The sequence below is a fragment of the Rhizobium sp. K33 genome (assembly GCF_056501445.1).
Map to the genome: position 1 here is coordinate 3,440,343 of NZ_CP096478.1, position 57,671 is coordinate 3,498,013.

Below are 57,671 nucleotides of genomic sequence, written 5' to 3' on the forward strand. Positions count from 1 at the left end.
AAGGCCGAACCACGGGATCGGGTTGCCGGTCAGCTGCAGCGAGATGAAGATCGCCGGGATGGTATAGGCGATGATCAGAACGATGTACTGCGCGACCTGCGTGTAGGTGATGCCCTTCATGCCGCCGAGAACGGCGTAGACGAAGACAACGGCAGACGCGATCCAGAGACCCGTCGAGACGTCAACTTCGAGGAAGCGCGAGAAGGCGACGCCGGCGCCGGTCATCTGCCCGATAACGTAGGTGACCGAGATGATGATCAGGCAGACGACAGCAGTCAGGCGTGCGCCCTGGCTGTAGAAGCGGTCCCCGATGAACTGCGGAACCGTGTACTTGCCGAACTTGCGCAGATAGGGCGCGAGCAGGAGCGCGAGCAGCACGTAGCCGCCGGTCCAGCCCATGAGGTAGGTGGAGTTACCATAGCCGACGGTGGCGATCAGGCCGGCCATCGAGATGAAGGAGGCTGCAGACATCCAGTCGGCAGCGGTTGCCATGCCGTTCATGACCGGATTGACGCCGCGGTTCGCAGCGTAGAACTCGGCCGTCGAGCCGGCGCGAGCCCAGATGGCGATACCGATGTAGAGCGCGAAGGACGCCCCCACGATAATCAGATTGAGTGTATACTGATCCATTGTTGGTCCGCCTTACTGCTCATCGACGCCGAATTCGCGGTCGATCTTGTTCATATACATCGAGTAGCCGAAGATCAGCACGATGAAGACGACGATCGAGCCTTGCTGGGCGAACCAGAAGCCGAGATCGGTTCCACCGACGGCGATGCCGGAAAGAGCCGGGCGGAGCAGGATGCCGAACCCGTAGGATACGACGGCCCAGATCGCCAGGCAGATGTAGATGATGCGAACGTTTGCTGACCAGTAAGCGTTGGACGAAGAATTATCCGTCACGAGTACTCCTCCCTTTCCTCGACGAGGCGTCCCCCGGGACGCCCCTTCCTCCAAGTCCATCTCGCCAATCCATGTCCCAAGGCGAAATAGACAATTGTCTAGGAGTAACGAATCCGCTGGAGAACGTACATTCTCCGTTAGTCGCAGGGCGGACTGCTTGAGAGTTCTGGTTGCAGCGCAACAAAACGCGGCTGGCATCTAAGGTTGCTGGGCACCCGAAGGAGCACGCCCGGTGCTCCGAACTTCAAAGACGCAATCAGATCCTGGGTCTTCTCAAGGAGATGACGTTCTCTAACGGAACAGCCGCTGCAGACGGGGACGAATGCGCAGAAAGTTGCGATAGGCCGCTTCGAATACCGGTGTGGCCGGCCCCCACCCGGCCAACAGGCCAAGCGGCCGCAAGACGGGGATTGCCCGCCACATGGCGGCGAAAGCCTCGGCGCCCGAGAAGAGCCTGCCCTCTTCCTCGGCATGAAACCTGGACAAGAGCTCGGCGCGATAGAGGGGACAGACGCCCTGGGGATCAAGGACGTCGATGAACTGGATCGCGCCGCGGCGATCAAGACGCCGCATCAGGGCGATCTCGCGAATGCAGAGCGGGCAACTGCTGTCATACCAGACAGTGACGCGGGAGGGCATCAACGCATCTCCACTGTAAGAAGATTATGTAGAAGATGTGGAGCACCCAAAGCCATCCGGCAATGCGTCCGGCCGTCGCGGCCGAAAGTGCGTACTGAGCCCGGTAAATAGTCGGGGCTAGAACCTCTTAGGCGATCGTCAAGGCCGGAGCTTCCGTCGGCTTGCGTCCCCGCCCCTCAAAGGCATCCAATCGAGGCTCATCCGTCGTGACATCATTAAGCACCATGTCCCGATAGGCCGATGGCGAGCACCCAAAACGGGTCATGAAGAGCTGGCGCATGTTCGCCTGGCTCCCGAGGCCGCTCAAACGTGCGATATCCTTGATCTTGCGCTCGCCGGACTTCAGCATCTCGCAGGCATAGCCGAGACGAACGGAGAGCACGAACTCTCCCACCGTGTGTCCCGTCTTCTGCTTGAACGCCCGCGAAAGCGTCTTCTCACCCATGGCGACCATATCCGCCAATCGCCCGACACTGAGATCCCCGGACGGATTGGCCATCACCCATTCCTGCACCCGCTCGACCGGACTTCCGGAATCAAAACTCGGCGCCCGCGATGTCCGCTGGCCGTAACGCGTCTCTGCATCGGCAAGCCGCATGCCGAAGCGATAGGCCACCTCGGCAGCCGTTGCCCGGCCGAGATCTTCCTCGATCAAGGACAAGGCCAACGACAAGCCCGGCGAATGTCCACGCGCCGTCCAGATCTTTCCGCTCTTGTGGAGATCGGAATGTGGCTCGACGATCGTCTGTGAGCAGAGCGTGGCCAGCCGGCCCTGCACTTCGCCATCGGCAACGACCGTATGGCCACGGGTAATGCCGGCGGCAGCCGCGAACAGAACCCCGTTCCCGAACGCGGCAACGCGTCGGACCGAGGGAGTGCGCTTGCCGAGGAATTCAATCAGCCGAAGGTCGTGGTCCTTAAGGGATACGGCCGCTCCATCGGGAATGAGAAGCGTATCAACCTCAGGTGGTGCGCTTGCAATATTGTAGACCGCACTGAAACGGATCCAAGGCTCTTCCGATTGGAGCGCATCATAGCCCGCCGCACACGACGTGAGCGCATAGGCGCGCTCTCCGGAGACCTCGCAGGCATAGCGCAAGGCTTCGACAACGGCCGCCAGATCTAACATTCCGCAATTGCTGCGCAGCACAATCATGATCATGCGCATATTCGAAACGAGCCCCCTCGACACCACGACACTCAGTAAACGCGTGTTAATCTTTGAATATAGATCAGCCTAAAAAGTGTGCATTAACTGTTCACAAAACAGTCACAATGTCTCAGAATCGGAATAGACGAACTATGATTGCAATCAAAGCAGACAAGACAACCAAAGCATAACAGTGGAACAATACTAATGCGAATATGAACCCGGTTTATTGCAATCTAGTCTTAAAATCTCATCCATTTTTGGGTATAAATCCGGCCGATTTGACTAAAATTGTATGCTGCAGCGCAAAGATGCCGACAATCTCCAGAAGGATTCGGACAACGTGACGCTGCGGTCGGAACCAGGTCTTCACATTCCGCTCGATCCCCTCCTAACGTTAACCTGAGATTAACCTCACACGCCTTCTGCACAGGCTTGCTCCATCCCTCAACTACAATCGAGAGATGCATGCGCAACTGTTTGTCAGACATCCCAAGCGCAGTGTGGGGCAATCGACGAACGAACTCATGAGGAGTCCAAAGTCGTGCGAACTGTTTTTCGCTATGCTGCTTGGCTGGCCATCGTTGTGGCGATGTTCCTGCTCATTGCACAGCCTGTCGGCCATTCGGCCCGCTTCAACCTGTCGGTCATCGTCATCGCGATCCTGGCAGCCATCATGCTCTTGAAGCTCGACGGCTTCTGGCGCCACGTCTTTCTCGCACTCGCGAGCGTCGTCATCCTCCAATATGCCTACTGGAGAACGACAAGCACCTTGCCCCCCGTGGAGGACCTGTATTCCTTCATTCCCGGAATCATTCTCTACGCGGCAGAGATGTACTGCATCCTGATGCTCGGCATCAGTCTCTTCGTCGTCGCCGATCCGATCGAGCGCCCGCGCGCCCCCGAGCTGGAGGAGGATGAATGCCCGGAGGTGGATGTATTCATTCCGACCTACAACGAAGACCGCGAAATCCTGGCCCTGACCGTCGCGGCCGCCAAGGCGATGGATTATCCGTCCGACAAGTTCACCGTCTATCTTCTGGATGACGGCGGCACGGACCAGAAGCGCAACAGCGATGATCCGGTTGCGGCTGCCAAGGCCAAGGAGCGTGCCGCGATCCTCAAGGATCTCTGCAGCGATCTCGGCGCCGTCTATCTCACCCGTGCGGAAAACGTGCATGCCAAGGCCGGCAATCTGAATGCGGCCCTGTGGCGCACTCACGCCGATCTCGTGGTTGTTTTCGACGCCGATCATGCGCCCGAACGCAACTTCCTGCGGGAGACGGTCGGCTACTTCCTGGAAGACGAGCGCCTGTTCCTCGTTCAGACGCCGCACTTTTTCTCCAACCCCGATCCGATCGAGCGCAACCTCGGCACGTTCGGCCGCATGCCGTCTGAGAACGAGATGTTCTACGGAAAGATCCAGAAGGGCCTGGATCGCTGGAACGCATCCTTCTTCTGCGGCTCGGCTGCAGTTCTGCGCCGCGAGGCGCTCGAAGAAGTCGGCGGCTTCTCCGGTATTACCATCACGGAAGACTGCGAGACGGCTCTAGAACTTCACGCCCGCGGCTGGAACAGCCTTTACGTGGACAAGCCTCTGATCTCCGGCCTGCAGCCGGAAACATTTGCCAGCTTCGTCGGCCAGCGTTCCCGCTGGTGCCAGGGCATGGTCCAGATCCTGATGCTGAAGAACCCGCTGTTCAAGCGCGGCCTCTCGTTCCCGCAGCGCCTCAGCTACATCTCGAGCTCGCTCTTCTGGTTCTTCCCCTTCGTACGTTCCGTCTTCTTCGTCGCGCCGCTCCTCTTCATTCTTTTCGACATGAAGATCTTCGTCGCATCCTTTGAGGACTTCTTCGCCTATACGGTCATGTATCTGATCGTCGGCGAAATGGTGCGCACCTATCTCTATGGCAGCGTGCGCTGGCCCTGGATCTCCGAACTCTACGAGTATGTTCAGTCGGTCTATCTCTTCCAGGCCATCATCAGCGTGCTGATGAAGCCGAAGAGCCCGACATTCAAGGTGACCGCCAAGGGCGTATCCCTGAAGCACGATAGCCTGTCGGAACTGTCGCTGCCCTATTTCATCATCTTCGGCATCCTCAGCTTCACACTCTTCGTGGCGGCTTATCGCTACAACACCGAGCCTGAGATCTCGAGCCTGCTGCTGATCGTCGGCGCCTGGAACTGGATGAACCTTATGATCGCCGGCTGCGCGCTTGGCGTTGTCACCGAGCGTAGCCAGGATCTCGCCGGCGTGGAACTGCCGCTGCGGACCAATGTCGAACTCCAGTTTGGCGAAACCGTCTTGCGCGGTGCCGTCATCGAGGCTTCAGCTCAGGGCGCCAAGCTCATCCCGGCTCAGGGCTCGTCGCGCAATCTCCGCAAGGGGGAATATGGTCGGCTTCAGTTGCTCAGCGTTTCCTCCAACCTGCTGGTGACCTCGCTGCCAGTCAGCATTGCCGGCGCCACCCCGGGCGAAGACGGAGCGATTAGCCTGCGTTTCGATCCGGAGCCGCATCACTTCCCGATCATCGCGGAACTGCTGATGAACGACATGTCTGTCGTGCGTGAACAGCGCGCCCTGCGCCAGCGCCCGAAGAGCATAATCGCAGGCAGCTTCCGGATCCTGCGCTGGGCCATCACCTGCCCGCTCGCCGCCATCGGCGTCGCGCTGGGCGGCAAGCCGGAAGACAAGATCGAGCCGCAAAGACTGAAACCCCTTGCCGGCGCGGCAATCGCCGCCGCCCCGGTGCGTCACAGGGAGGCAGGCGAATGATCAGACACCATCTCTCTCTGCTCGCCGTCGCGGGCCTGCTTATCGCGGCTTCCCCGTCGCTTGCAGCAACTTCGGGGGGTTTTGTTCTTGCTCCTCAGGCCACGCCGCAAGCCGAGACCAAGGAATACTTCCAGGATGTAAACCAGATCCGTCGCCTGATCGCGGACAAGAAGGATCTGTTCTTTCCCGGCGAGACGGCCAATCGGGAATACCCCTTCGTCGTCCTGCCTTCCGAAATGACGGGCTCTGCAAAGCTCATCCTGACGCTGCAGACGGCGATCTCGGTTGCCCCTGAGCGCTCGGCCATGCGCATATTCGTCAACGACCGCGATATCGGCACGGTCAACCTGAAATCCGGGGATGCCCATCAGGTCGAGCTCGAACTCCCCAAGGGTCTGCTCCAGCCCGGCTACAATGCCGTGACGGTGCTGCTCGATCAGTCGCACCGCGTCGATTGCTCGGTCGAGGCCACCTATGAGCTTTGGACGCAGATCGATCCCGGGCGTAGCGGTTTTGTCTTCACACGCAATGCAATTGACGATCCCAGCGACGTATCCACCCTGCTCGCCTACAGCCGTGACGTGAACGGACACGCTGCGATCAACGGGCTGATAACCCGTGGCGCAGCCGGCGAGGATATCGACCGGACCTTTGCCGTCGTGCAGGCGCTCTCGATTCTTGGCCATTTCGACCGGCCTGTCGTCACTGTCGGCAATGAAGTCGGTTCCGGCCCCGGCATCGATCTTGTCGTCGGAACCTTCGGGACCGTCCGGGACCTTATCGGCGTTACCCCGCAGCAGTCCGGCGTCGAATTCGACATCGACTCTGCCAGCGGTCGAAGCCGCATGATCGTCGCGGCCCGCACGGCTGACGAACTGGCATCGACCATTCGCGAGTTCACACTGCGCGCCCAGACCGAACTCACGGACGGCTCGCCGCAGGGGCGTCGTGCGCTTGGCAATCGCAGAGGTCGGCTCCTGGCATCCGGCAGTGAGAACTCGCTCGCCGAACTCGGGCTGGTCTCCCGCCCCTTTGCCGGCCGTCACTTCCAGCAGTCGATCGCGTTCAGTCTTCCGGCCGACTTTTATCCGGGTGACTATGGAGCCGCCAATCTGAAGCTGAATGCCGAATATGCAGCGGGTCTTTCGCCAAGCGCCCAGATGGTGGTGCGTGCAAACGGCGATACCGTGGCCAATATCCGTCTCGGCGAAGGCCGCTCGGGCCGCATCGAGGGACAGGTCCTGCCGATCCCGCTCGCCAAGCTGAGACCGGGCTACAACGTCATCGAGTTCGAAGCGCAACTGTCAACGGCAGCCGATGCCGTCTGCGATCCCGCAACGCTCAGCAACCCGACGGCTCGTTTCTTCATCAAGGGAGACAGCACCCTCAATATCCCGGCTTTCGCCCAGATCGGCCACGCACCGGACCTCGCCGTCGTCTCTGCCGGCAAGGCACGTTTCGGCGGCGGAGATGGCGCGACCCCGCTTTATGTCGAAGGCATGGATGAAACCATGCTGGGGGCCGCTGGCAGCTTCCTCGCCAAGATGGCCTATGCATCGCGTGAAGTCAGCCCCGTCTCCGTCACCTCGGGCTGGCCTCTGGACAGACAAGGTCCGCTGCTCGCCTTCGGGACCTTTTCCGGCTTCTCCGGCCAGTTGAAGTCCGATCTGGGCATCGACCTCAATCCTATCGCGACCGACGCAGCGCTCTCGCTCGACCAGAACCAGGCGCAAGCGGCACCCACCGAGGAGGCCGCCCCGGCCTTGTCCATCGACGGCGTGGCCGCTGCACCTGAAAATGCAAGGCCGACATCGGTCGTCGCACGTCTGAGGGAGGGTGTGGACAATATCCTCGAGGGCATCAAGGTACGGGTACGGATCCAGGCGGCCGAGCTCGGGCTGGTCGATGATCCAACTGTGCTGACAGAGGAGGCCGGCTACCAGGTTTCGGCCGAGGCCGACATGCTGGTCGCACAGCGCCTGGTCAACGACCGCGATGTCTGGACCGTTGTGGCCGTGCGCGAGCCGGCTGTTCTGGGTGAAAGCATGCGAAGCCTTGCCCAGGCCGACGTCTGGGGCGGGCTCTCGGGCTCGGTCAACACCCTCACACGGGAAGGCGTGGTGATCGATCGCAAACTCGCCGCTCACGAGCGCCTGTACGAGACCGAGCCCCTCAGCCTGCAAAACGGCCGCCTGATCGTGGCCGGCTGGTTCTCGAACAACGCCCGCGAATTCACCATCGCGCAGATCCTGGTGGCGATCCTGCTCGGCGCATCGACCTATCTCGTTCTCCGGCAGGGACGCAAACCGTGACGCTACGTCTTCGCATCGCGTCATTGGCTCTCGGTTACGCCCTTGTTACGGGCGCCGCCACAAGCGCGCTTTCCCAACCGCAGGAGAATGTGGCCGCCGACATCGCAGCCGGTGCCTGGCTCGTCTACCAGCACAACTTCGTCACCGACGACGGACGCGTCGTCGACAACAGGGCCGGCGGCATCAGCCACAGCGAAAGCCAGGGTTACGGCATGCTGATGGCAGAGGCCGCCGATGATCGGACCAGCTTCGACAAGATATGGGCCTGGACCCGCGCAAATCTCTTCGTTCGCGAGGATGGTTTGGCGGCCTGGCGCTGGGATCCGGCCCAAATCCCGCCGATCACCGACCGCAACAACGCGACCGATGGTGATCTTCTCATCGCCTGGGCCCTCATACGCGGCGGACACCGCTGGAGCGATCCGGCTCTCCAGCGCGAGGCGCGTCGCATCTCCCTGGCAATCGCCGAGAGAGCGATCATCGAAACGCGGCACGGCCTCGTCCTGCTGCCCGGCGTTCAGGGCTTCGGGCCCAACGAGCAATCGGACGGCCCGGTGGTCAACATGTCCTACTGGATCTTCCCGGCCCTGATGGACCTGGGACGACTGTCGGACCGCTTTCCCGCCAGAGACCTGATGAACAGCGGCCTCACGCTGGTGCGAGACTCCCGGTTCGGTCCCGCTCGACTGCCGGCGGACTGGCTGTCCCTCTCAGGTCAGGTCCCGCAGCCCGCCATCGGCTACCCCTCGCAATTCGGCTACGACGCGATCCGGGTGCCGCTCTATCTGGCTTGGTATTCCCGCGACTATCCCGACATTCTCGAGATCTTCGCCACCCACTGGAAACAGTTCGGCAAGGCCTCGATGTCGGTCGTGGAACTTGCCACCGCCACCCGCCTCTCTCCCATGCCCGACCCCGGCTATCAGGCCGTGGCGGCCCTCGTCGAATGCAGCCTCGGACGACGTCCCGACGTCGCTCTGCTGTCTGACTTCAGCTCCCAAGACTACTACCCCTCCACGCTCCATGTGCTGAGCCTCATGGCAATCGCTGAAAGGTACCCCACATGTTTGACCGACTTCCCTTAAAGACCGCACTTCTGGTCGGCGCTTGCCTGATAATCCCGATCAGCAAGGCAACCGGCGACAACGGAACCGGCTATCCCGTATTGGGTGCCGTCCTTCCCGGCGGCGTCGCTGTGTCGAACGTCGCCGCGCCCGCGGTTGCACCACCGGTCATGCCGACCTTCCAACCGGTATCCGCACCGGTCGTTGCGCCGACAATGCCCGCCGTTGCCCCGGCACCGGTGGCAGTCCAGCCGATCCTGCCGGCCACGCCGGCTCCTGCCCAGGTCGTGTTGCCAGCGCAGATGCCGACCGCCGTGACCCCAGCCGCGGTACCGCCCGCTGCCACGGTGATCCGCGACGTCGCTCCTGGCGAAAATCCATTCGGCCCGACGGCAACGGCAACGACACCAGCGCCGGCCCGTCAACCTGCGGCTGCAGCAACCACGCTTCAGCCCGCGACGACCGCCGCCCCTGCCGACATCGAGGCTCAGATCGCAAAGCTCAGCCAGCAGGCGGAACAGCCGGCAGCGGCCACGAGACCCGAAGTCGATGAAACAGCGTTGCGTTATTATGCCCAGACGCGGGACTTGAAGCGGCTCGGTGCGGAATTGCGCCGCTTGAAGACGCTCTACCCCGATTGGGATGCTCCCGAAGATCTGTTCGACGCTCCGACCAATGTTTCCGAGCAGCCGCTCTGGGACATCTTCGGCAGCGGCGACTACGTGCGTGTCCGGACCGAGATCGCGAAGCTCCAGAGCGACAACCCCAACTGGAAACCGAGCCAGGAACTGCTCGACAAGCTCGCTCTGGCAGAGACGCGCAAGTTGATGGAGCGCTCTTACGCCCAGCGCAACTGGGCACAGGTGATCACTCTCGCGGAGGCGACGCCGCAGATGATGGTCTGCGCTGAAATGAACACCATGTGGATCACGGCAGAATCGCTGGCGCAGTCGCGCGACTTCGCCCGCGCATTCGATCTCTACAAGTACATCGTCACGACCTGCGAAGACCCGAACGAGCGTCTGTCGACCGTGCAAAAGGCGAGCCTCCTTCTGCCGGAGGCCGGCACCCGCTCGCTGGTCGCCCTCGGCAACATATTGCCGGATGGAACGGGCGAATTCGACAATGTCTCCTTCGACCTCGTCCGCCGCAAAATGGGCCTGGTTGCGCAGGGCAACAGCCCGGCAAGCGCACTCACGATGGATGAACTGCAGCGTTTCAGCGACTTCGTTCAGCGATCCTTCTCCGCCGACGATGCCGAACTGTTTGGCTGGTTCTACTATGGCCAGCAGAGCTGGGAGGCATCCTATCACTGGTTCGTCAGCGCGACCCGGATGACGAGCAGCGTGAAGAGCATCGAAGGCGTCATCCTGACCCTGCGCAACCTGCAGCATCGAGACGAAGCGCTTGCTCTGGCCCGGCAATATGCGACCCAGACGCCGGAACTTAAGAAGATCTACATCGAGCTGGTCTCTGCCGGTCTGACGGATCAGGAAACGCCGCTTGCTGTGGATGAGAAGGAGCTCAAGACCTTCGAGACTTACGTCTTCGAACAGAAGTCGGCTCTCGGTGCGCAAGCGCTTGGCTGGCACCGTCTGGAGAACAAGAACTCCAAGGATGCCGCGCGCCTCTTCGAGCAATCCATCGAATGGGAGCCCACGGAAGGCGGCGTGGTCGGCCTTGCAGTGCTTGCCTCGCGCGCCAAGAATTGGGGGCGTGTTGCCGCCATCAAGAAGCAGTATGGCGAAGAATTCGCGGCGCTCGAGGACGTGAAGGTTTACCGCCCCAAGGTCATTGCGAGGAAGCCCACGCCAAAGCCCAAGGAGAAGCCGAACCTGCTCACCTGGCTCCTGCAGAAGGACAAGCGCGACGAAAAGAAGGGGCGCGTCGAAGTCGAATAAGACATCGTCCACGCACACCAGCAGCGATCGACACCGGAAGCCCTCTTCCGGTGTCGTTTTTCGTTCGGCCCTCCATTCGCAGATCAACCGGCCAGCACAGCGTCTGTCGGTGAGAGACGGAAAATTTCAGCGCCTGCTGCACGTTGAGCAAGCGCACGCATTAAGGCATCACCCTGTGCGGAATATGATGCTTTTCCGGCCCCGGGCTTTTGCCTTATCGAACGCATGAACAACGATGCGAGGGGATGCGATCATGGCCAGACCATTCTTCTGGAACGAATTGACGACGACAGACTTCGCAGACCTTTCTCCGGAGACGACCATTGCCGTTCTGCCGATCGCGTCGACCGAGCAGCACGGTCCGCATCTGCCGATTGCCACCGATGTCGCCATTGCCAACGGCATGCTGGCGGAGCTGAAGGTCCAGCGTCCTAACGACCTCGATTTCCTCGTTCTGCCGACCCAAGAGATCGGCAAGGCCAATGAACACGTCTATGGTCCTGGCAGCCTTTCCTTCGGACCGGAGATCCTGATCCCCGCCTGGACGGCGATCGGCACAAAGGTCGCCGAAGCCGGCATCCGCAAGCTGGTCATCGTCAACTCCCATGGCGGCAATGTCGATGTCATGAGCATCGTTGCCCGCGAGCTGCGCGTCCGCCACCAGATGGTCGTCGTCTCCACCCAGTGGGGCCGCTTCGGGAACCCTGATGGCATGATCTCGGAGCATGAAAGCCGCTACGGCATCCATGGCGGCGAGGTCGAGACCTCGCTGATGCTGCACTTCCGCCCGGAGCTTGTGCGCATGGACAAGGCAGAGAATTTCGTCTCGAAGGCCGAGGAGATGCGGGCCAATTCGAAATATCTGACGCCGCTGCCGCCGCATTCGCTCGCCTGGATCGCCCATGACCTGAACCCGCATGGGGTCGTCGGCGATGCCTCCAAGGGCACGGCGGAGAAGGGAGCGGCCATCTGCAAGCATCAGGTGGCCGGCTTCATCGAACTGCTGCGCGACGTCGCCGCCTATCCGCTCTCCAACCTCTATACGCCGAACTGAGACTGCTCAGGCCTGTCCGCGAATGGCCTCGGGAATATGCCCGCGGGCTTTCAGATCATCGACCAGCGCCAGCAATTCCTGCATCAGATATTCCACGAAGAGGCTGGTGGCGGAATCGAGCGGCGCCCGGGCGCGGGCGAAGAGCTTCATCGGCTGGTGGCGGATATGCGCCTCGGTCAGGGGCCGGAAGATCAGCTCGCCCCGCCGACACTCGGCCACCGCATCGAGCGGATTGAGCATGGTGAGCCCGGTTCCGGCTTTCACGAGCTGCTTCATCAGTTCCGACGAATTGGTTTCGACCACCGGCTCGACCAGCAGCGGCAGCGGCGCGAGCGCCAGATCGATGATGTTGCGCAGGCTGGTGCCGGATTGCGCGAGGATCAGCGGCTCCTGCACCACCTCGACCAGATCGACCGGCCCCTCATCCCGTGCCAGCCGGTGCCCCGGCGGCAGCACGACGCCGACGGGTACGTCGAAATTTGCGAGCGTTCGGATCCCGGGGGTCGCCGGAATGTTGAAGCCGAGGCCGAGATCGACTTCCCCGGTCAGCACCGGATTGATCGTCGTCGAGCCGCCGTCGTTGCGCAGCTTGATCTGCATGCGGGGATGCTCCGCGACGAAGCCCGCCAGGATCGCCGGAAGCGGGCCGGAGGCAAGCCCCACGGTCGTAACCAGCGAGACCTTGCCCGCCTGCGGGGTCTTCAGACCGCGGATCCGCCCTTCCAGCCGCTCATAATTTTTCAGCACATCTCTGATATGCTCGACGCACAGTTCCCCGGCCGCCGTCAGGCGTAGCCCCTTTGGCAGGCGCTCGAAGATCGGCGCACCCAGCTCCTCCTCCAGCGCGAGGATCTGCCGATTGACGGCGGAGGATGCCACGTTCAATCGCGCGGCTGCCTTGCGGATCGAGCCGCAGCGGACGATTTCATTGATGTAGACGAGCTTTCTGGAATGCAGCACGGGACCTCCGCTGCGCAAAAATTAGTCATGCCGCATCACTATGCATCAATCCTGAGAGCAGTGCAAAAAAAGCATCAATGCGGACGAATTTTGATGCTTTTCAAGACGCATGCGTCCCGATCAAATGACCAAAAAGGGGAACCCGAAACGGGTCCTGCAACGAACAGGGGAACGATCAATGCGCGACATGCTTACCAAGACCAGCCTCCTCGCCCTGATGGGTCTGGCGGCTTCGCTGGCCTCGACGTCTTCGGCGCTTGCTCTCGACGAGGTGACCTACGGCACCAACTGGCTGGCCCAGGCCGAACATGGCGGCTTCTACCAGGCCGTCGCAGACGGCACCTATGAAAAATATGGGCTGAAGGTCACCGTCGTCCAGGGTGGCCCGCAGGCGGCGAACCGCGCCCTGCTCATCGCCGGCAAGGTCGACTTCTACATGGGAAGCCCGCTCGGTGAGATGGATGCCGTCAAGGAAGGCATCCCGCTGATCGACGTCGCCGCGATCTTCCAGAAGGACCCGCAGGTGCTGCTCGCCCACCCCGACCAGGGTATCGAGACCTTTGCCGATCTCGCGAAGCTCGATAGCATCTTCATGGGCAAGGACGGCTATGTCACCTATTACGAGTGGATGAAGAAGAATTTCGAAGGCTTCACCGACGAAAAGTACAAGCCCTACACTTTCAACCCGGCCCCCTTCATCGCCGACCCGAAGTCCGCCCAGCAAGGCTACCTGACCTCCGAGCCCTATGAAATCGAAAAGCAGGCCGGCTGGGCTCCGAAGGTCTTCCTCCTCGCCGACAATGGCTACAATCCCTACTCGACGATGATCACCACCACGACGACCATGGTCGAGAGCAAGCCGGACGTGGTCCAGCGCTTTGTCGATGCCTCGATCGAGGGCTGGTACAACTACCTCTACGGCGACAACAAGGCTGCCAACGACCTCATCAAGAAGGACAATCCGGAAATGACGGATGGTCAGATCGAGTATTCGATCGCCAAGATGAAGGAATACGGCATCGTCGAATCCGCCGAAGCGATGGACAAGGGCATCGGCTGCATGACCGACGAAAAGTACAAGGCCTTCTTCGACGCCATGGTCCAAATCGGCGTCCAGCCGGCCGACCTCGATTTCAAGAAGGCCTACACCACCCAGTTCGTCTGCAAGGGTGTTGGCCTGGCACTGAAGAAGTAATCCCCACCTCCCCCTTGAGGGGGGAGGTCGCAGCGAAGCTGCGGGTGGGGGTGATCGGCCGTCTCCCGCTGATATCACCCCACCCCGGCACTGCGTGCCGACCCTCCCCCTCAAGGGGAGGGTAGACGCCCACCACGATCCGATCTCCCCCTTGAGGGGGAGATGTCCGGCAGGACAGAGGTGGGTACCCCGCCTCGCAACGCCACCCTGCCGCAACACCTGAATGCAACGCGAGACAGAATGACCAGTTCGCCAGCCACGGAAGACCCCATCACCGCCCCTCCCCCAGAACAGCGCCGGGCGCTGGTGGTGATGAAGTACGTGTCCAAGGTCTTCTCCAGCGGCACGGTTGCCCTGACCGGCATGTCGCTGACCGTCAACGGTGGCGAATTCGTCTCGCTGCTCGGCCCCTCCGGCTGCGGCAAGTCGACGGCGCTCCGTATCATCGCCGGCCTGGGTGACACGACGACCGGCACCATCGATTGGCCGAGCTCCCGCATCAATGCCAAGGGCCTGCCCGAAGGCGATATCTCCTTCGTCTTCCAGGAGCCGACGCTGATGCCCTGGGCGACCGTCTTCGGCAACGTCTATCTGCCGCTAAAACTGCGTGGCGTCTCGAAACATGCAGCCTATGACGACATCATGGCCGCCCTGACCCGCGTTGGCCTCAAGGATTTCGTCGACGCCTATCCGCGCGAGCTCTCCGGCGGCATGAAGATGCGCGTCTCGATCGCCCGCGCTCTGGTGACCAAGCCGAAACTGCTCTTGATGGACGAGCCCTTCGCTGCCCTCGACGAGATCACCCGCCAGAAGCTGAACGACGACGTGCTGCGTCTCTGGAAGGAGACCGGCATCACCGTCATCTTCGTCACCCATTCCGTCTTCGAGAGCGCCTATCTTTCCAACCGCATCGTCGTCATGAAGGCGCGCCCCGGCCGCGTCCACGCCGATTTCCCGCTGATCACGAGCCTGGAGCGAGATGCCTTCTACCGGACGTCGGAGCAATATCGCCAGGCCTGCGAAACCGTCTCGAAGACGCTGCTCGAAGCGATCGGCGGAGAGGAGCACTGATGACCGCGCCAGCCGAAACCCTCGCCAAGATCCTCGTGCCCATTCTCGTCGTCTGTCTGCTGATCGTCATCTGGCAGGTCGGCGTCTGGGTCTCGGGCGTTCCGCAATACATCCTGCCGGGCCCAATTGCCGTGGCCGGCGCCCTCGTCAAGGACTGGGGCACGCTCTCGCCCGCGCTTTGGGTGACCACGCAGATTACCATGATGTCGCTGGCGCTTGCGCTGATCGGCGGCGTTGGCATCGCGGTCTTCCTCGTGCAGTCGAAGTGGATCGAAGTCGCCTTCTATCCGATCACCGTCATCCTGCAGGTGACGCCGATCGTGGCAATCGCGCCGCTGATCCTGATCTACGCCCCCTCGACGCAGGTCGCGCTCTTGATCTGCGCCTTCCTCGTCGCCTTCTTCCCGATACTCTCGAACATGGTGCAGGGCCTGAAGAGTGTCGATCACAACCTCCTGAACCTCTTCGACCTCTACGGCGCCTCGCGCTGGCAGACGCTGCTTTACCTGAAGCTCCCGGCCTCCCTGCCCTATTTCATGACGGGCTTGCGCATCGGCGGCGGCCTCGCACTGATTGCCGCGGTGGTCGCGGAATTTGCCGCTGGTTCCGCGGGCGCCGGCTCAGGCCTTGCTTTCCGCCTGCTTGAGGCCCAGTTCCGTCTGAACATTCCGCGCCTCTTCGCCGCCCTCTTTCTGCTCTCCTGCCTCGGCGTGGTGATCTTCGCCATCACCTCCTTCATCTCCTGGCTGGCGCTGCATCGCTGGCATGAGAGCAGCCTGAAACGAGAAAACTGATGTCGACTGCCATTGCCACCCTGCCTGCCGCCAAGCGCTTCGTCCTCGCCAATGCAACGCTGCCCGAGATCTGCGTCGATGGTGTCGATGCCCCCGCCTGCGAAGGCCTGATCAGCGCCGACATCATCGTCGCCGACGGCAAGGTCGAGGCGATCCTGAAACCCGGCGAGGCGCCATCGGGCCTGCCCTCGACGGATCTCCGCAACGGCATGGTCTGGCCGACCTTCGTCGACATGCACACCCATCTCGACAAGGGCCATATCTGGGACCGCAGGCCGAACCCCTCGGGCGATTTCATGGGCGCGCTCGAAGCCGTGAAAACCGATCGCGAGGCCCGCTGGTCGGCGGAAGACGTAAAAGCCCGCATGGAATTCTCATTGCGCACGGCTTATGCCCACGGCACGAGCCTCATCCGCACCCACCTCGATAGCCTGGCGCCCCAGCACCGCATCTCGTTTGAAGTTTTCTCAGAAGTCCGCGATTCCTGGGCCGGCAAGGTCGACCTGCAGGCCGCAGCCCTTTTCCCCTTCGACCAGATCACCGACGAGACCTTTTTCAAGGATCTGGTCGAGGTCATCGTCGCCCACAAGGGCCTGCTCGGTGGCGTCACCTACCTGATGTCTGGGCTTGATGAGAAGCTCGACATCCTCTTTCGCACGGCAAGCGAGAAGGGCGTCGACATCGACCTGCATGTCGACGAGACACAGGACAAGGAAACCCTCACGCTGAAGACCATCGCGGAAGCCAAGCTCCGCAATGGCTTCGAGAGCGCAGTCACCGTCGGCCATTGCTGTTCGCTCGCTCGCCAGGACGACGATCTGGCCAAGCAGACGATCGATCTGGTGGCTGAGGCCGGCCTCTCGGTCGTCTCGCTGCCGATGTGCAACATGTATCTGCAGGACCGTCACCCGGGCCGCACGCCCCGCCAGCGCGGCGTGACCCTCTTCCATGAGCTCACAGCAGCCGGCGTCCAGACCGCCGTCTCCTCCGACAACACCCGCGATCCCTTCTATGCCTATGGCGATCTCGACCCCGTCGAAGTCTTCCGCGAGGCTGTCCGCATCATCCATCTCGACCATCCGCTGGATACCGCAGCAAGGGTCGTCACCCGCACCCCGGCCGACATCCTGAAACGCCCCGATCATGGCCGCATCGCCGTCGGCGGTCGCGCCGATCTCGTCCTCTTCAGCGCTCGCCGCTGGAGCGAATTTCTCTCCCGTCCGCAGGCAGACCGCATCGTGATGCGGAATGGCATGGGCATCGACCGCAGCCTGCCGGATTACCGCGAACTTGACCCGTTGCTTGGAGTTTAGACATGGCCGACTACGCCAAAATCAAGGAAGAGCTGGCAGGCATCGCCGTCGAGGACAATCCGGCGCTCGTCAAGCAGAAGAGCCGTGACTTCTACTGGTATTCGCCGATCCTGAAGGAAGAACTCGACAATGTCGTCGGCGATCTCGTTGTCTCCCCGACGACGGAAGAAGAGGTGATCCGGGTTCTCAAAGTCGCCTACGCCCATGGCGTTCCCGTCACCCCGCGCGGCGGCGGCACCGGCAATTACGGCCAGGCCATGCCGCTCTCGGGCGGCATAGTCTTGAACCTCATCAACATGAACAAGGTGAAGGAGATCCTGCCCGGTCGGGTCATCTGCGAACCCGGCATCATCATCTCCGAGCTCGACAAGCAGACCAAGGCCCATTCCGGCCAGGAATTGCGCTTCCACCCCTCGACGGCCCAGACCGCCTCGATCGCAGGCTTCATCGCCGGCGGATCCGGCGGCGTCGGCTCGATCACCTGGGGCGGCCTGCGTGACCTCGGCAATATCCTGCGGCTCCGCGTCGTCACCATGGAAGCCGAGCCCCGCGTGCTCGAACTTTCCGCCTGGGACCTGCAGAAGGTCTCCCACGCCTATGGCACCAACGGCATCATCACCGAAGTCGAGATGCCGCTGGCACCGGCTTACGACTGGGTGGACGTCATCGTCGGCTACGATGAGTTCATGGACGCGGTGAAATTCGCCGATGCACTCTCCCACAAGAACGGCATCCTCCTGAAAGAAGTCGCCCCGATCGCTGCCCCGATCCCGTTCGACTACTTCACCCGCCACAAGCCCTGGCTGAAGGAAGGTCAGTCAGTCGTGGTGCTGATGGTGGCACCGCATTCGATGGAGCCATTCCTGGCGCTTGCGGAGCGGATGAAGGGCGATGTGCGCTTCCGCTCCGACACCGTCGACAGCATGAAGGGCATCCCGCATGCCTATGAGCTGACCTGGAACCACACGACGCTGCGGGCACTGAAGCTCGACACCAACATCACCTATCTGCAGGTCCAGTATCCCGGCCCCGATCATGTCGAGAAGGTCCGCGTCATGACCGAGCTCTTCCCCGACGAGGTGATCGGCCATCTCGAATTCATCAAGTTCGACGGCCAGATCCAGTGCGCCGGGCTGCCGCTGGTGCGCTACACCACCAAGGAGCGGCTGGAAGAGATCATCCGCATCCACGAGGAAAATGGCTGCCCGATCTTCAACCCGCACCGCTACACGCTGGAAGAAGGCGGCATGAAGCAGACCGACCAGGTCCAGCTCGCCTTCAAGAAGGAAACCGACCCGAAGGGCTTGTTGAACCCCGGCAAGATGATCGCCTGGGAGAACCCCGACTTCGATTTCTCGGCAGGGAAGAATTACCTGTTTCCGGGGCTGGAGGTGTTTGCGGAGGCTGGAGAATAGCGGCTCGACGGTTTGCCTTGGTGCTCTTGATACCCCCCTCTGCCCTGCCGGGCATCTCCCCCACACGGGGGGAGAGCGGGATACGGCCGACGCCTTGCACAAACGCCACCGTTGAAGATGCGGCTACGGTATTTAGACATGACAAACTTGGAGCAGGATTTCGTCATTCGCAACGATTGAGGGAATGAAGCCGGCGCGCCCATCCACTCTCCCCCCGTGTGGGGGAGATGTCCGGCAGGACAGAGGGGGGTACCCCGTGCGCAACGACAAACAACAACAAGGAACTACCCTACCGCCACCACCACCATTCCGAAGGTACTCCCGGCCGGACATGTTTGGCCCATGCGAAACACGACATGGCATCCCCCACCCCTCGACATCAGGCGGCGAAGGACGGGCATGCTGGGACAAACGGCGCGGAAGTTTTGAATTGAACCCCAACTGCGAAAGCGGCGGGCAACGACTTGGAGCTTTTGACATGCGCGTACTCGTCCTCCACTCCCACCCCCTCGATGAAAGCTTCGGCCGTGCGCTCTACAAGCTGACCTGCGAAAGCCTGGAAAAGGCCGGGCACGAAGTCGATGGCTGCAATCTCTACGAGGAAGGCTTCGATCCGGTCCTCTCGGCCCACGATCGCCGCGTCTATCACGACATTCCCGACAATCTGACGCTGGTGAAACCCTATGTCGACCGCCTGCTGAAGGCAGAAGCGCTGGTGATTGTAACCCCCGTCTGGAATTTCGGTTTTCCTGCCATGCTCAAGGGCTATTTCGACCGGGTCTGGCTACCCGGTGTGTCGTTTGATCTAGTAGACGGCAAGCTGACGCCCACGCTCCGCCACATCAGAAAGCTCGCCGCCGTCATGACCTATGGCGCGACCCCGATCCGCGCCTTCCTTGCCGGCAATCCGCCGAAAAAGATCGTCAAGCGGGTCATCCGTGCCCAGATCAAGATCGGCGCACCGGTCAAATATCTCGCCCATTACGACATGAACAATTGCACGGAAGAAACCCGTGCCGCCTTCATGGCCAAGGTGCGCCGCGAGATGGAAAATTTCTGAGAGAAAGGCTGGCGGTCAGACCACCTTGGCCGCCGTCACCTCGACTTCGACCAAAAACTCCGGCCGCGTGAAGCCACCCACCACCAGCAGCGTCGAGACCGGTTTCGGATCGAGCGTATAGCGATCGCGCACCGCCATATAGTCCGGAAAATCCTCCCGCCGCGTCACGAAGCCGGAGATCCGGATCACATCCGCGAAAGTCATGTCCGCCTCTTCGAGAATGGCCTTGATCGCCTCGAAGCACAATTCGGCCTGGCCCGTGACATCGGCTGGGATCGTGTCGTCAGGCCGGATACCCAGCTGACCTGACGTCACCAGCAGGCTGGCGCCCGGCGGCACCAGCAGACCGTGATTGTAGTGCCCGAAAGGACGGCGGACGGAGGGGGGATTGAAGACCTTTTTCATGGGCTTGAGCCTAGCGCGGCGGGCCGGTGCACGAAAGCGTAAAGCGCGCTTTCGCGTGGCTTTCTTGGCTCAGACAGTCGGCTCTTTTATCTAGCGAATACGCCGCCCCGACGCGTCGAAGAGAAAACTCGTCTTCGCCGATAGCCCGACGGTGATTTCATCGCCCAGCCGACCGCCCTGACGACGCTCTTCCTGCTCGATGATGATCTGCTCCCCGGGCACCGTATGCGCATAGACATAGCTCGTATTGCCGAGATGCTCGACGACATCGACATGCACCGTCAGCTGCGCATCGCCACTGCCCACTGGTAGAAAATGCTCCGGCCGCACCCCGACCGTCACGGCATCGCCGATCTTCGGCGGGCTCGCGCAGGAAACAGTCAGCTGCGTCTCCGGCCGCGCCGTAAGCGCCACCGTGACCTGTCCGCCACCGGACAGCCCGATGACCGATGCGGGCAGGAAGTTCATCCGTGGTGAGCCAATGAAGCCGGCAACGAACATATTGTCGGGATCGTCGTAGAGTGCCAGCGGCGCCCCGACCTGCTCGACAATGCCGCCGCGCAGGACGACGATCTTGTCGGCCAGCGTCATCGCCTCGACCTGGTCATGCGTGACATAGACGATGGTGGCATTGAGCTCCTTGTGCAGCCGGGCGATTTCGACGCGCATATGGACGCGCAGCTCAGCGTCGAGGTTGGAGAGCGGCTCGTCGAACAGGAAAACGTCAGGCTGCCGCACAATGGCACGGCCGATGGCAACACGCTGGCGCTGCCCACCGGACAGAGCTTTCGGTTTGCGGTCCATCAGCGCGTCGAGTTCCAGGATCTTCGCGGCCGCATTAACGCGCCACTGGATCTCGTCCTTCGCCATGCCCGCAAAGCGCAGCGCAAAGCCCATGTTCTCGCGCACCGTCATATGCGGGTAGAGCGCGTAGGTCTGGAACACCATGGCAATGCCGCGTTTGGACGGGTCGACATCGTTCATCACGGTGCCGCCGATGGTCAGCTCACCGGAGGAGATATCCTCCAGCCCCGCGATCATCCGGAGCAAGGTGGACTTGCCGCAGCCGGAGGGACCGACGAAAACAACGAATTCCCCTGAGGAAACCTCGAGGTTCACCCCCTTGATGACCTCGAGCGAGCCGTAGGACTTGCGGATATCGGTGAGCCGGACCTCTGCCATTTAAGCCTCGCTCAGGTGACGTTGAAGGTGATGCGCTTGGTGCCGAAGGGACGGCACTTGGCCGTCAGCGTCAAGCGCCCGGCTTCGTTTCCAGCTTCGACATAGACACCGACGGCGCCTCCCTTGAAGGACAGAAGCGTGGGTCCGACGATGCGCCCCGGTCCTTCGAGGCTGACCTCGACCGGATCATCGAAGAAGCCCAGGACATTGCCGCCCTGATCGAGCGCGCGCAGGATCACACGAACCGTATCCTTCTCGCCAGCCCTGAGCTCTGTGTCATCGGCCGCGATATCGAGGGTCGTCGGCAGCGGATCGGCCGGCAGATGACGGCGAACGACTTCCTCGCCGTTGATAAAGCCAACAAGTTCGCCATCCCGCCAGGTCATGCCCCATTCGCCGAATTCCTCCGGCGTGACCATGCTGTGATCGAGAATGCAGGGCGGATGCGGCAGATGCGGATAGGTCTTGGTATCGGGCTCGATCCGCTTGACAATATGGCCCATGCGGATCTCGACATAGTCGCAATTGGTCAGCACGATCAGCGGCAGCACCCCGCCGATATTGCGCTCGCCACGCGCCCAGAAGCTGACCGGCTGCATGACGATCTTGTCCTTCGGATCGCCCTGCGACGCATAGGCGTAACCGGCGAATTTCGGCTCGCGATACATGTCGAGAACGCCGTGATAGCAGATGCGGTCGCCGGAGCCGAAATCCTTGTGGGTGTTGTAGTCGAACATGCACCAGCCGGTGGAGCCTGAGATCGAGGGGTCGCCAGCGGCCGCATTCAGGATCGCCAGGTGACGGCCGACATGCTCCGCCTGCCGCTGCTCCTGGTCGAAGCGCTTGGTCGGATACATGTGACCGCCATATTCGGTGATCATGTAGGGCACCTTGCGGTCGAGCCCGGTCACCTCGCGCTGGTCGCGCAGCACAAGCCTCTCGCGATTATGGCCCGGCAGTTCCTCCATCCCGAGGATGAAGTCGTTCATCGTGTAGACGTCTTCGAGCAGCTCGCTGTCAGTGATGTAGCGAACACCGCCGGTCTGGCGGGTGGCGTCGAGCGAGCGCGCCATGGCATTCGTCTCGACATAGAAGTCGTGGGCGTCCTGGCTCTCATTGATGCGCACGCCCCAGATGATGATCGAGGGGTGGTTCCAGTCGCGCTCGATCATCCGGCGGACGTTCTCTACGCTCTCCGCCTTCCAGGCATCACCGCCGATATGCTGCCAGCCGGGGATTTCTTCGAAGACCAGCAGGCCGATCTCGTCGCAACGGTCGAGGAAGTATTTCGACTGCGGATAATGCGAGGTGCGGGCAATGTTGCAGGCGAGATCGAATTTCAGGATGTCGGCATCCTTCTCCTGACCGCGCCGACCCATGGCATAGCCGAGATGCGGCCAGGCCTGGTGACGGTTGAGGCCACGCAGCTTGACGACGCGTCCATTCAGCTTGAAGCCCTCGATCGTGTATTCGGCCGAGCGGAAGCCGAAACGGCTCGTGACGGCGTCGGTGCCGGCAGTCGTCTCCAGCGTCACCGTGAGGTGATAGAGAGCGGGATTGTCGATATCCCAAAGTGTAATGCCCTGGAGCCCGGAAAAGCCGAGCGAAACCTCCGCGCCTGATACGGTCGCCTCGGTCCGCGCAAGTTCCTGACCTGCACCATCTTTCAGAACAGCCATGACCTTGCCCGACAGCGCCTGATCCGTCGGATTGGAAATCCAGACCTTCGCCGTCACCTGCTTGGCTTCGGCCAGAACATCCGGCGTCTCGATCTTGACGTTCTTGATCGAGACGGGCGCGGTGATCTTTAGCCAGACGTCGCGATAGATGCCGGCATAGGTGAGATAGTCGATCACGCCGCCGAAGGGCGGGATCTCGGGGTTTTCTGAGCCGTCGATCTTCACCGTCAGCAGGTTGTCGCCGGCTTTGAGATGCAGCGTGAGCCGGGCCTCGAACGGCGTATAGCCATCCTTGTGGGCAGTGATCTCCACGCCATCAAGATAGACCACGCTGTCGGCCATCGAGGCATCGAACACCAGCGAGACTTCTTTGCCCTCGAACCGAGGATCCCAGGCAATGACCTTCTGATAGGTAAAGGCCTTCTGATAGCTCTTCTCGTCGAAATAATTGTAAGGCAGCTCGACCGCCGTATGGGGAAGCTGGACCGTCTCGCCGGGCTGCAAAGCCGAAGCGAAAGCCGGCTCAAATCCGGCGCGAAAAGTCCAGTCTCGGTTGAAATTCTCGATAATGCGCATTTCAAAGTCCTATTTCACGGAGCCGAGCATGCCCTGCACGAATTGCCGTTGCATGGCGAAGAAGACGAGAAGAGTGGGAAGGGTGGCGAGGATCGTGCCGATCATCACGGTGCCGTATTCGGGCGAATAGGCGGACGCGAGCGAGGAGACGACCAGCGTGATCGTCTTGGTGTCGTTCGACTGCAGCACGATCAGCGGCCAGAGATAGTTGTTCCAGTTCAGCATGAAGACGATGACGAAGGCCGCCGCATAGGTCGAACGCATCACCGGCACATAGATATAGAAGAAGATCTGCCACTCCTTCAGCCCGTCCACCTTGGCGGCATCGCGAAGCTCGGTCGGAAAGGCTTTTGAGGCCTGGCGGAAATAGAAGATGATGAAGGCCGACGCGATCATCGGCAGCATGATCGCGATATGCGTATTCAGCAGCCCCGCCTGCCCCATCAGCATGAAGAGCGGGATCATCAGCGCCGCAAACGGCACCATCAGCGTGAGCAGGATCACCGTATAGACCCGCTCCCTGAGCTTCGAGCGGAACATCTCGAAACCATAGCCGGCCAGTGACGAGACGAGCAGCGTGAGCGCTGTGCCGACCAGCGCGATCTTCACCGAGTTCCAGAACACCAGCGGCACATCCACCTGCGCGAAGAAGGAGGCGATGTTGTCGAAAAGAGCCGTACCGAAAGTGACCTTGCCGCGGATGATCTCGCTCGTCGAATTGGTCGCCCCGATCACCATCCAGATGAACGGGAAGATCGAGAGAAAGGCGGCAAGCGAGAGAAAGACATACTGCACGACGTCAGGCAGGTGGCGACGAAGTTTGGTCATCATCGACGCTCCCTCGCGGCATAAAATTGCAGGAAGGACAGGACCGCCACCATCAGCACGATCACATAGGAGACGGTCGCGGCATAACCGAAGCTCGGCATGAAGCGGAAGGTGAGATTGTAGATGTAAAGTGACAGCGTCAGCGTCGAGTTGGCCGGGCCGCCGGTGCCCTCGGTGAAGTTATAGACCTCGTCGAACAGCTGCAGCGTGCCGATCGTCGAGGTGATCGTTGTGAACAGGATCACCGGCTTCAGCATCGGAATGGTCAGGAAGGCGAAGCGCCCCCAGGACGGCACGCCGTCAATCTTCGCCGCCTCGTAGATCGACCGGTCGATGTTCTGAAGCGCCGCCAGATAGAAGATCATGTTGTAGCCGGTCCAGCGCCAGGTGATGGCGATGATGATCAGGACCTTGGCCCAGAAGGGGTCCGTCAGCCAGCCGATCGGCTCGCCGATGATGCCGATCGCCAGCAGCGTGTTGTTCACCACGCCGTCGAGCGAGAACATGCTCTTGAACAGGATGGAATAGGCGACCAGCGACGAAACACAGGGCAGGAAGATCATTGTCCGGAAGAGGCCGGAATAGCGCAGCTTCGGATTGTTCAGCATGGCCGCCAGGATCAGCGCCATGGTGATCATGATCGGCACCTGCACGACGAAGAAGATGACCGTGTTTTGCAGCGCCTGCCAGAAGACCGGGTCGTTCCACAGACGCACGAGGTTTCCCGTGCCGGAAAACTTCAGCATCATGCCGCGACCGGTATAGAGCGACAGGACAAGCGACCGCAGGATCGGGTAGAGCATGAAGACGGAAATCAGCGCGATCGCGGGCGCCACGAACAGCCATCCGTTGACGTCGTAATAGCGCTTCAAGCTGGATCTGGATGTGGTGGCCATGCGCTGTCCCCGAACCCGATCAGTGGTCACTGACTGCAATCAAATCGACGGAAGCCGCGCGGCATTACCGCCGCACGTCTCCGGGAGGACAGGGGCGAGACGAAGAAGCCTCACCCCTGTGGGATGGCTTACTGGATCTGGCCGGCAGCCTGATCCTCGATCGCCTTCAGCACGTCATCGACAGGGGCACCCTTCACGAGCGCCGGGAAGTTCGCCGTGACGGCGGTGTCGAGTTCATTGGTGAAGATGCCGTAATTGACGGCCGGGACCTGCACGAGCCAGTCGGCAAAGTTCTGCCAGACGGTCTGGCCGCCGAAGAACTCGTCCGGCTTCTGATAGGCTTCACCGGTGCGGGCGGCGAGCAGCGAGCCGACGGCGCCACGCTCGGTCAGGATCTTCTGGTAGAAGTCGAGATCCTTGGCATAGATCTCGTTGAGGAAGTCAATGGCCTCGTCCTTTTCGGCGGAAGCTTCGAGCACATACCAGCTCGATCCGCCAAGGTTTGAGGCGGCCGTGGCACCCTCGATGTTGAGCTTCGGAATGGCCGTCAGCGCCCATTTTCCGGCCTGATCGGGCTGCGACTTGACCGTGCCGGTGATCCAGACGCCCATCAGGACGGAGGCGACGTCACCCGAGGTGAGCGCACTGATGCCGTCGTTCCAGCCGCTGGTCGGCTTGGCAACGCCCTCGTTGACGATGCGGGCCTGGGTTTCGAGTGCAGCCTTCAGTGCAGCATTGCCGGTGATGTTGAGGCTGCCGTCCTCGTTGAAATACCACTGGCCACCGGACTGCATCATGATGCGGATCAGACCGCCATCATTGGCATCCAGTGCCATCATCTCGTGACCGGTCTTCGCCTTCACTTCCTTGCCGATTTCGATGAAACGGTCCCAGGTGAGGTTCTGCATGTCCTCGGGCTTGAAGCCGGCCTGCTCGAGATAGTCAGTGCGATAGTAGAGGCCGGTGACGCCGGAATCGAAGGGCACGCCGTATACTTCGCCTTCGAGCGTCATCAGATCGACCTTGTATTTGGCAAAGCCCGAATAGTCGATCTTGTCCGTGAGCGCCGCAAAGGAGCCGGGGAAGGACTGCAGGTATTTCTGCGCGCCGTAATCCTCGATCAACACGATATCCGGCAGCGTATCCGTCATGCCGGAGGCAAGACCCGTCTGCAGCTTCTGCTCGACATCGGCCTTGGCGAAGTCGACGATGTTGAAGGTCGTATCAGGGTGCTTCGCGGTGTAGCGCTCGGCTGCTTCCTTCATGATCGCGACGTTGAAGTTCGGGTCCCAGCACCAGATGGTGACTTCGCCGGCAAAGGCCGCCGTGCTGCACAACAGTGCGGCACCCGTCAGCGCAGCCGAAACGGAGCGCTTGAGCACGCGAGAATAATCCATGTGTTCCTCCCATTATGACGTTAACCGCGGCAGCCTCATCCCCTGCCTCATCGCCACTATTTCCGAAAATCGGAGGACAGCCAAGAAAATTTTTACTAAATATTTTTTGCATTGCGGTAAGTGCTTGGGATTGCGCAACCTCCCGTCGCAAGAGCTAAGAGCGGGCAGGCTTCCTAGCGCTTGCGCGCCAGACCATTTCGGTGGGCAAGGTCACATGCTTGGAATAGTCGCGACCATTCAGCCGCTCCACCAAAAGATCCACCGCCACCTCGCCGATCAACTCACCCGGGATCCGCATGGTCGAGAGCGGCGGCGTCAGGAACTGTGCGACGGGAATGTCGTTGAAGGCAACGACCGCGACATCATCCGGAATGGAGAGCCCTGCCTCCTGAATGGCCCGGTAGGTCCCAATTGCCATGTTGTCGTTTGCCGCCACAATCGCATCCGGCGGGGTTTCGAGGGCAAGCAGTGACTTCGCCTGCTGATAGCCTGTTTCCAGACGAAGGTTCTGCCCGAACCGCTCGCTCTGCCCAAGCGCCAGCAGCTCCGGCGCGTAACGGCCACGCTGTTCATGCCACTCGATGAAGGCCTTGCAGCGCTGCTCGCCATGCATCAGCGCATCATTGTCCATCAGCTCATAGCCCCCGACGAAGCCGATCCGCTGGTATCCGGCACTGTTGAGACTGTCGAGGATCGCGACCGTTGCCTCACCCAGATCGGCTCGAACGCAGTCGAACTGCAGCATGCGGGGATTGTAGTCCGCCATCACGAGATGCGGGCAGACCTTCGCCATCACCTCGATCTCGGCCTTCGGATGATGCCCGACAACAATGGCCGCGGAGATGCCGGTCAGCATGGCGAGATCGACGGGCACATCCGGATTGAACACGCGCGCGATCTCGATCTTGTATTCGCGACAGCGCGCTTCGATCCCCAGCCGTACGCCGACATAATAGGGATCGACCAGTTCCTCGTTCGGGGCAAGGAAGTGAATGACGGCGATATTGGCGGAAACCTCGGCATGGCTGCCCATGGGGATCGCAAACGACGGGCCTTGGGCGCCCTTGCGCGCCCGCGGCGTCGCGTAGTTCAGCGCCTCGGCCGTTTCGATGATCGCCTGCCGCTTGGCCTCGGAGACCGACAGGGTGTGGTCATAGTTCAGGACCCGGGAGACGGTGCCCGAGGAGACGCCAACGGCCTTTGCAATTTCCTTGATTGTTACCATCGCGGCCGCTCCTCCTCACCCACATCCGGAAGCAGTGGTAAACCTCCAGAAAATATTTACTAAGCCAGTCACCGCGCAGACACAACCGCTTGATGCCAGGTCGGAGAGGATCCAACACGGGTCGAATTAACCTGAGCTGAAATATCATCTTTCTTGACGCAGCGGCCATTCTGCCTAAAGGTGGCTGCCGCCGCCTCAGGGCGCACCAGTCCGCAAACCGTAAAGCGCGGGACCCCCGACAGTGACCTACCTTCACTCCATGCAGTCAGAGATCCATGGCATCCGGGCGTTGAGCCCCGCCAAGTGGCGGTCGCTCGATGGCATCGTCGGCGTTCACTGGGACGCGGAGGGACAAGCAGGCGCGAGCGGATATTACCTGTCGCCCGATCCGCGCATCATGCTGTTCTTCACGGACGTTTCGGATCAGATCAAGGTCGCCGACCGCGCCGCCGATCTGAGCAGGCGTGACCGCGGCCTGTGCCGGGCAGTTTATGTGCCGGCCGGCGTGCCCATGTGGACACGCTTCACCAAGGCTCACCGCTTTTCCCATCTCGATCTGCATCTGCATCAGGATCGCCTGATGCGGTTCCTCTCTCCGGCGATCGGCAACTCTTCGGCGCGGACGGCGCTGCGCAAGCCGATCGAGCTTGCCGATCCCGGCCCGATCGCAGCACTGGCCAGTCTCGTGGTCGACGAACTCGCACCCGCAGCACGTCATCCGGCTTTTGCAGAGAATTTGGTCGGCAGCATCGTCACCGGCATGCTCGACATGACGGCCGAGACAGAAGAGGCGGTCGCCAAGACCGGCCGGCTCACCCAGGCACAGATGAACCGGCTCACGGCCCATTTCTCGATGAACGGCGAACAGCGGATGACGGTATCGGACATGGCAGATCTGGTCGGCCTGTCCGAAAGCTGGTTCGCCACCGTTTTCCGCGAGACCACCGGCAAGACACCGCTTCAATGGCAGCTGTCACGCCGCATCGAAGCGGCCCGCGAGCTTCTCGACGATGAGGCCCTCAGCATCGCGGAAATCGCAGCCCAGTTCGGCTTTTCGGACCAGGCCCACTTCACCAAGGTTTTCCGCCAGTTCACTGGCGACACACCGGCTGCCTGGCGCAAACGAAGCGACCGCCTCTGAGAACGCGCTCGACCGGATCGGGTCCGGCCAAGCGCATTGGCCTCACCACGTCTGGCGGATCGTCGCATAGATCGCCCGGCCGGGATTGTAGAAGTCCGCACCATAGCCGGCATTTGCAATGTATTTCTCGTCGAACAGATTGCTGACATTCAGTTCGAAGCTTGTGTTCTCGCGGATCTTATAGGTCATTGCGGCATCGAAGAGGAAGTTGCCGTCAGTCGAACCGGTATTCTCATCCGTGTAGAAGTAGGAACCGATGTACCGCACGCCCCCGCCAACAGTCACGTCGCCACGCTGACCGTCTCCTTCGATCGTGTAGTTCAGCCACAAGGACGCTGTTTGGCGCGGCACCATTGCCAGTTCGTTGCCCTCGTTGCCTGACGTTCCGTTTTCGATGATTTCGGATACAAGATAGGAGTAACCACCAGTCAGGCTGAGATTGTCCGTCACTTCCGCCTTGGCTTCCAGATCGATGCCTCGAACTCGAACTTCACCGATCGTCTCTGACAGGGCCGTCGAGGGGTTTGTCCGGGTGATGTTGTTCTTCGTCAGATCATAGATCGATGCGGTGAATAGAGCCGGGAAAGCATCCGGGCTGTATTTCACACCCAGTTCCATCTGCTCGCCGCGTTCCGGAGCGACGCCGATGCTCGGTGGTGCGACGGATTCCGCATAGCTTGCATAGACGGCGAACTCTTCGGTCAGGCGATAGGTCGCTCCGATACGCTTGGACAACTCGCTGAAATCGTCGGAACTGTTGGTGGTGATCGGAGAGCCAGTGGAATACCATTGGGTGTCGACAGACGACAGATCCATCCAGTCGTTCCGTAGACCGACGGAAAGGATGAGCTTGTCTGCAATCGTCGCCTCCTGCTCAACGTATAGGCCGACCGTCGACTGCTTGCTGACATCGGCAACGTAAGGCGTGGCATAGCTCGGAGCACCACTATAGACCGGGTTGGTCCAGTTGATGTCAGGCGCACTCGTATAGTAGGTGGTGCCTGTCCCATCATGCCGCTTGTAGTCGAGACCAACCAGGGTTCGGCTGTCTACGACGCTGAAGTTCGCATCGTATTGGACATGTGCATCGATGACAAAGTCCTCACGGCTCTGCGCATTGCCGTAATAGGCTCGGCTCACTGTCGTCCCGGCATAGTCCGGTGAGTTATCCTGGACATAGGCATAGCCAAAGCCCGTATTCGACTTGCTGTAGCGGGCATTCGAACCGAAGGTCAGACCATTTCCGAAGTCGTGATCGAACAACACGCTGAAGGTGTTGCGGTTCGTGACATCGTAGTTGTAGTCGGGTTCACCGAGGAACACACTGCGATCGAGGTCGGTGCCGATCGGATGCCCGCCACCGCCAGGAACGCTGTCGCGGTTGAGGTGATCGTAAACGACGCTGAGGCTTGTCATGTCGGTAGGCCGCCATGTCAGGCCACCCATGATGAACTTCTCGTCGTCCTGCGAGAAATCGTACTCCTTGTCAGCGTTCTGCAACTTGCCGGTCAGTCGATACGACAGGGTGTCGTCTTCGGTCAGGTTGTCGCCGAAGTCGAAACCGACCTCACCATGCTTGTTCGATCCGGCCGTGCCATAGACTTCACCGAAGCGCCCCGTCTTGGGCAGCTTCGTCGCATAATTCAGAGCACCGCCAGGATCGGATACCCCATAAGCGGTTGAACTTGCACCTTTTAGCACTTCCACACGCTCGAACGCATAGGGCTCCTCACGGATGCCGCCAAAGGGGTCCCCAAGCGTCAGGCCGTCCCGATAAGCCCAGGCATCAAAGCCGCGTATCTTGTAATAGTCGAAACGATCGTCCGAACCGTAAAAGTCCGCATTCACCGCCGGCGTATACTGCAGCACTTCTTCGATGCTTTTAGCAGCCCGCTGCTGGATCTCCTTGGCCGTGACCACCGAAACCGAAGCCGCGGTGTCCATGATGTCTGTCGTCATCCGGCTACCGGCAGCAGCGTCTCGAGCAACCACCGTCTTGCTGTCGTCAGCCTGGCCGGCCCCTTCGACGGTGATCGTCTGCAGCACCGTCGAGCCGTCGTCCGTCTCCGCATCCTGGGCGATGGACCGCTGCGGCGCGAATGCGACGAGGGCGGTGCAGCCGAGCAGGATTGCGGTGCGGTAGCGAATGGAAATCTTTGCGCTGGCGCCGGTGGTTTTGGTCCTGACCATGTTTCTTTCCAACAAAATACGTGTCCCACTGATCACCCGGTCGCCCACCTCTGCATCATCGATGCTCAAGAGGTCCAGCGATGCATGCCCATCCCTCGGCAGGCCTCGGTTGGACAACCCGGTTTGCCCCATTAACTGGAGAATTAAAATCCAGTATTGTAACTTTTTCGGCTTTGTAGGATTCCCCGGAAAATCCAAGCCAACGGGCTCCTGACCATATCATGGTGCTTGACGTCACGGCATGAAGCTGAGACGGACAATCAAGTTTTAGCCGTTTGAGGGAGCCGTTCGATGCGGATCAACCCACGTCATCTGTTTCTTCTGTCGACCATGCTTTTCCAGAGCCTGATGGGTTCCTCCGCCATGGCGCAGGAGAAGGAGAGCTTCCCGGTTCAGATCACCCATGCCTTCGGCACCACGGTCATCGACAAAAAGCCGGCGCGCGTCGCAACCGTCGCCTGGGCTAATCACGAAGTGCCCTTGGCGCTCGGCATCGTGCCGGTCGGCATGGCCGCTGCCAATTTCGGCGACGATGATGGGGATGGCGCCCTGCCCTGGGTCGCCGAGAGGCTGAAGGAGCTTGGTGCACAGACGCCTGACCTGTTCGACGAGGGCGATGGCGTTGATTTCGAAGCGGTCGCGGCGACGGAGCCAGATGTTATCCTCGCCGCCTATTCCGGCCTGAGCCAGGCGGAATACGACACGCTCAGCCAGATCGCACCTGTTGTCGCCTACCCGCAGGCGCCGTGGTCCACGGATTGGCGCGAGACCATCCGCCTGAACAGCGCGGGACTGGGCATGGCCAGCGAAGGCGAGGCCTTGATCTCAAGCATCGAAGGAAAGATCGCCGCAGAAGTCGCGAAATATCCTGAACTGAAGGGCAAGACGGCCATGTTCGTAACCCATCTCGATGCGACCGACCTCAGCCTCGTCAACTTCTACACCACGCAGGACACCCGCGTCCGCTTCTTCCAGGACCTCGGCCTTGCCATGCCGAAAAGCGTGGCGCGCGCCTCCTCGACCGGCAGCTTTGCCGGCTCGATCAGCGCAGAACGGGTTGATGATTTCGACGATGTCGACATTCTGGTCACCTATGGCGACCAGACGCTTTTGGCGGCGATGAAGGCCAATCCGCTGCTCGCCCATATGCCGGCAGTTCAGCACGAGGCGATTGTCCTTCTCGGACGCGATCCCGTCGGCACCGCCGCAAACCCCACCCCGCTGTCGGTCACCTGGGTCCTGCCGGACTATGTGCGACTGCTCGCCGAGGCGGCACGGAAAACCGAATGAGCACTGCGAAGACCGCCGCAGCCCCTGTCTCCTTTTCACGCGCCGAAGCAGCCGGTAGCCGCGTGGTCTGGCTGCTGGCGCTTTTCGCCGCCGTGGGCATTCTCGCGCTTGCCTCGCTGATGATTGGGACGCGAGATGTGCCGCTTGCGGAAGTCCTCTCGGCGTTGCGCGGCGAAACGCAGACCATAGCCCAGGCGGCCGTGTCGGCCCGCATCCCCCGCACCGTGCTTGCTCTCTTGGCCGGTGCAGCGCTGGGCCTTGCAGGCGCCGTCATGCAGGGCGTCACGCGCAATCCGCTGGCCGATCCCGGCATTCTCGGCGTTAATATCGGCGCCTCGCTTGCGGTCGTCATTGGTATCGCCTGGTTCGGCATCACCTCCTCTCAGGCCTTCGTCTGGACCGCGATAGCAGGTGCTGGCACTACGGCGGTCTTCGTATACCTCATCGCGTCACTCGGTCGTGGCGGCGCAACCCCGCTCAAGCTTGCGCTCGCGGGTGCGGCAACCTCGATCGCCTTCTCCTCCCTGGTCATCGCCGTCGTCCTCCCGCGAGCCGACATCGCAGGCGGCATCCGTTCCTGGCAGATCGGTGGCGTCGGCGGCGCCACATTCGATCGCATGCTGCCCGTTCTCGCCTTCTTCGCAGTCGGCTTCCTCATCTGCCTCCTCTCCGCCCGTCGGCTGAACTCCCTGGCGTTGGGGGATGAACTGGCAGCAGGTCTTGGAGAACGTGTCGCCTTCGCCCGTGCCAGCGCCACGCTCGGCGCCATCCTGCTCTGTGGCGCAACGACCGCGCTTTGCGGCCCGATCGGCTTTGTCGGCCTCGTCGTGCCGCATGCATGCCGCCTGTTGGTCGGTCCGGACCATCGCTGGCTCCTGCCCTTCTCGGCCCTTGGCGGTGCAGCCCTTCTCACCGCGAGCGATATCGCCGGCCGTATCGCCGCACGCCCGTCCGAACTCGATGTCGGCATTGTCACCGCGCTGATCGGAGGCCCGTTCTTCATCCATATCGTCCGCCGGCAGAAGGTCAGGGACCTGTGACCGCGACTTTGACCTCCACTTCCAGCGCTGCCACGCAGCGGTTCGCCGCATCTCGCCGTAGCGACGGTCAAAAGAGGCGCCTTCTGCTCGGCGGCATAACGCTCGCCATCGCGGCGATCGTCTTCGCCAGTCTCATGATCGGCCGATCCGTCACGCCGCCCGCAGATGTCATCCGCGTTCTGCTCGGTGAGACGGTTCCGGGCGCAAGCTTCACCGTCGGCCAGTTGCGGCTGCCGCGGGCTCTGACGGCCCTGGCCGCCGGCATGAGCTTCGGCCTTGGCGGAGCAGTCTTCCAGACCATGCTGCGTAACCCGCTGGCAAGCCCGGACATCATCGGCATCAGTTCTGGTGCCAGCGCCGCCGCCGTCTTTGCAATCGTCGTCTTGTCGATGAGCGGTCCTGCCGTTTCCATCCTGGCCATTGCGGCCGGGCTTGGCGTCGCAATCCTCGTCTACGGCCTGTCCGCCTGTGACGGTGTCGCCGGTCCGCGCCTTATCCTTGTCGGCATCGGCGTCTCGGCCATGCTCGAAAGCATCATCGCCTATGTCCTGACCCGTGCCCCAGGCTTCACGCTGCAGGAGGCCCTGCGCTGGCTGACCGGCAGTCTCAATGGCGCGCAGATGGAACAACTCTTTCCCCTGCTTCTGTCGCTGATCGTCTTCGGTGGCATCCTGTTCATGAAAGCGCAGGATCTGGAAGCAATGCGCGCCGGCGAAGAGACCGCAGCAGCCCTTGGCGTCAATGTCGGCCTCGTCAGGATCCTTGTCATTGTCTCGGCCGTCGGTCTGATTGCGACCGCCACCGCCATCACTGGGCCAATTGCCTTCGTCGCTTTCCTGGCCGGGCCGATTGCGGCCCGCACCATCGGTCGGCGTGGCTCCATACTGCTGCCATCGGCCCTGGTCGGCGCCGGCCTCGTCCTCATCGGCGATCTCGTCGGCCAGTTTCTCCTGCCCGGCCGCTTCCCCGTGGGCGTGGTGACCGGCGCCCTCGGCGCCCCCTATCTCATCCTGCTGATCATCAGCGTCAACCGCGCGGGAGGTAAGTCGTGACGGACACACGTCTCGAAGCCCGGAACCTGTCGGCCGGCTACGGAAAGAATCTTGTTCTGGAGGAACTCGACCTCGAAGTGCCGACCGGCCAGATCACCGCCATCGTCGGCGCCAATGCCTGCGGCAAGTCCACATTGCTGAAGGCAATGTCGCGGCTGATCGCGCCTCGCAACGGCGATGTCGTGCTCGACGGTCAGGCCATCCACCGGGTGCCGACGCGCGAACTCGCGCGCAAGCTCGGCGTCCTGCCACAGTCGCCGGTGACCCCTGAAGGCATCACCGTTGCCGATCTCGTCAGCCGTGGCCGTCATCCGCATCATGGTCTCTTCGCCCGCTGGACAAGCGCCGATGACGAGGCGGTTGCCGCCGCGCTCGAAGCGACCCAGACGCTCGCGCTCTCGGATCGTCCGGTGGACGAACTCTCCGGTGGCCAGCGACAGAGAGTCTGGATCGCCATGGCACTGGCACAGGAAACCGAAATCCTGCTGCTCGATGAGCCCACCACCTTTCTCGACATCAATCATCAGGTCGAGGTGCTCGATCTTTTGACCGATCTCAACCGCAGCCGCGGCACGACGATCGTGATGGTGCTGCACGACCTGAACCTCGCCGCGCGCTATGCCGATCACCTCGTCGCCATGCTCGCCGGTCGCCCGCATCTGACCGGACGGCCGGAGGAGGTCTTGAGCGAAGCCATGGTCCGCGATGTCTTCGGCATCGAAAGCCGCATCATGACCGATCCCACCTCTCAAAGGCCGATGATGTTGCCGATCGGCCGTCATCATGCCCGCACGCAACAGTCCTCAATCGGAGCCTGACTCATGACCGACGTCCAATCCTTCGAGCTGTCCGGTATCGCCCGCCCCGTGAACGTAAAGGCCATGCTGGACGAGATCTGCGAGCATTTCGTCGAACATGCGGAAGTCACACGCCAAGAAGACAAGGCCGTTCTGGCCTCGTCGCACGCACGGATCGAGCTTCTACCGAAGCCGGATCATCTGGAGATCCGTCTCGCCTGCGGCAGCGACGAAGAGCTGGAATCGACCCGCACGATGTTCGCCGAGCATCTCTACTATTTTGCCGGCGAAGAACCTTTCTCGCTCGATTGGTCGAAGCCCGCGCCGAAAATCCAGCCGGCCAATCTCCAGGAAGCTTTCGTGGTCTCGACCGCGCAGGTGACGCCCAGAATGCTGCGGGTGACACTGTCAGTCGAAGATGTCACGCCGTTTGTGGATGGCGACATCCACGTCCGCCTGCTCGTACCGCCCCATGGGCGCGCTCCGGTCTGGCCGACCTTGCGAGCCGATGGACGCATCGACTGGCCCAAGGGTGAGGACAAGCTTCTGGTGCGCATCTACACGATCCGCTCGGTCGATGCGGCACAAGGCCAGATCACCATGGATTTCTTCCAGCATCCCGCAGAAGGTGTCAGCACACCGGGCGCCGACTTCGCCCGCGACGCAATTGCGGGAACACGGGTTGCCATCATCGGGCCCGGCGGCGGCAGCCTGCCGGAGGCTGGGAAGATCCTCTTTGCCGGTGACGAAAGCGCCCTTCCCGCCATCGCCCGCATGATCGAGGAAGCATCTCCCGGAACCCAGATCACGGCGATCATCGAAGTGGAGAACGAGGCCGAAGAGCAGGCGATCATCAGCGCTGCGGACATCAGCATCGAATGGCTGCACCGCGGATCTTATCCCGAAGGCTCTAAGAACCGGCTTGCCGAGCGCGCCAAGGCCGCGATCGATCGCATGCCGGAGGATAGCTACGTCTGGTTGGCGGCTGAAAAGGCTGCCATGCGCAGCGTCAAGGCGCATCTGGCCTCGCGCGGCCACGACCGCAAGCGCCAATATGTCGCCTGGTATTGGGAAGAGGGCAAGCACGCCGACGAGTGATGCGCGGGCTGAGGGCTTTGCACTGATGCAGCTGGCTTACTGGTCGGTCATGCCGTGCCCTGGATCAGGATCGCGCGGAAGTCGTTGACATTGGTGAGGGTCGGCCCTGTCACCACCTGGGCATCGATCTCAGCAAAGAAGGAATGCGCATCGTTCCGCTGGAGCGCATCTTGCGAGTCGATCCCTCTTGCCGCTGCTTTTTCCAGCGTATCAGGCCCGATCACGGCACCAGCAACCTCTGCGGCCCCGTCCACGCCGTCCGTATCACAAGCGAGCGCATGGATACCCTTGGCGCCACCGAGCGCGATGGCAAGCGCCAGGCAGAACTCGGCATTCGGCCCGCCGACGCCATCTCCCCGGCGCGTGACCGTCAGCTCGCCGCCGGACAGGAGCAGGATGGGCGGATCACCAGCTTTCATGGAGCCTTGTAGGGCAATGGCCTCGCGGGCCTGCGCTGCCGCGACAGTCCGCGCCTCGCCCTCCGACGCATCCCCAAGCAGGCGCACGTCGCAACCTTCAATCCTGGCCAAAGCCGCCGCAGCCTCGAGCGATTGGCGAGGTGCTGCGTAAATCACATTCTTCGTGCGCGAAAGGCGCGGATCGTCAGGTGCGATAACGCCTGAGCCTTTCGTGAGCGCGTCTTTCACGGAGGCGGGAACCTCGACCTGCCATTGCTCGATCACCTCCAGCGCGTCTGCCGGCGTGGATGGATCACCGACGGTCGGGCCTGAACCGATAAAGGCTGGGTCATCCCCCGGCACATCGGAAATGATCAATGCCAGCAGGTCCGCCGGCCAGGCAGCGGCCGCCAACTGGCCACCCTTGACCCGGCTTAAGTGCTTGCGCACCGTGTTCATGCGGTCGATCGGGGCGCCCGACGCCAAAAGTACCTGATTGACCGCCTGCTTCTCCGCCAGCGACACCCCGGGCACCGGTTGCACGAGCAGGGCCGACGCGCCGCCCGAAATCAGCGCCAGAACGAAATCCCCCTCTTGAGCGCTGTCGACGAGAGACAGCATCCGTGCCGTCGCCTCCAGCCCCACGGCATCCGGCACCGGATGAGCCGCCTCGACGATCTCGATGCCCTGGCAAGGTCTTGCATAGCCGTAGCGGGTGATGACGAGGCCCTCGCAGGGGCCCCAGGCCGCCTCGACGGCTTCCGCCATGCGGGCACTGGCCTTGCCGGCACCGACGACAATGATCCGGCCCTTTGGCTTCTCCGGCAGAAAATCCTTGAGTGACCGCATCGGATCGGCCACCTCGACGGCACGGTCGAAGAGTTGTCGTAGAAACGGTTCGGCTTGCTCGATCATACCCTGTCCCTTGCCGGCCCGATCCTGGTCAGCCCGCTTTGTGCCGCGCCAGGAAACGGTCCATTTCCCGCGGCTCGGGTGCTGTGCCCGTGAAGATCGCCACATATTCCGGAATGCGCTTCAGTCGCAGTTCGAGGTCTTCCTCGGTCTGCATGGAGATATAGCCGATCTGCACGAGATAAAGCGTCCGGGCTCTGACATCCGCAGCGACAGGCTCATGACCAAATCGTTCGAACATGCGCCCGAGCGCTGCAAGGCGTGCATTGTCGGCGGCCTGCACCTCGTTGAGGATCTCTTCCGATTGCAGCGCCCAGCTCCGGATGGCGAATTCGAATTTGGCGTCGAAGAGGTCCCTGTCGAGCCAGCAATCAAACACGTTGAGCGTCGCTTCCGCGATGCTTTCCGCATAGGCTTCCGCCTGTCGGATCAGATTGCCGGTGTTCTTGTCCCGCCACCGCGCGATCAATGCCGCCAGCAATTCCTCGCGATCCTTGAAGAACCAGTAGAAGCTGGTCCGCGAAAGCTTCAGCCGTTTGGCGAGCGGCAGAATCTTGACCGCATCCACCCCGCCTTCGAGCAAAGCGTCATAGGCAGCCTCGAGCCACCCGTCGATTGAACCACGCCATCCAGTGTCGCTCGCGATCTCGTCCATCTGCCTGTCCTAAAGCAGCACGCGGAACGACGCAACGCTGCAGCCGGCGAATTGTACATGGCCGTACGTGAAATTGACATAGGTGTACATTTCGGCTTAGCATGCGGCATCCTCGAACGGAGCGCGCCATGTCCAACGACCCCCTCCTGCAACCCTTCCAGCTGAAGCACCTCACGCTGAGGAACCGCATCATCGTCACCTCGCACGAGCCGGCCTATCCGGAAGACGGCATGCCGAAGGAGCGTTACCGCGCCTACACCGTAGAGCGCGCGAAAGGCGGCGTGGCGCTCACCATGACGGCAGGCTCCGCGGCGGTCTCCAAGGACAGCCCGCCGGTGTTCAACAACCTGCTGGCCTACAAGGACGAGATCGTTCCCTGGGTGCGCGAGATGACCGATGCCGTTCACGAGGCCGGCGCTGCCATCATGATCCAGCTCACGCATCTTGGCCGACGGACCCGCTGGGACAAGGGGGACTGGCTGCCGGTCGTCGCCCCCTCCCATCTTCGCGAGCCGGCGCACCGCGCCTATCCGAAGAAGATCGAGGACTGGGATATCGAACGCATCATCAAGGACTTCGCCGACGCGGCCGAGCGAATGAAGGCTGGCGGCATGGACGGTGTCGAACTCGAAGCCTATGGCCATCTGATCGACCAATTCGCGTCACCGCTGACCAACGAGCTCGACGGCCCCTATGGCGGCTCCCTGGAAAACCGCATGAAGTTCTGCTTCGACGTCTTCTCGGCGATCCGAAAACGGGTAGGCGAGGATTTCATTCTGGGCGTGCGCTACACCGCCGACGAACAGCTGAAGGGCGGCACGAGCAAGGCGGAGGGGCTGGAGATTTCCCGCCTGCTGCGCGACAGCGGCCTGATCGATTACCTCAATGTCGTGCGCGGCCATATCGACACCGACCCCGGACTGACAGACCTTATCCCCATTCAGGGCATGGCCAACTCCCCGCATCTCGATTTTGCCGGCGAAATCCGCGCCGCGACCAATTTCCCGACCTTCCACGCGGCCAAGATCCCCGACGTCGCGACCGCACGTCATGCGATTGCCGCCGGCAAGGTGGACATGGTCGGGATGACCCGCGCGCACATGACCGACCCCCACATCGTCCGCAAGATCATGGAGAAGCGCGAGGAAGACATCCGCCCCTGTGTCGGCGCCAACTACTGTCTCGACCGCATCTATCAGGGCGGCGCGGCCTACTGCATTCACAACGCGGCAACCGGACGTGAGCTGTCCCTGCCGCACGAGATCCCGAAGGCAGAAAGCCGCCGCAAGATCGTGGTTGTCGGCACCGGCCCCGGCGGCATGGAAGCCGCGCGTGTCGCGGCCGAGCGCGGTCACGAGGTCGTCGTGTTCGAAGCGGCCGACAAACCCGGCGGCCAGATACGCCTGACGGCCCAGAGCCCACGCCGGCGCGAGATGATCAGCATCATCGACTGGCGCATGACGCAATGTGAAAAGCTGGGCGTCACCTTTCACTTCAACACCTGGGCGGATGCTGACACCGTGCTGGCAGAGCAGCCGGACGTCGTGGTGATCGCCACGGGCGGCATGGCGCATACGGAGGTGCTGGAGGAAGGAAACGAGCTGGTGGTCTCGGCTTGGGACATCATCTCTGGCGACGTGAAGCCCGGCACCAATGTGCTCATCTTCGACGATGCCGGCGATCATTCGGGTCTTCAGGCCGCCGAGATCATCGCCGCGACCGGCGCCAAGGTCGAGATCATGACACCGGATCGCTCCTTCGCGCCCGAAGTCATGGCCATGAACCTCGTCCCCTACATGCGCTCGCTGCAACACAAGGACGTCACCTTCACCGTGACCTTCCGCCTGCAGTCTCTGATGCGCGACGGCAATCGCCTGGCGGCCCGGGTCGGCAGCGACTATGGCGGCGTCGACCAAACCCGCTTCGTCGATCAGGTCGTCGTCAACAACGGCACCCTTCCGCTCGACGACCTCTATTTCGAACTGAAGGCGCTCTCCTCTAACGGCGGTGAAGTCTCCTACGACGATCTCATTGCCGGCAATCCGCAGCGCGTGGTTCGTAACCCTGAAGGCACATTCCAGCTGTTCCGGATCGGCGATGCAGTCGCCGCCCGCAACACCCATGCAGCCATCCATGACGCCCTGCGGCTGGTGAAAGATCTCTAGCCGCCCAAGCCGAAACCAGCCATCGGCAAGGCAGCCGGTGGACGAAAAAGAACGCCCGCGGAAAGCGGGCGTCGAGGTAGGCACGATGCGGGATCGATCGTGGTCCGGGAGAATGCACTTATCGATCAATGACGAGATCGGTCAGGGGCCTGGAACAGCAGGGCAGGAAAAAGCCGGCATCGATCTCGCGCTGGCGGATCCCGCCTTCGTGCTTCATGTCGACGAGACCACTGACGAGCTTCGACTTGCACGTGCCGCAAATGCCGTTGGCGCAGGATGAGGGGATGCGGACACCCATTTTCTTCGCGCAGGACAGCACAGTCTGCCCGGCATCGACATCGAGCACTTTAGCCTGCTTCAGAAACTGTACCTTGTAGCTGACTGCAGCCGCCGGCACCTCCGCGACGACTGCCGGATTATCGACGACGGATGCGTCGAAGCTCTCCTCCAGATACCGATCCGCGCCGACGCCGAGGTCTGCGCAGATCGTTCGAGCCGTAGCCATGAACGGCGCGGGGCCGCAGCAGAGAACGTGTCGGGTGGCGATATCTGGCACCATCAAAGACAGCAATTCCCTGGAGATCCGGCCGCTCAGACCCGACCAGGCGGGATCGCCCGTCAGCACCTCCGGCAGGAAGACGAGCCTCAACCCCTTCATGCGGCGCGCCAGAACGGCAAGCTCCTCGCGAAACAGCAGATCGAGCGGCGTGCGGCCGGCATGCAGAAACACCACATCCACCGGCTCGGCTCTGTCTGCCATCTCCCGCACCATCGCCATCACAGGCGTGATCCCGGAACCGCCTGAAAGCATCAGGTACTTCTCGGCCTCCGGGCGAATGAACTTGCCCATCGGACCCGACGCCCGCAGATCCATGCCGGGTTTCAGATTGTCGTGCATCCAGTTCGACACCTTGCCGCCCGCCACCCGTTTGACGGTCACGGTAACGGCGTTCTGGCGCAGAGGGGATGAGGAGATGCTGTAACAGCGGCCATTCTCCTCATCATCGATCCCGGGCTCGAACAGGAAGTATTGTCCCGCCTTGAAGGCAATCCTCTTGCCCTGCGGCGATGCCAGCGTGAAGCTTTTGACATCATGGGTCTCGTCGTGGACATCGAGACAGACCAGTCTGTCGTCTGTTTCGGGATCCCACACGTCGCTGGCGACAGGGCGGGACATGGTTTCGCCGTCAGTAGCCATGGGAGCGCATCCGATCGATGTACCAGGTGGCGAAGTCGTCGAGGGCGCGCTCGCTGAACCGCGAATAGGGGCCCGGCTCATAGGCCGGATCGCTTACCCCGGCCTGCGACCGGGCCACCAGATCGGCATCCTGGTTGGTGGTTTCGATCCACACATGGGTGAGCTTGTGCAGGTCATAGTCGACACCCTCCACCGCGTCCTTGTGGACCAGCCACTTGGTCCGCACGAGTGTCTTGTCGGCAGAGAGCGGAATGACCATGGACGTGACGGCATGGTCGCCCATGAAGTGGTTCCAGCTGTTATGGCCCCACAGATGGGTGTCGCCCAGATCCTTGCGCGTCATCTTCCCGAGAAGTTTCGAAGACGCCGCCGTTGCATCCTCCGTCTGGGATTCGCCGGCGCCGGCAATGATCAGCCGCTGGGTGCGGAAATTGGTCTCGCAGTCCCGCACCTGCTCCACCGTGGCTGAGGGAAAACCGTCGGCTTCCCAGGCCTTGGTCCGTTCGGCATACATGGCAAAATGCGCCTCCGCCTGTTCCCGATCCTCCGCGCTCAGGCTCTCCGGATCGAAGCCGAAGTCCAGATCGACGAAGGAGACGCAGAGCTCGGGGTGATTGGCCGAGCAGTGGTAACACTCGCGATTGTTTTCCATCGTGAGCTTCCAGTTGCCCTCTTCGATGACATCGACCTGATGGGCGACCTTTGCATTTCGCAGATCGTAGGGCGCGAGCCGCTCGCGCATCACTTCGTCGAGGGTCTCGATATCCTTGGGTGCCTCGTCGGCCAGACAGATATAGATCAGCCCGCCGATCGACTTGAACTGGACCGGCTTCAGGCTGCGGCAGCTCTTGTCGAAATCCTTGCCCATATGCGGCGCATAGGAGAGCCCACCATCGAGCTCGTAGGTCCACTGATGATAGGGACAGACCAGCTTCGAGACGACGGTCGGGCCGGCATCCAGAATGCGGGCGCCGCGATGACGACAGACGTTTCGGACCACGCGGATCTCGTTCTCGTCGTCACGCAGAAGAATGACGCTGATTTTGCCGATATCGATCACAACGGCATCGCCTGCTTCGGGCACTTCGCATTCTAGGCCGACATAGATCCAGTGCCGCATGAAGAAGACGTCGAGATCGGCTTCGAAGACATCATCGCGCGTGTAGAGACCCGCGGGCAACGAATGGCCGTCAGCACGCGCGTCGAGAAGCGAGGAAATGGGGGAGGCGAACCGGTTGAGCATAACACACCCTTATCTGAGGATATGCCGATCATGGCAGAGAGTAAGGGGGCCTCAACTGCACAAATAGAGCAGCTTGACATTACCTGAAGTCATGCAAATCTGACCTTGGGAGATCCACATGAAGAGCTTGCGACGACAGCTTCCGCCAATGACCGCCCTGATGGCGTTCGAAGCCGCGGCACGCCTCTTGAGCTTCACCAGAGCGGCGGAGGAATTGGGGGTGACGCAGGCTGCGGTCAGCCGCCAGATCCATGCTCTGGAGGAAGACTTCGGCTTGCCTTTGTTCAACCGCCTGCATCGCAAGGTGACCTTGACTGCGCAGGGCCAGGCGCTCGCCGCAGCGACCAGCAACGCCTTCGGCTTGATCGCCGATGCCGCCTCGGATCTCCGCCAGGGGAGCAATGACGATCTGACGATCTCGGCCACAGTGGCCTTTTCGCATTTCTGGCTGTTGCCGCGGATCTCGGAGTTCTGCCGCCGGCATCCGGACACGACGCTGCGGATCGTCAGCCAGGATGCCATGCCGGCTCTCGATCAAGGCGACGTGGATGTTGCCATTCGCTTCGGCGAGGGCAACTGGCCGAATGTTCAGGCGGAAAAGCTGTTCGACGATCTCGTCTTCCCAGTCTGCAGTCCGGAATTCGCGCTGTCGCTCGATCCGGATCTGCCGCCCGAAGACCTGATCCGTAAGCCGCTCATTGCACACGAGGCCGATGATCCCATGTGGATCGGGTGGATTGAATGGCTCAGCCATTTCGGCATCACCACGACCGGCAGGCTGAAAGGCATGCGCTGTAGCTTCTACACCGAAGCCATCTACGCCACCCTGAACGGTCAGGGCATCACGCTTGGCTGGAACCGCCTCGTCGGTGACCTGATCGACCAGAACCGCCTGGTCCGACTGGGAGATGCCTCCCTGGTTCCGAAAGGCGGCTATTTCGTTCTCGTGCCCGCAAAGCGCAGACAGAGCCAGGCGTTGCAGCAGTTCATGACCTGGCTCTTCGAAAGCCATTCGGAGACGTGACACGGCGGCCACGCTGACAGACGAGCCGGTAGCACCAACTGTTTGGCAGCTGACGGGGCTACTTCAGCGGCTTTTCCGGTTCACGGACAGACTCCGACGCCTTCGGCAGGATGAAGGGAACGGCGGCCAGGATCAGATAGACGACAAAGGTGGAAAGAATGGCCGTCGCCTCGAGCCCGAGGCCAGCGATGACACCGATCGCGGCCGTCGCCCAGATATTGGCAGCGGTGGTGAGACCTTCGACCTGACGCTGCGCCGAGCGAACCAGAATGGCGCCGGCGCCGAGGAAACCGATCCCCTGGACAACGCCTTGCAGGACACGCGAGAGATCGCCGATCTCCATACCCGCCTGCTGGGGACCGATGACGAAAAGCGCGGCACCGACCGCCACCAGCATATGGGTTCGCACACCGGCACTTCGACCCTTGCGCTCGCGCTCATATCCCAGAATGCCGCCGAGCACCGCTGCGATCGCCACACGGACTGTCACGCGAACAATGGTCGACGCATCGGGCAAATCCGAAAATTCGCTGACAAGCGTCGCCCAGATTTCTTCTAACATGGTGCGTCCCTCATGCGCGTCAGAGCCGCACCGGTCCCGGCCGGGCGCTCACCGACGCGCTTCCGGCAGCCGTCATCCCGCCGCTTAAGCTTTGGCAAGTTCGCCATCCCCCGCGGCCGCGGCGTTGCGTGCATGAGGCCAGGCAGCATGATCGAGATCGAGCTCCGGAAATGCCGTCGGCTGGAAGACCGGCCGCGCCACGCCAGCCTTCAGCTGGGCACGGAAGTCGTCGAGAATGCGCAGCGCCACGGGGAACAGCATGATGATCGCCATCAGGTTGACCACCGCGAGCAGCCCCATCAGCGGATCTGAGAAGAAGAAGACCGCTGTCGCACCCGGCGCCGTGGCCCCGAGGAAGACTACGACGACGATGGCGAGACGCAGCGCATGCAGGGCGCCCACCTTCGACGTCATGACCTTGAGCGCGGTTTCGCCGAGATAGTAGTTGTAGATGATCGAGCTGAAGGCAAACAGGAGGATCGCGAAGGTCAGGAAGTACTGCGCCCAATTGCCGACCTGGCTAACCAGCGACTGCTGGGTCAGCACCACGCCATCCACGCCTTCCACGCCCGGCTGATAGACGGGGCTGAGCAGGATGATGAAGGCGGTACAGGAGCAGATGATGATCGTGTCGACGAAAACCGAGAATGACTGGGTGATACCCTGGCTGACCGGATGGCGAACATCGGCGGTCGCCGCGACATTGGGGGCAGAACCGAGACCTGCTTCGTTGGAAAAGAGACCGCGTCGCAGCCCCTGTGCGAGAGCAGCGCCGAAGCCACCGGCGACGGCCTCTTCCAGCCCGAAAGCATTCGCGATGATCGACCAGATCACGCCGGGCACGGCGGTGATGTTGGATGCAATCACCAGCAGCGCCAGACCGATATAGATGAAGGCCATGATCGGAATGATCACATCGGCGACCTTCGCGATGCGTCGAATGCCGCCATAGACGATGAAGCCTGTGATGATCGCAAGCAGGACACCGCTCCACAACCGGTCGACACCCAGACTGTCATTGACGGCGCCCGCAAACGTATTGCCTTGGAAGGCATTGAAGCCGAAGGCGAAGGCAAGCATTAGGCAGATGGCATAGACAATCGCCAACCACCGATATTTGGCGCCAAGGCCGTAGATGATGTAGCTGGCCGGTCCGCCCCTATAGGTGCCGTCGCCATTGGAACGCTTGTAGAGCTGCGCAAGCGTCGCCTCCACGAGACTGGTCGCCATGCCGATCAGCGCAACCGCCCACATCCAGAACACGGCACCCGGGCCACCCAGCGTGATCGCAACCGCAACACCGGCAATGTTACCACCACCAACACGACCGCCGACCGAGACGAGAAGCGCCTCACGGGCGCTGATCGCGTTCGGATCGCCACTCTGGTTCTTCGAAGACAGCACGCGGAACATGCGGGTGAAGTATTCGATCTGAACGAAGCCGCTCATCACGGTGATGAAGACACCGAAAACAACCAGAATGGGAATGAGTGCCCATCCCCAGGTCAGGTCCTCGATCAGCCCGAAAAAGCCGGTGATGAAATCCATAGGCTATGCCCCCACAAGTCAGTTACCCCGCCACGCGCCGTCTGGAGCGCCGCCTGCCGATCACGCGGCTCGGTAGACAATCTCCTCCGGCCGGATGGCACCAGAAGCAGTGTGAAAGTGCGAAAACGTGAATTGTTCCATCTCGAACTGCAGTGAGAGGATCAGAATAAGTCGCGACTTACGCACCAGCACCATCTTCACCTTCCTGTAAGCACGGTGATCTCGCCAACTTCTGCCGCTCCACAGACGGGAAAATAACCCTTGAAAAAACAGGGTTGGACAGAGCGACCTTTTTTGGGCTTATTGCTGGAAACCGTGTCAGGAGCGTGCCGTGCTGCATCATACCGACGACACCATTATTCAGATCGCATTGGACAGACTAGACGACAGCTCGGACGACGTGCGCAGGGTCGTGACCGATCTCGTGATGAGCGGCTTCAACGACGTCGACGAACTCGTCGAACTCGCCGGCATTGCCCGGGACAGCATCCTGTCCCTGCATCAGGACACTTCGGCCGCGACGGCAACCCATCCGGGTTGAGTCGCCCGCTCAGGCGGCTGCGATCGAAGGCAGCAAAAACTTAGATCACCCGCCTGCACCGAACGGCCCGTTCTTGGCCATTTCGGGATATTGCACAGTCTCTTGGCTATCCGTATCGACGGTGGTCGTAGAAGGTACTGAAAGCCGGATACCGACACTGCCGGCAGCGCTGGTCGCTCGCTCGTCGATGAAGCTGATCCCCGCATCTTCCAGAGCGGATCTGAGCGCAGTGAGGGCTGCCTCATCGCCATCGTTGCCGCCGGTTTCGATCGACTGCAATGCCTCCGCCGCCAGCTTTGCCCGTCGAGCAAGCTCCTCCTGCGTCAGGCCAAGCAGCACGCGAGCCGCAGCGATCTGTCGTCCGGTGATCATCGATATTTCTCCAGGTGATGAGAGCGATCAACAGCAACCCGCCGCTGAAAGTTCCATCGCCCCTTTGGGAGCCCCACCCCCCTAGCGCTATCCGATGAGCCAGACGAAGGCTCCGCCAACAACGATGAAGGCCAGAATAAAGCCGAGGATGCGCAGCATCCCGATATTGGAGCCGTCATTGCCGACGATCAGGGAAAACCAGTCGGCGCGCTCGGATGAATTGGGTGGGGTCATGATGATACTCCTTCGGTAAGGTCACTCACTCGCGCGCGCGACAAAGGGCCATTTGCGCGAGACATGTTCGGGCAGCAGCGCTAGCCCTGCCCCGCATAGATCCGATCAATCACTTCGGCACTTGCAATCAGCGCCTCGCAGGCTGGGTCATAGCCAGGCGCAACGGCCAGCTGCTTGGCCCAGGACATGGCCGCCAGACCGCCCCAGTCGTCCTGCACCCCGCCCAGGGCCTCGCGAGAGGTTCCTCTGAACCGTTCGGCAGCCAGATGATAGAAGGATCCATCTACATTGCTGAGCAGGGCGCCTCCCTGCGTGCCATAAAAAACTGCGTTGATGACGGCATCGCAGCCGGCCTGGAGTCGCCAGGAGCAGGCCAGTCGGACGACGGTCCCGCCGGCGAGGGTCAGGGTAACTGCCGCGAAGTCTTCAACCTGCTCGTCGCCCGCCTTCAAGGGAACGCCCGCCGACATGAGATGCGAGGACACGTGCTCGACCTCCGGAAAGTCGAGCGCCCACAGCGCGAGGTCCACGAGATGGATGGCAAGGTCCATCACACAGCCACCACCCGACAGGCTCCTGTCGTAGAACCAGGGTTTGTCCGGCCCATAGGCATTGTGGAAGGTCAGATCGACGGAAAAGACGCGTCCCAAGGCATCCGCCTTCAAGAGTGATCGGATCTCCTGCATCGGTTCGGCATAACGATACGAAAGATCGACGCCGAGCAGCCTGTCGTTTCTTCGGGCCGCCTCGACCACCGCCCTGACCTCATCCGCCGAGCGACCGAGAGGTTTTTGGCAGAACACCGCCACCCCAGCGTCGAGCGCTGCGATCGACTGACTGGCGTGAAAGGCACTCGGCGTTGCGATGACCAGTCCGTCGATATCTCGCGAAAGCAGATCGTCGAGGTCATGGCAGACAGCTGCCCCCGGCGCCGACTGAAGGGCGGCATCCACCGCCTCCTGCGAGGGGTCACTGATGGCCACGGCCTGGATGGCGCCGGTATCGAGCATGGCCTGCATCCGGTGGCGACCAATCCAGCCAAGGCCGAGAAAACCGATCCGCATCGGACGCGACGGTACAGATGTCTCCGTCAGGTAAAGAGTATCCGTCATGAGTTGATGACCAAGCCTTTCATGAAGGCGCCGGGCCTGTCACGGGTGGCATTCAGCGCTTGATCCAGCTGGGAAAGCGGATAGCGATGCGTAAACAGCGGCGACGGGTCGAGCCGGCCTTCGCTCACAGCGGCAACGGCCTCGCGGATGCCGTCGATATACACCTGCGGGTCCCGCTCATGCGCGTTGATCACGTCGAGCCCTCGCCAGTTCCACATCTGCATGTTCACCTGACGTGGCCCGTCCTGATGATAGCCCGCAACCAGCAGACGTCCGCGCTCCTTGGTCAGTTCGCCTGCGAGATCAAGCGGCCATTGCTTGCCGACAGCCTCGATTACGCAGTCGCACATCTTGCCCTCGGTCAGCGCCCGGACGTCTTCGATGATCTTCCAGTGATCCTCCATCGCTATCGTGTGCTCGGCACCCATGTCTATTGCCACGGCAAGCGATTCCGGACGGCGTGAAATCGCAATCACGTGAGCCCCGGCTTTGGCCGCCAGCTGGGTCAGAAGCGCCCCCAGAAACCCGATCCCGACGATCGCCACGGTCTGACCGGCTTCGATGGCAGAGCGACGGTAGATGTTCATCGCGCAGCCCAGGGGCTCACCCGGGAAAGGCATTCCGTCAAGCGAAGCCGGCAAAGGCACAACTCTGTCGACCGGTGCAAAGTCATGGCTGGCATAGGCGTTGTAGCTCAGCATCGCGACGCGTTGGCCAACCTCAATCGTATCGACCCCTTCGCCGAGAGCATCCACGCGTCCCCAGCCTTCGTGTCCGAGGCCGCCCGGCTCTGTAGGAAAGGTCATCCAGTCTGCCCCGGACCAGGGCCCGAGATTGGATGCGCACACGCCGCAGCCTTCGAGGCGCACCCGCACTTCGCCTGGCTCCGGCGATCGCAGCGGGGACTGGGTGGTGATGACTTCGCCGGCTGCGGGAATGACGGCCGAGACCAGTTCCTCCGCGACCTGCCGGTTCGCTCTGTCCATGTCTTTGCTCCTGACGATTGTTCCAAGTCAGGGGCTCCAACCGCATTTTCCCGGCATGGTTCCCGTAGAAGTGAAAGAAGAAGATGAAGCCGGTTGCCGAGGGTTCTTCGCCATGGCGCACGGCCATCTGCCAGGCATCCCACGGAAGGCAGCGAACCAGAGAAGAAGCCCCGCCTGTCGCTGCGACCATGATGTCATTGATGAAGTCATTGATGAAAAAGATGCCATAGAAGAAGGAACCATCGCACCGCGCTCCGGTTCGGCCCCCTGATACCACCAGGCTTTTTCGTATTTCAGAGGGTTGAAATGGCAAGGATTTTGGTCACCGGCGGCAGCGGTTTTATTGGTCGCCATGTCACTGAAGAGCTTCTCGACAACGGCTATCAGGTGCGCGTCCTCGATGCCCTGATCGATCAGGTGCATGGCGACACGGAGGCTGCATTGCCGGAAAGTGTCGAGGTCATCCGGGGCGATGTGCGCGACAGGCACATGGTCGACAAAGCTCTGGAAGGCGTGACCGGGGTCATTCATCTCGCCGCCGAGGTCGGGGTCGGCCAGTCCATGTACGAGATCGCACGCTATGTTGGCGCGAACGATCTCGGCACTGCCGTTCTGCTCGAAGCGATGATCGACCAGCCGATCAAGAAGCTGGTCGTTGCCTCCTCCATGAGCGTCTACGGAGAAGGCCGCTACACCACACCGGATGGCGACATGCTGGGCTTCCTGCGTCGCCGGCCAGAGCAAGTGAAGGGCGGCCAGTGGGATCTCCGCTCCGAGGACGGCGAGTCCCTCGTTCCGGTTCCGACCGATGAAGAAAAGCCCGTGGATCTCTCCTCCATCTATGCGCTCACCAAATACGCGCAGGAACGGCAATGCCTGATCTTCGCGGAAGCCTATGGGGTGGAGGCCGTGGCGCTCCGCCTGTTCAACGTCTTCGGCGCAGGTCAGGCGCTGTCCAACCCCTATACCGGTGTGCTCGCCAATTTCGCCGCCAGACTGGCGAACCATCAGCCGCCGATGATCTTCGAAGACGGCAATCAGCGGCGCGATTTCGTCCATGTTCGCGATGTCGCCAAGGCCTTTCGCCTCGCGCTCGAGAAGCCGAAGGCGGCAGGCCAGGTCATCAACATCGGCAGCGGACGCGCCTATCGCATCAAGGATGTCGCGACCTTGCTGGCAGACGCCATGGGTCTCGAAAACATTGCCCCGGAAATCCTCAACAAGGCGCGTTCGGGAGACATCCGCAACTGTTTTGCGGACATCTCCAAGGCACGCGAGCTGCTCGGGTTTGAACCCACCCACATGCTCGAAAACTCGCTCGGCCCCTTCGTCGAATGGGTCGCCAATGCCGGCGCAATCGACCGCGCCGCGGAGATGAAACGTCATTTGGAGGAGCGAGGGCTCGTATCATGACCACGCGCCCTCCTCTGACCGCCAAAGCGAAGCCCTTCGGCTTCGTCGAATGGTTTCGTCCCGGCGAGTACGAACGGGTCGACCAGGTCATGCCCGATCTGCTGGCCAGCGGCGCCAGCCATTTGCGTACGCACCTGTCCTGGGCCGAGTATCTCGCGCCAGGCGGCGAAGCCTGGTTCGACTGGCTGATCCCGCGTCTCGGCAAGCAGATCGATCTCTTGCCTTGCATCCATTACACGCCGCCGTCGCTGTCGCGGACAGGCCGTTCGTCAGGGCCGCCGCACGACCTCAAATCCTATGCCGACTTCATCGATCACATTCTAACCCGCTATGGCAGCCACTTCTCCCATATCGAGCTCTGGAACGAACCGAACAACCTGCTGGACTGGGACTGGCGCGAAGATGGCGATTTCCAGCTGTTCTGCGAAATGGTCGGCGGTGCGGCCTATTGGGCTAAACACCGGGGCTGGAAGCCTGTTCTCGGCGGTCCCTGCCCCTTCGACCCCTTCTGGCTGAACCTCATGGGAGAACGCGGCGTTCTTTCCGTCGTGGACGCCGTCGGCTTTCATGGCTTCCCGGGGACCTGGGACAGTGAAGAGGGCACCTGGGGCGGCTGGGACATGCATCTGGGCGAGATGCGCAAGATCCTGGACCGGCATAATCCCGAAGCCGAGATCTGGATCACGGAGACGGGCTATTCGACCTGGCGCAATGACGAGGTGGAGCAGGCGCGCCGTTTCCTCAAAGCCGTCAATGTCGCAGCCGACCGGCTCTACTGGTACGCGTGGTCCGATGTGGCGCCTGACATCGCAGTACAGGAAGGTCTGTGGTTCGATCCCCGCCATTATCATCTGGGCGCAGTCACGCACGACAACCAGCCGAAACTTCTGGCAAGACTTCTGCAGGAAGGCGGCGTTGAACGCCTTGAGACCGTCACGCGGCTTTCGACACCCCATGTGGCGAGCAAGGCGGCGCCCGTCGTCATCACCGGCGGCAGCGGCTTCATCGGCTCGAACCTCGCCGACAGTCTCTTAAGTGACGGCGAGGATGTCGTCATCGTCGACAATCTCGGTCGTGCCGGCGTCGATCAGAACCTCGCCTGGTTGAAGGAACGTCATGGCAGCCGTGTCCATCCGGCTCTGGAGGATATCCGAGACCTCCACGGCATAGAGGCGGCTTTTGCCGACGCCAAGGCGGTGTATCACCTCGCAGCGCAGACCGCAGTCACGACAAGCCTCGTTCATCCCCTCGGCGATTTCGAAACGAATGCCCGCGGCACGATCAACGTACTGGAAGCGGTGCGCAAGGCCGGCCGCAATGCGCCGGTAATCTTTGCCAGCACCAACAAGGTCTACGGCGCGCTCGAAGATGTGGAGATGGCAGAGACGGAAGATCGTTTCATCCCCGTGCAGGCGGAGATCCGCCTGAATGGCATAGACGAAAGCAGACCTCTCGATTTCTGCACGCCCTATGGCTGCTCGAAAGGCGTAGCCGACCAATACACGCTCGATTACGCCAAGTCCTTCGGATTGAGGACGGCCGTGCTGCGCATGAGCTGCATCTACGGTCCAAGACAGTTCGGCACGGAAGATCAGGGCTGGGTGGCCCATTTCCTGATCCGGGCGCTGTCGGGCGAGCCGATCTCCATCTACGGCAATGGCAAGCAGGTGCGCGACATCCTTCATGTCGAAGACGCCGTCGCCGCATACCGACTGGCGCTTGCAAATATCGACCGCATCGGAGGACGCGTCTTCAATCTGGGTGGCGGGCCTCAGAATGCCGTCAGCATCGGCAATGTGCTGAAGGAGATCGAGACGATCTGCGGGCACTCTATCGAAACCCACTATGGCGACTGGCGCGCTGGCGACCAGCTTTACTTCGTGGCTGACACCCGCAGCCTCGAGGAGACGCTGGGTTGGCAGGCGAGGACGCGCTGGAAGGGCGGTCTGCGCAGCCTGGCGCAGTGGCTGGCGACCCATCGCATCGCAAGCCGTGAACAGCCGACGCAGCTGCGGAGCGCGACCGCATGATGGCTCCCGCTCCGCAAAACCGCAATTTCCGGCTTCTGATGACCCTGGATGCCGTCGGCGGCGTCTGGCGCTACGCGCTGGATCTCGCAAGCGGACTGAAGGCGCATGGCGTCGAAACGGTGTTTCTGGGATTCGGCCCCGCACCATCGGACGCTCAAAGATATGAAGCAGAAGACATCGGGCAGCTGACGTGGAGTGATGCACCACTCGACTGGATGGTCGACGATGCATCACAACTCGACGCCATCCCCGGGATCATCTCGGACCTTGCCGCCCGGGAACGGGTGGACTTTGTCCATCTCAACCTGCCTTCACAGGCAGCAGGCTTGGACGTTCCTGTACCGATCGCCGTCGTCTCGCATTCCTGCGTCGCCACTTGGTTCAAGGGCGTCCGGGGTCAGTCACTCCCCGACCCGTGGCAGTGGCAGCTGGACCTGACGCAGCAAGGTTTCCGCAATGCCGATATCGTCCTGAGCCCCAGTCTCAGCCATGCAAAGCTTTTGAACGCCGTCTACGGCGAGATCGCCGGTCTCACCGTGATCCCCAACGCCAGCCGCGTTTCTCCCGAAAACTGCTCGAAAGATGAGCTCGTATTCGCCGCCGGACGCTGGTGGGACGAGGGCAAGAACGGCGCCGTCCTCGATGCAGCCGCGGCAGCGGTAGAATGGCCCGTCATCATGGCCGGCGCGACGCAGGGTCCAAACGGCCAGACACTTGTGCTCCGCCACTCGGATGGGCGGCAAGAACTCGGCCATGGCGAAACGCTGGCCCTGATGAGCAGGGCCGCAATCTTCGTGTCGCCGTCAATCTACGAACCCTTTGGCCTGGCAGCACTTGAAGCGGCGCGGCACCACTGTGCGATGGTCCTCGCCGACATCCCGACCTACCGGGAGCTTTGGGAAGGGGCCGCACTTTTCGCCGATCCTCACCAGCCGCGGGCCTTCGCCGAGGCCATCAACACGCTGGCTTCCGATGAGCGCCTGCGCCAGCGCCTCGCAGCAAAAGCCTGCCTCGCCTCCGAACGCTTCTCCCTGGAGGCACAGGCCAATGCGGTCATGCGCCACTACGGGCGTCTGTTGCATCCGATGCCCCATACTCGCTTTGCGGAGCAGACATGAAATTCGTCTTCTACACCCATTCCCTGGTTTCCGATTGGAACCACGGCAACGCCCATTTCCTGCGCGGTGTCATGCGCGACATCGTGGGCCGAGGCCACGAGGCAATCGCCCTGGAACCGGAGAATTCCTGGTCCCGCGACAATCTTGTCCAGGACCAGGGCAAGCAGTCCCTTGCGCGTTTCAGGCAAGCCTTCCCCACCTTGAAGTCGCAGGTTTATGATGAGCAGTTCGATCATGAGAGCGCGATCGATGATGCCGATGTGGTCGTTGTCCATGAATGGACAGACCCCGCCTTGATCGAGCGGCTGGGTAGGGCCCGACGCTCGGGCGGCAAATTCACGCTCCTCTTCCACGACACCCATCACCGCGCGGTCTCCTCCGCGGAGGACATCGCAGGCCTGGAGCTTCAGGATTACGATGCCGTCCTCGCCTTTGGTGAGACCTTGAGACAGCGCTATCTCGCAGCCGGATGGGGCAACCGCGTCTTTACCTGGCACGAGGCCGCTGACACCGCGCTGTTCCACCCCCTCCCGGAAGTCGAGAAGACGGGCGATCTCATCTGGATCGGCAACTGGGGAGATGACGAGCGGTCACAGGAGATCATCGAGTATCTGGTGCATCCGGTCCGGGATCTAGGGCTCAGCGCCAAGGTCCGAGGCGTCCGTTATCCGCAGCATGCCCTGGATGAATTGCAGAGCGCCGGGATCGACTACGGCGGCTGGATCGCCAATGCAGAGGCACCGCTTGCCTTCGCCCAACACCGGGTGACCGTTCACATCCCGAGACGGCCCTATGTCGAGACTTTACCGGGTATCCCGACGATACGCGTCTTCGAAGCTCTGGCCTGCGGCATACCCCTGATCTCCGCCCCTTGGGACGACGCGGAGGATCTCTTCCGACCGGGCAAGGATTACCTCATCGCGCGCGATGGCAGTGAAATTACGAGGCTGCTCAAGGAGGTTCTCGCCGACCCCGCATTGGCGAAGGCACTGACCCAATCTGGCCTCGAAACCATCCGCGCCCGCCACACCTGTCGGCATCGCGTCGACGAGCTCGTGTCGATCCTCACGCTTTGCGGGTCCGAGCGCGTCACCCGCCAACTCCCATCTCTGGAGGCCGCCCAATGAAGATCGCCTTTTACGGTTCAAGCATCGTGTCGGCCTACTGGAACGGCGCTGCCACCTATTACCGCGGGCTCCTGCGGGCTCTTGCCCTCAAGGGTCACGAGATCACCTTCTACGAACCCGATGTCTATGATCGCCAGAAGAACCGCGACATCGATCCGCCGCCATGGTGCCGCGTCGTCGTTTATCCCGGCACTGTAGAGGCGCTGAAGCAGGTTACCTCAGAGGCAAGCGCCGCCGATGTCGTGGTGAAGGCAAGCGGTGTCGGCTTCGAGGACAACATGCTGCTCGACCTCGTCCTTGCCAATGCACGACCGGGTGCCCTGAAGATCTTCTGGGATGTCGATGCGCCAGCAACCCTTGCCGAACTGCGAGCCGACCCGACCCATCCGCTGCATGCGGCACTCGCGAAACTCGATCTGGTTCTGACCTATGGCGGTGGCGATCCCGTCGTCGAAGCCTATCGCAGCCTCGGGGCGGCCGATTGCATCCCGATCTACAATGCGCTCGATCCGGAAACCCATCATCCGGTTCCGGAGAATCCTGACTACACCGCCGATCTCGGTTTCCTGGGCAACCGATTGCCCGATCGGGAACAACGCGTTGAACAGTTCTTCCTCGAGCCGGCGATGCGCCTGCCGCAGCAGCAGTTTCTCATCGGCGGTTCCGGCTGGACCGACAAGCCCATGTCTTCCAACATCCGCTATGTCGGCCATGTCTCGACCCGCGACCACAATGCTTTCAACGTGACCCCGAAGGCCGTGCTGAACATATCCCGGTCGAGCATGGCGGAGAACGGCTTTTCGCCGGCGACCCGCGTCTTCGAGGCAGCCGGGGCCGGAGCCTGCCTGATCACCGACCACTGGGAAGGCATCGATCTCTTCCTTCAGCCGGGCGAGGAAGTCCTGGTGGCCCGGGATGGGCAGGATATGATCGACATCCTCGCGAGCCTCAGCCGGGAGCAGGCCGCGGCCATCGGCCGGCGCGGCATGGAACGGGTGCTCGCCGCCCATACCTATGATCGCCGGGCCGACGAGGTGGACGCACTCCTCCGATCCCACGGAGCGCGGACAAGGGAGGCAGCGGAATGACGCTATCCTCCAAGCCCCTCGACATCGTCATACTCGGATTGTCCCTCTCATCCTCATGGGGAAATGGGCATGCCACCACTTACCGTGCACTGATCAAGGGCCTGAATGCCGAAGGGCATCGCGTGCTGTTTCTCGAGCGTGACGTGCCTTGGTATGCCGAAAACCGCGACCTGGCCGATCCCGATTTCTGCGAACTTGTCCATTACCAGGACCTCGACGGAATCCTTGAGACCCACCACGATCGGCTATGCGCGGCCGATGCCGTCATCGTCGGGTCTTACGTGCCTGAGGGCAGAGATCTGATCGATCGCCTCGCACAGCTTAATCTGCAACGGCTGTGTTACTACGATATCGACACGCCGGTGACCCTGGCCATGCTGGACCGCGGCGAGCACGCCTATCTGTCTCCGCAGCAGATCCCGCTCTTCACCGCCTATTTCTCCTTCTCCGGCGGCGAGGTACTGACCCGCCTGGAGCGGCAATATGGCGCGCAACAGGCATTGCCGCTCTTCTGCTCCGTCGATCCCGACCTTTACCATGAGACCGGCGAACCGCCGCTCTGGGACCTCGGTTACCTCGGCACCTATAGCCCGGATCGACAGCCGACCCTCGAGCGCCTGCTGATCGAGCCGGCGCGGCGCCTGCCGCATCTGAACTTCGTCGTCGCAGGTCCGCAATATCCGGCTGACATCGACTGGCCGCACAACGTGGAGCGGATCGATCATCTGCCGCCCCGGGAACATTGCGCATTTTACAACCGTCAGCGTTTCACCCTGAACGTCACGCGCGCCGACATGATCGCGGCCGGCTGGTCACCCAGCGTCCGCCTGTTCGAGGCCGGCGCCTGCAAGACGCCCATCATCAGCGATGACTGGCGCGGGCTTGATGAATTGCTGCCCGACGGGGAGGCGATCCTGATCGCGCGACAGAGCGAGGACGTGATTACCGTACTGACCGGCATGGACGATGCTGCTCGCCAAAGCCTCGGAGAGGCAGGCCAGCGCATCGCGCTCCGCTCGCATACCGGCCTCGCCCGCGCCCGCGAAATGGCGCGCGCGATAGACGAGCTCCCGACCCTAATCCGTCAACGACAATCCGAACGTCAGCAGAGATCAGCATGAGGAACGATGCGATGGTAACGATGAACAAGAACAGAAGTAAGCGCACTGTACTCGTCGCCGGAGGCGCAGGGTTCGTTGGCTCACACCTGACCGACGCCCTGCTGGTCCGCGGGGATCGCGTGATCTGCGTCGACAGTTTTCTCACCGGTTCGCATGCGAACATTCGCCCTCTGCGCAATCACCCGGGTTTCCGGCTTATCGAAGCCGATATCTGCGGCCTGCATCAGATCGATGAACCCATCCACCAGATCTACAACCTCGCCTGCGCCGCCTCGCCGCCGCAATACCAGGCAGATCCCGTGCACACCATGATGACCTGCGTCCAGGGCACCGGCAATCTGCTCACGCTTGCGGAACGTCACCAGGCATCCTTCGTCCAAGCCTCGACCAGCGAGGTCTATGGCGATCCGGTCGAGCATCC

51 protein-coding genes (2 of these 51 cut by a window edge) are annotated in these 57,671 nt (G+C 61.6%); 28 read left to right on the top strand and 23 right to left on the bottom strand.

Translation table 11 applies throughout. The features are described from left to right. The 4 genes from M1E12_RS16660 to M1E12_RS16675 form a co-directional block, all read right to left on the bottom strand. Positions 1-630: the beginning of a sodium:solute symporter family protein gene (locus M1E12_RS16660; protein ID WP_479562619.1), read on the bottom strand. Its footprint begins 1,137 nt before the window's first position; only the first 630 of its 1,767 coding nucleotides appear in the window; it begins with the start codon at positions 628-630; its stop codon lies beyond the left edge, outside the window. 12 nt (positions 631-642) lie between these two features. Further along, positions 643-903 carry a DUF4212 domain-containing protein gene (locus M1E12_RS16665; RefSeq protein ID WP_136541997.1) on the bottom strand — a complete coding sequence of 87 codons (261 nt, stop codon included), beginning with the start codon at positions 901-903 and terminating at the stop codon, positions 643-645. A 291-nt stretch (positions 904-1,194) separates the two neighbouring features. Next, positions 1,195-1,542: a thiol-disulfide oxidoreductase DCC family protein gene (locus tag M1E12_RS16670; RefSeq protein ID WP_479562620.1), complete on the bottom strand. Its 348-nt coding sequence runs from the start codon at positions 1,540-1,542 to the stop codon at positions 1,195-1,197. Between the two features lie 127 nt (positions 1,543-1,669). Further along, positions 1,670-2,704 carry a helix-turn-helix domain-containing protein gene (locus M1E12_RS16675; RefSeq protein ID WP_162760114.1) on the bottom strand — a complete coding sequence of 345 codons (1,035 nt, stop codon included), beginning with the start codon at positions 2,702-2,704 and terminating at the stop codon, positions 1,670-1,672. A gap of 532 nt (positions 2,705-3,236) precedes the next feature. On the opposite strand from M1E12_RS16675, the gene bcsA reads away from it, so the two are divergent. The 5 genes from bcsA (at position 3,237) to M1E12_RS16700 (ending at position 11,799) form a co-directional block, all read left to right on the top strand. Next, a complete protein-coding gene (bcsA, locus tag M1E12_RS16680; protein WP_113460497.1) occupies positions 3,237-5,468 on the top strand; it encodes a UDP-forming cellulose synthase catalytic subunit in 2,232 nt (743 codons plus the stop codon). Next, on the top strand, positions 5,465-7,780 hold the full coding sequence (locus M1E12_RS16685) for a cellulose biosynthesis cyclic di-GMP-binding regulatory protein BcsB (RefSeq protein ID WP_479562621.1): 2,316 nt from the start codon (positions 5,465-5,467) through the stop codon (positions 7,778-7,780). Before bcsA ends, M1E12_RS16685 begins: the two co-directional genes overlap by 4 nt. Beyond that, positions 7,777-8,865 carry a family 8 glycosyl hydrolase gene (locus tag M1E12_RS16690; protein WP_479562622.1) on the top strand — a complete coding sequence of 363 codons (1,089 nt, stop codon included), beginning with the start codon at positions 7,777-7,779 and terminating at the stop codon, positions 8,863-8,865. Before M1E12_RS16685 ends, M1E12_RS16690 begins: the two co-directional genes overlap by 4 nt. Then, complete coding sequence (locus tag M1E12_RS16695) at positions 8,844-10,745, top strand: hypothetical protein (RefSeq protein ID WP_479562623.1); 1,902 nt, start codon at positions 8,844-8,846, stop codon at positions 10,743-10,745. The genes M1E12_RS16690 and M1E12_RS16695 overlap by 22 nt, the downstream gene beginning before the upstream one ends. A 253-nt stretch (positions 10,746-10,998) precedes the next feature. Further along, positions 10,999-11,799, top strand: coding sequence for a creatininase family protein (locus M1E12_RS16700; RefSeq protein ID WP_479562624.1), 801 nt, complete (start codon positions 10,999-11,001; stop codon positions 11,797-11,799). Positions 11,800-11,805: 6 nt separating this feature from the next. Here M1E12_RS16700 and M1E12_RS16705 read toward each other — a convergent pair whose 3' ends face one another. Beyond that, positions 11,806-12,759, bottom strand: coding sequence for a LysR family transcriptional regulator (locus M1E12_RS16705; protein WP_136542013.1), 954 nt, complete (start codon positions 12,757-12,759; stop codon positions 11,806-11,808). A 178-nt stretch (positions 12,760-12,937) separates the two neighbouring features. Between M1E12_RS16705 and M1E12_RS16710 the strand changes: the two genes are divergently transcribed. The 6 genes from M1E12_RS16710 to M1E12_RS16735 all read left to right on the top strand — a co-directional run bounded on the left by M1E12_RS16710 (position 12,938) and on the right by M1E12_RS16735 (position 19,607). After that, positions 12,938-13,954, top strand: a complete 1,017-nt coding sequence (locus tag M1E12_RS16710; RefSeq protein WP_113460491.1) for an ABC transporter substrate-binding protein — start codon at positions 12,938-12,940, stop codon at positions 13,952-13,954. Between the two features lie 240 nt (positions 13,955-14,194). Further along, complete coding sequence (locus tag M1E12_RS16715) at positions 14,195-15,025, top strand: ABC transporter ATP-binding protein (protein WP_479562625.1); 831 nt, start codon at positions 14,195-14,197, stop codon at positions 15,023-15,025. Beyond that, complete coding sequence (locus M1E12_RS16720) at positions 15,025-15,819, top strand: ABC transporter permease (RefSeq protein ID WP_113460489.1); 795 nt, start codon at positions 15,025-15,027, stop codon at positions 15,817-15,819. The genes M1E12_RS16715 and M1E12_RS16720 overlap by 1 nt, the downstream gene beginning before the upstream one ends. After that, positions 15,819-17,132: a cytosine deaminase gene (locus M1E12_RS16725; protein WP_479562626.1), complete on the top strand. Its 1,314-nt coding sequence runs from the start codon at positions 15,819-15,821 to the stop codon at positions 17,130-17,132. Before M1E12_RS16720 ends, M1E12_RS16725 begins: the two co-directional genes overlap by 1 nt. Before the next feature lie 2 nt (positions 17,133-17,134). After that, the gene (locus M1E12_RS16730) at positions 17,135-18,547 is read left to right on the top strand and encodes an FAD-binding oxidoreductase (RefSeq protein ID WP_479562627.1); all 1,413 of its coding nucleotides are present in this window, start codon (positions 17,135-17,137) and stop codon (positions 18,545-18,547) included. A gap of 478 nt (positions 18,548-19,025) precedes the next feature. Then, entirely contained in the window at positions 19,026-19,607 is a 582-nt protein-coding gene (locus M1E12_RS16735) for an NAD(P)H-dependent oxidoreductase (RefSeq protein ID WP_479562628.1), read from the top strand. 15 nt (positions 19,608-19,622) lie between these two features. Here M1E12_RS16735 and M1E12_RS16740 read toward each other — a convergent pair whose 3' ends face one another. The 7 genes from M1E12_RS16740 to M1E12_RS16770 form a co-directional block, all read right to left on the bottom strand. After that, a complete protein-coding gene (locus M1E12_RS16740; RefSeq protein ID WP_479562629.1) occupies positions 19,623-20,012 on the bottom strand; it encodes a RidA family protein in 390 nt (129 codons plus the stop codon). Positions 20,013-20,102: 90 nt separating this feature from the next. Beyond that, positions 20,103-21,194 carry an ABC transporter ATP-binding protein gene (locus M1E12_RS16745; RefSeq protein ID WP_479562630.1) on the bottom strand — a complete coding sequence of 364 codons (1,092 nt, stop codon included), beginning with the start codon at positions 21,192-21,194 and terminating at the stop codon, positions 20,103-20,105. A gap of 11 nt (positions 21,195-21,205) precedes the next feature. After that, the gene (locus M1E12_RS16750; protein ID WP_479562631.1) at positions 21,206-23,449 is read right to left on the bottom strand and encodes a glycoside hydrolase family 2 protein; all 2,244 of its coding nucleotides are present in this window, start codon (positions 23,447-23,449) and stop codon (positions 21,206-21,208) included. Positions 23,450-23,458: 9 nt separating this feature from the next. Continuing rightward, a complete protein-coding gene (locus M1E12_RS16755) occupies positions 23,459-24,280 on the bottom strand; it encodes a carbohydrate ABC transporter permease (RefSeq protein WP_310243272.1) in 822 nt (273 codons plus the stop codon). Beyond that, positions 24,277-25,173, bottom strand: coding sequence for a carbohydrate ABC transporter permease (locus tag M1E12_RS16760; RefSeq protein ID WP_479562632.1), 897 nt, complete (start codon positions 25,171-25,173; stop codon positions 24,277-24,279). Before M1E12_RS16760 ends, M1E12_RS16755 begins: the two co-directional genes overlap by 4 nt. Before the next feature lie 128 nt (positions 25,174-25,301). Beyond that, positions 25,302-26,570: an ABC transporter substrate-binding protein gene (locus M1E12_RS16765; RefSeq protein ID WP_479562633.1), complete on the bottom strand. Its 1,269-nt coding sequence runs from the start codon at positions 26,568-26,570 to the stop codon at positions 25,302-25,304. Positions 26,571-26,724: 154 nt separating this feature from the next. Continuing rightward, positions 26,725-27,795, bottom strand: a complete 1,071-nt coding sequence (locus M1E12_RS16770; RefSeq protein WP_479562634.1) for a LacI family DNA-binding transcriptional regulator — start codon at positions 27,793-27,795, stop codon at positions 26,725-26,727. Between the two features lie 241 nt (positions 27,796-28,036). Between M1E12_RS16770 and M1E12_RS16775 the strand changes: the two genes are divergently transcribed. Continuing rightward, positions 28,037-28,936, top strand: coding sequence for a helix-turn-helix domain-containing protein (locus M1E12_RS16775; protein WP_479562635.1), 900 nt, complete (start codon positions 28,037-28,039; stop codon positions 28,934-28,936). Positions 28,937-28,978: 42 nt separating this feature from the next. On the opposite strand, the gene M1E12_RS16780 is transcribed toward M1E12_RS16775, so the two are convergent. Continuing rightward, positions 28,979-31,126 (bottom strand): TonB-dependent siderophore receptor, encoded by a 2,148-nt coding sequence (locus tag M1E12_RS16780; RefSeq protein ID WP_479562636.1) that lies wholly within the window; start codon positions 31,124-31,126, stop codon positions 28,979-28,981. 291 nt (positions 31,127-31,417) lie between these two features. Between M1E12_RS16780 and M1E12_RS16785 the strand changes: the two genes are divergently transcribed. From M1E12_RS16785 to M1E12_RS16805, 5 genes are all read left to right on the top strand, one after another. Next, complete coding sequence (locus tag M1E12_RS16785) at positions 31,418-32,416, top strand: iron-siderophore ABC transporter substrate-binding protein (protein ID WP_479562637.1); 999 nt, start codon at positions 31,418-31,420, stop codon at positions 32,414-32,416. After that, positions 32,413-33,456, top strand: coding sequence for a FecCD family ABC transporter permease (locus M1E12_RS16790; RefSeq protein WP_479562638.1), 1,044 nt, complete (start codon positions 32,413-32,415; stop codon positions 33,454-33,456). The genes M1E12_RS16785 and M1E12_RS16790 overlap by 4 nt, the downstream gene beginning before the upstream one ends. Before the next feature lie 83 nt (positions 33,457-33,539). After that, positions 33,540-34,508 (top strand): FecCD family ABC transporter permease, encoded by a 969-nt coding sequence (locus M1E12_RS16795; RefSeq protein ID WP_479564906.1) that lies wholly within the window; start codon positions 33,540-33,542, stop codon positions 34,506-34,508. Beyond that, positions 34,505-35,326 carry an ABC transporter ATP-binding protein gene (locus M1E12_RS16800; protein ID WP_479562639.1) on the top strand — a complete coding sequence of 274 codons (822 nt, stop codon included), beginning with the start codon at positions 34,505-34,507 and terminating at the stop codon, positions 35,324-35,326. Before M1E12_RS16795 ends, M1E12_RS16800 begins: the two co-directional genes overlap by 4 nt. A gap of 3 nt (positions 35,327-35,329) precedes the next feature. Continuing rightward, positions 35,330-36,403: a DUF2218 domain-containing protein gene (locus M1E12_RS16805; protein ID WP_479562640.1), complete on the top strand. Its 1,074-nt coding sequence runs from the start codon at positions 35,330-35,332 to the stop codon at positions 36,401-36,403. A 47-nt stretch (positions 36,404-36,450) separates the two neighbouring features. Here the strand turns inward: M1E12_RS16805 and M1E12_RS16810 are convergent, their stop codons facing one another. Together M1E12_RS16810 and M1E12_RS16815 are read right to left on the bottom strand one after the other, a co-directional pair. Next, a complete protein-coding gene (locus M1E12_RS16810; protein WP_479562641.1) occupies positions 36,451-37,716 on the bottom strand; it encodes a glycerate kinase type-2 family protein in 1,266 nt (421 codons plus the stop codon). Between the two features lie 28 nt (positions 37,717-37,744). After that, a complete protein-coding gene (locus tag M1E12_RS16815; protein ID WP_479562642.1) occupies positions 37,745-38,368 on the bottom strand; it encodes a TetR/AcrR family transcriptional regulator in 624 nt (207 codons plus the stop codon). A gap of 128 nt (positions 38,369-38,496) precedes the next feature. Between M1E12_RS16815 and M1E12_RS16820 the strand changes: the two genes are divergently transcribed. After that, positions 38,497-40,533: an oxidoreductase gene (locus M1E12_RS16820; RefSeq protein WP_479562643.1), complete on the top strand. Its 2,037-nt coding sequence runs from the start codon at positions 38,497-38,499 to the stop codon at positions 40,531-40,533. Between the two features lie 118 nt (positions 40,534-40,651). On the opposite strand, the gene M1E12_RS16825 is transcribed toward M1E12_RS16820, so the two are convergent. Together M1E12_RS16825 and M1E12_RS16830 are read right to left on the bottom strand one after the other, a co-directional pair. Further along, positions 40,652-41,731, bottom strand: a complete 1,080-nt coding sequence (locus M1E12_RS16825) for an FAD-binding oxidoreductase (protein ID WP_479562644.1) — start codon at positions 41,729-41,731, stop codon at positions 40,652-40,654. Further along, entirely contained in the window at positions 41,721-42,974 is a 1,254-nt protein-coding gene (locus M1E12_RS16830) for an aromatic ring-hydroxylating oxygenase subunit alpha (RefSeq protein ID WP_479562645.1), read from the bottom strand. Before M1E12_RS16830 ends, M1E12_RS16825 begins: the two co-directional genes overlap by 11 nt. 118 nt (positions 42,975-43,092) lie before the next feature. On the opposite strand from M1E12_RS16830, the gene M1E12_RS16835 reads away from it, so the two are divergent. After that, complete coding sequence (locus M1E12_RS16835) at positions 43,093-43,998, top strand: LysR substrate-binding domain-containing protein (protein ID WP_479562646.1); 906 nt, start codon at positions 43,093-43,095, stop codon at positions 43,996-43,998. A gap of 58 nt (positions 43,999-44,056) precedes the next feature. Here M1E12_RS16835 and M1E12_RS16840 read toward each other — a convergent pair whose 3' ends face one another. Further along, positions 44,057-44,560, bottom strand: a complete 504-nt coding sequence (locus M1E12_RS16840) for an MgtC/SapB family protein (RefSeq protein WP_479562647.1) — start codon at positions 44,558-44,560, stop codon at positions 44,057-44,059. A gap of 84 nt (positions 44,561-44,644) precedes the next feature. After that, positions 44,645-46,108, bottom strand: coding sequence for an alanine/glycine:cation symporter family protein (locus M1E12_RS16845; RefSeq protein ID WP_479562648.1), 1,464 nt, complete (start codon positions 46,106-46,108; stop codon positions 44,645-44,647). 331 nt (positions 46,109-46,439) lie between these two features. Between M1E12_RS16845 and M1E12_RS16850 the strand changes: the two genes are divergently transcribed. Next, positions 46,440-46,649, top strand: coding sequence for a hypothetical protein (locus M1E12_RS16850; protein ID WP_479562649.1), 210 nt, complete (start codon positions 46,440-46,442; stop codon positions 46,647-46,649). Positions 46,650-46,694: 45 nt separating this feature from the next. On the opposite strand, the gene M1E12_RS16855 is transcribed toward M1E12_RS16850, so the two are convergent. The 4 genes from M1E12_RS16855 to M1E12_RS16870 all read right to left on the bottom strand — a co-directional run bounded on the left by M1E12_RS16855 (position 46,695) and on the right by M1E12_RS16870 (position 49,353). Next, entirely contained in the window at positions 46,695-47,021 is a 327-nt protein-coding gene (locus M1E12_RS16855) for a helix-turn-helix domain-containing protein (protein WP_479562650.1), read from the bottom strand. Positions 47,022-47,108: 87 nt separating this feature from the next. Then, a complete protein-coding gene (locus M1E12_RS16860) occupies positions 47,109-47,255 on the bottom strand; it encodes a hypothetical protein (protein WP_479562651.1) in 147 nt (48 codons plus the stop codon). Positions 47,256-47,335: 80 nt separating this feature from the next. Further along, positions 47,336-48,367 carry a Gfo/Idh/MocA family protein gene (locus M1E12_RS16865; RefSeq protein ID WP_479562652.1) on the bottom strand — a complete coding sequence of 344 codons (1,032 nt, stop codon included), beginning with the start codon at positions 48,365-48,367 and terminating at the stop codon, positions 47,336-47,338. Beyond that, a complete protein-coding gene (locus tag M1E12_RS16870) occupies positions 48,364-49,353 on the bottom strand; it encodes an MDR/zinc-dependent alcohol dehydrogenase-like family protein (RefSeq protein WP_479562653.1) in 990 nt (329 codons plus the stop codon). Before M1E12_RS16870 ends, M1E12_RS16865 begins: the two co-directional genes overlap by 4 nt. On the opposite strand from M1E12_RS16870, the gene M1E12_RS16875 reads away from it, so the two are divergent. The 8 genes in view from M1E12_RS16875 to M1E12_RS16910 are tightly spaced (at most 35 nt apart) and all read left to right on the top strand, a layout consistent with a single transcriptional unit that may run on beyond the window. Continuing rightward, positions 49,352-49,624: a hypothetical protein gene (locus tag M1E12_RS16875; protein ID WP_310243299.1), complete on the top strand. Its 273-nt coding sequence runs from the start codon at positions 49,352-49,354 to the stop codon at positions 49,622-49,624. The two genes, M1E12_RS16870 and M1E12_RS16875, sit on opposite strands and share 2 nt — an antisense overlap. 35 nt (positions 49,625-49,659) lie before the next feature. Next, positions 49,660-50,766: an NAD-dependent epimerase/dehydratase family protein gene (locus M1E12_RS16880; RefSeq protein ID WP_479562654.1), complete on the top strand. Its 1,107-nt coding sequence runs from the start codon at positions 49,660-49,662 to the stop codon at positions 50,764-50,766. After that, positions 50,763-52,796, top strand: coding sequence for an NAD-dependent epimerase/dehydratase family protein (locus tag M1E12_RS16885; RefSeq protein WP_479562655.1), 2,034 nt, complete (start codon positions 50,763-50,765; stop codon positions 52,794-52,796). The genes M1E12_RS16880 and M1E12_RS16885 overlap by 4 nt, the downstream gene beginning before the upstream one ends. Then, on the top strand, positions 52,793-53,914 hold the full coding sequence (locus M1E12_RS16890; RefSeq protein WP_479562656.1) for a glycosyltransferase family 4 protein: 1,122 nt from the start codon (positions 52,793-52,795) through the stop codon (positions 53,912-53,914). The genes M1E12_RS16885 and M1E12_RS16890 overlap by 4 nt, the downstream gene beginning before the upstream one ends. Continuing rightward, complete coding sequence (locus M1E12_RS16895; RefSeq protein WP_479562657.1) at positions 53,911-55,041, top strand: CgeB family protein; 1,131 nt, start codon at positions 53,911-53,913, stop codon at positions 55,039-55,041. The genes M1E12_RS16890 and M1E12_RS16895 overlap by 4 nt, the downstream gene beginning before the upstream one ends. Further along, on the top strand, positions 55,038-56,129 hold the full coding sequence (locus M1E12_RS16900) for a CgeB family protein (protein ID WP_479562658.1): 1,092 nt from the start codon (positions 55,038-55,040) through the stop codon (positions 56,127-56,129). Before M1E12_RS16895 ends, M1E12_RS16900 begins: the two co-directional genes overlap by 4 nt. Next, positions 56,126-57,250 (top strand): CgeB family protein, encoded by a 1,125-nt coding sequence (locus M1E12_RS16905; RefSeq protein ID WP_479562659.1) that lies wholly within the window; start codon positions 56,126-56,128, stop codon positions 57,248-57,250. The genes M1E12_RS16900 and M1E12_RS16905 overlap by 4 nt, the downstream gene beginning before the upstream one ends. Positions 57,251-57,261: 11 nt before the next feature. Continuing rightward, a protein-coding gene (locus tag M1E12_RS16910) for a UDP-glucuronic acid decarboxylase family protein (RefSeq protein ID WP_479562660.1) crosses the window boundary here: on the top strand, positions 57,262-57,671 show its 5' portion. It continues 628 nt past the right edge of the window; only the first 410 of its 1,038 coding nucleotides appear in the window; its start codon is at positions 57,262-57,264; its stop codon lies beyond the right edge, outside the window.

Bases quoted from the DNA above. Each gene is read 5' to 3' on its own strand.
- M1E12_RS16670 (WP_479562620.1), bottom strand. From the start codon at position 1,542: ATGCCCTCCCGCGTCACTGTCTGGTATGACAGCAGTTGCCCGCTCTGC.
- M1E12_RS16675 (WP_162760114.1), bottom strand. From the start codon at position 2,704: ATGATCATGATTGTGCTGCGCAGCAATTGCGGAATGTTAGATCTGGCG.
- M1E12_RS16685 (WP_479562621.1), top strand. From the start codon at position 5,465: ATGATCAGACACCATCTCTCTCTGCTCGCCGTCGCGGGCCTGCTTATC.
- M1E12_RS16695 (WP_479562623.1), top strand. From the start codon at position 8,844: ATGTTTGACCGACTTCCCTTAAAGACCGCACTTCTGGTCGGCGCTTGC.
- M1E12_RS16700 (WP_479562624.1), top strand. From the start codon at position 10,999: ATGGCCAGACCATTCTTCTGGAACGAATTGACGACGACAGACTTCGCA.
- M1E12_RS16710 (WP_113460491.1), top strand. From the start codon at position 12,938: ATGCGCGACATGCTTACCAAGACCAGCCTCCTCGCCCTGATGGGTCTG.
- M1E12_RS16715 (WP_479562625.1), top strand. From the start codon at position 14,195: ATGACCAGTTCGCCAGCCACGGAAGACCCCATCACCGCCCCTCCCCCA.
- M1E12_RS16720 (WP_113460489.1), top strand. From the start codon at position 15,025: ATGACCGCGCCAGCCGAAACCCTCGCCAAGATCCTCGTGCCCATTCTC.
- M1E12_RS16725 (WP_479562626.1), top strand. From the start codon at position 15,819: ATGTCGACTGCCATTGCCACCCTGCCTGCCGCCAAGCGCTTCGTCCTC.
- M1E12_RS16730 (WP_479562627.1), top strand. From the start codon at position 17,135: ATGGCCGACTACGCCAAAATCAAGGAAGAGCTGGCAGGCATCGCCGTC.
- M1E12_RS16735 (WP_479562628.1), top strand. From the start codon at position 19,026: ATGCGCGTACTCGTCCTCCACTCCCACCCCCTCGATGAAAGCTTCGGC.
- M1E12_RS16740 (WP_479562629.1), bottom strand. From the start codon at position 20,012: ATGAAAAAGGTCTTCAATCCCCCCTCCGTCCGCCGTCCTTTCGGGCAC.
- M1E12_RS16745 (WP_479562630.1), bottom strand. From the start codon at position 21,194: ATGGCAGAGGTCCGGCTCACCGATATCCGCAAGTCCTACGGCTCGCTC.
- M1E12_RS16750 (WP_479562631.1), bottom strand. From the start codon at position 23,449: ATGCGCATTATCGAGAATTTCAACCGAGACTGGACTTTTCGCGCCGGA.
- M1E12_RS16755 (WP_310243272.1), bottom strand. From the start codon at position 24,280: ATGATGACCAAACTTCGTCGCCACCTGCCTGACGTCGTGCAGTATGTC.
- M1E12_RS16760 (WP_479562632.1), bottom strand. From the start codon at position 25,173: ATGGCCACCACATCCAGATCCAGCTTGAAGCGCTATTACGACGTCAAC.
- M1E12_RS16765 (WP_479562633.1), bottom strand. From the start codon at position 26,570: ATGGATTATTCTCGCGTGCTCAAGCGCTCCGTTTCGGCTGCGCTGACG.
- M1E12_RS16770 (WP_479562634.1), bottom strand. From the start codon at position 27,795: ATGGTAACAATCAAGGAAATTGCAAAGGCCGTTGGCGTCTCCTCGGGC.
- M1E12_RS16780 (WP_479562636.1), bottom strand. From the start codon at position 31,126: ATGGTCAGGACCAAAACCACCGGCGCCAGCGCAAAGATTTCCATTCGC.
- M1E12_RS16785 (WP_479562637.1), top strand. From the start codon at position 31,418: ATGCGGATCAACCCACGTCATCTGTTTCTTCTGTCGACCATGCTTTTC.
- M1E12_RS16790 (WP_479562638.1), top strand. From the start codon at position 32,413: ATGAGCACTGCGAAGACCGCCGCAGCCCCTGTCTCCTTTTCACGCGCC.
- M1E12_RS16805 (WP_479562640.1), top strand. From the start codon at position 35,330: ATGACCGACGTCCAATCCTTCGAGCTGTCCGGTATCGCCCGCCCCGTG.
- M1E12_RS16810 (WP_479562641.1), bottom strand. From the start codon at position 37,716: ATGATCGAGCAAGCCGAACCGTTTCTACGACAACTCTTCGACCGTGCC.
- M1E12_RS16815 (WP_479562642.1), bottom strand. From the start codon at position 38,368: ATGGACGAGATCGCGAGCGACACTGGATGGCGTGGTTCAATCGACGGG.
- M1E12_RS16820 (WP_479562643.1), top strand. From the start codon at position 38,497: ATGTCCAACGACCCCCTCCTGCAACCCTTCCAGCTGAAGCACCTCACG.
- M1E12_RS16825 (WP_479562644.1), bottom strand. From the start codon at position 41,731: ATGGCTACTGACGGCGAAACCATGTCCCGCCCTGTCGCCAGCGACGTG.
- M1E12_RS16830 (WP_479562645.1), bottom strand. From the start codon at position 42,974: ATGCTCAACCGGTTCGCCTCCCCCATTTCCTCGCTTCTCGACGCGCGT.
- M1E12_RS16835 (WP_479562646.1), top strand. From the start codon at position 43,093: ATGAAGAGCTTGCGACGACAGCTTCCGCCAATGACCGCCCTGATGGCG.
- M1E12_RS16840 (WP_479562647.1), bottom strand. From the start codon at position 44,560: ATGTTAGAAGAAATCTGGGCGACGCTTGTCAGCGAATTTTCGGATTTG.
- M1E12_RS16845 (WP_479562648.1), bottom strand. From the start codon at position 46,108: ATGGATTTCATCACCGGCTTTTTCGGGCTGATCGAGGACCTGACCTGG.
- M1E12_RS16855 (WP_479562650.1), bottom strand. From the start codon at position 47,021: ATGATCACCGGACGACAGATCGCTGCGGCTCGCGTGCTGCTTGGCCTG.
- M1E12_RS16860 (WP_479562651.1), bottom strand. From the start codon at position 47,255: ATGACCCCACCCAATTCATCCGAGCGCGCCGACTGGTTTTCCCTGATC.
- M1E12_RS16865 (WP_479562652.1), bottom strand. From the start codon at position 48,367: ATGACGGATACTCTTTACCTGACGGAGACATCTGTACCGTCGCGTCCG.
- M1E12_RS16875 (WP_310243299.1), top strand. From the start codon at position 49,352: ATGTCTTTGCTCCTGACGATTGTTCCAAGTCAGGGGCTCCAACCGCAT.
- M1E12_RS16870 (WP_479562653.1), bottom strand. From the start codon at position 49,353: ATGGACAGAGCGAACCGGCAGGTCGCGGAGGAACTGGTCTCGGCCGTC.
- M1E12_RS16880 (WP_479562654.1), top strand. From the start codon at position 49,660: ATGGCAAGGATTTTGGTCACCGGCGGCAGCGGTTTTATTGGTCGCCAT.
- M1E12_RS16885 (WP_479562655.1), top strand. From the start codon at position 50,763: ATGACCACGCGCCCTCCTCTGACCGCCAAAGCGAAGCCCTTCGGCTTC.
- M1E12_RS16890 (WP_479562656.1), top strand. From the start codon at position 52,793: ATGATGGCTCCCGCTCCGCAAAACCGCAATTTCCGGCTTCTGATGACC.
- M1E12_RS16895 (WP_479562657.1), top strand. From the start codon at position 53,911: ATGAAATTCGTCTTCTACACCCATTCCCTGGTTTCCGATTGGAACCAC.
- M1E12_RS16900 (WP_479562658.1), top strand. From the start codon at position 55,038: ATGAAGATCGCCTTTTACGGTTCAAGCATCGTGTCGGCCTACTGGAAC.
- M1E12_RS16905 (WP_479562659.1), top strand. From the start codon at position 56,126: ATGACGCTATCCTCCAAGCCCCTCGACATCGTCATACTCGGATTGTCC.